Source organism: Acinetobacter faecalis (assembly GCF_034187745.1).
Lineage (GTDB): Bacteria > Pseudomonadota > Gammaproteobacteria > Pseudomonadales > Moraxellaceae > Acinetobacter > Acinetobacter faecalis.
Genome location: NZ_JAXHPF010000003.1, coordinates 229,854 through 287,524, shown reverse-complemented (window position 1 = coordinate 287,524; position 57,671 = coordinate 229,854). Strand labels below are relative to the sequence as shown.

The following is a 57,671-nucleotide window of genomic DNA, read 5'->3' as shown; positions in this document are numbered from 1 at the left end:
AAAATGATAAATGGTTTATTGCATGGCAAATGATAATTTACAAAATGAGGGGTATTTAGCACAGCAATATAATAAGGCAATTGCTGAGCTAGATGGAATTAAAGCACAAAGTGAAGAAGCATTTAAAGAAGCGGAGCAGTATTATCCTGCAGTTGAGCGAGCAGCTCGAAATATAGAGCTTAAATTAGCCAATTCGGTAAAGCATGCAGTACAGAAAATTCGAGATGATGCACGTAAGAAAGAGTTATTTTCATCACTATCTTTACGCACTTTAACCAAGAGTGGTTTTGCAACTATTGTAATTTGGGTTTTGCTCATTTTCGTTGCACCATATTTCTTAAAATATATTCTTGGTCGTTTTTTAACTTACTTGGTTGTTTTTGGTATTTATGTGTGGCTTGTTCGAAGAGCAATGACCAAAGCCGCAACTAAAAAAACTGAAGGCGCCTGCCAAGCACTACTTAAATTAGGTACATTTAAAGTATCGTTTATGCAGTTTAGCGAAAAGGAAAGTGGAGATTCTAATCATCCATATATTGCAACCGTTGCGCCATCTAATGAGGGTAATGGTTCTACTTCTAATTGGCGAATTGATAAAAGATTTGGCAATATGTTTGGTGAGTCATTTGTTGCATTTGAAAATCTTGAGACTAAGAAAATTTATGCATTGCTTCATGTGCAACAAAATGGTGAACCACAGATCATTGATATTACTGCAAACTTGTCTCAACAAGAATGGACTGTTCGTGAGAAGTTTTTAAAAGAATTTGCCAATCAAGTACAAGATGACATTAAGCCAATTCAAGAGTTTGCTGAACATTCACAAGAAGCTGAGCGTCATAAACAAATTTTATCTTCTTTGAAAAAACGTATTTCGACCTTAAATGATGTCATGGAAAATTGGTCAGATGTTGCGCTTGAAGAAGAAACATTAGACCGTATTTTAAAGCTGGTTGATCTATTCGTTTCAGGTCGTAAGCCATCTCCAAAAGGTGTTTTGTTATATGGTCCACCGGGTACGGGTAAAACCTTAATTGCACGAAAGCTTGCAAAACAAGCAGACTGCCATTTTGAAGCTGTGAATATTGCAGATTTAAAAGCGGGTCATATTGGACAAACTGCGCCAAAAGTAAAAGAGCTTTGGCAACGTTGTCGAGATAACTCACCAACGATTTTGTTTATTGATGAATGTGAAAGCGCATTTGCAAAACGCGGTGGTATAGATAACGACAGTTTTGGCAATGAATTGGTGCAAACCTTTATTTCTGAGTGGGATGGTTTTAATCAGGCAGCAGGCCAAGTATTTGTGATTGGTGCAACGAACCGTCACGACATTTTAGACAATGCAATTCTTTCACGATTCACCACCACGGTAGAAATTGGTTTACCAAATGATAAGGCGCGTGCAAACATCTTGAAGAATGAATTTAAGATGGCGGAGCTTAATATTGAAGTAACAGATGAGTTAGTGACTGAAACTTCAGGTATGTCAGGTCGTGATATTCATACACTTGTTGCAACATTGGTTGCTGAGAATATTAACTCAGATTTAAATATTGAAACGTTGGTTGCACAAGTACGGAAAGTGCGTGGTAAATCGTCTACACAAGTGAAGACCTTATCTTGGGATGATATTGTTTTACCAGAGAAAACCTTAAATGAATTCCAAAATTTAGGTAAAGAATTACGTAATTCTGAACGTTTAAATAAGCTTGGAATATCTACACCAAAAGGTATTTTGTTATATGGTCCACCGGGTACAGGTAAAACTCAAATTGCACGAGTTTTAGCAGGTCAATCAGGTTTATCATTTATTGCTGCTGCAACATCAGATTTAAAAGCGAACTTTATTGGTCAGTCTGGTTCGAAAGTTAAACAACTATTTGAACAAGCGCGTTCACAAGCGCCGTGTATTGTGTTTATTGATGAAATTGACATTATTGCGGGTTCTCGTGGTGGAAACTCTGACGGTTTTGTACAAGAAATTGTGGGACAATTACTGCAAGAGATTGACGGTGTGGCAACCAAAGCAGGACAAGTATTCTTGCTTGCGGCATCGAACTACCCTGAAAATATCGACTCTGCATTATTGTCACGCTTAGAACGTAAAATTGAAATTGGCTTACCAGATGTAGAGGCACGTGCGAAAATTTTAAGCTTACTTTTAAGCTCGAAACCTGTTGCATTTGATGTGAGTGAAAAAGTGCAGGAACTTGCAAAACTTACAGATGGTATGTCAGGACGAGACTTAAACTCTTTAATTACTCGAGCAACGCGTAAAGCAGTGCATCGTACTATTGAATCTGGTGAAGAAATTGAATCACTTCAAATTTTAGAAGCAGATTTAATAGATGCAGCAGAGTCTAAGCAAGAAGCTTAAAATCACAATAAAAAAGCCCCGAAAGGGGCTTTTTTATTTATGTGAGAAATAAATCTTTAAATGTAATAACTCGTTTTAGTCATTAACTTAGAAATACCTGTCATTGCAACACGTACAGGAAGTGGTAAATCTACACCGCCTGCTTTTAAAGCTGTATCTCTGTGATGTAATTCATCTTCATTCATTTGCGTTAAAATTTTACGTGAACGATCATCTTGTGAAGGAAGTTGGTTGATATGATCAATTAAGTGCAAGCTTACTTGGCGTTCTGTTTCTGCAACAAAACCAAGACTATATTTATCGCCAGCAATACCCGCTAATGCGCCCATCCCAAAAGACAAGCTATACCAAACTGGGTTAAATAAACTTGTGTGGCTATCGAGCTCTTTTAATCGGTCTTCACACCACGCTAAATGGTCTTGCTCTTCAATTGCGGCAAATTCCATTTCACGACGTACATTGGGTAATTTCGCCGTAAGTGCTTGCCCATGATATAAAGCTTGAGCGCACACTTCACCACTATGATTTACACGCATTAAGCCAGCCACATGACGCGCTTCACTTACTGCAAGTTGTGTATCTACTTCATTTGCAGGATTTTCTCGATGAGCAGATGTTGCACCTGGTACTAAGCTACGCAAAGCCTGATCGAATGAATTGATAAGCTTGTCGATACCCGTAAATTGACGCATGAGTTAATCCTCCAACGAGAGTTGTGCAGTTTTTAATAATGGCTTAATTCGAATGAGTAACCAAATTGAAAATATTGCACTTAAAATTGCGGTAATACAAAACAGTATTTTCATATCTATGTTTAAGATACTTAATACAATGATAGAGAATATAGCAGAAGTTACCATGAAAATTGCGTTTAAAATATTGTTTGCAGCCACTACACGTGCACGATGAGAACAAGGTGAATAGGCTTGCATCATGGCGTAAAGCGGTACGATATAAAAACCACCGCTAATGCCTAATAATGTAATGGCAATCATGACATGGTAATAACTTGCATGTTGATGAAATACTTCAGTAAGTGAAAGTAATTCACCTGTATGAGCAGGTACAAAAGAGATGCTTGCAGCCAAATAAAGTGCAAAAACAGTTAAACCAATCGCACCAATAGGAACCATTTTAATATTAACTTCTGTACCACCAATTTTTCTACATAAAAGCGACCCAACGCCAATACCAACAGAAAAGAAAGTTAGTAAAAGGCTAACGACATTTTCATTTCCATAAAGATACTGTTGGGTAAGTTGTGGAATTTGGGTGAGGTAAGTTGCACCGTAAAACCAATACCAAGAGTTTCCAAGTAAAATTGTAAAAATAAGCGGAAGGCTTTTTGCATATTTTATGGTTTGGAAGCTTGTTCTAAAAAAGTTCCAATCGACCTGAATATTATTAGGGTTTACTTTTTGTTTAAGAATAAATGTACTAGAAATATAACCTAAAATAGCAATGATTAAGACGGTTGAGCTAATCCAAACTAAATTTCCTTGAGATAAGGAAATAACCGCACCGCCTAAAATCATACCAATTAAAATTGCCATAGATGTGCCAGATTGGAATAAGGCATTTCCAGACATCAACTCATTTGGTTTTAAAATTTCAGGCAAAATTGCATATTTAATGGGACCAAAAAATGTCGAATGTGTTCCCAATAAAAACAGTGCAAGTAAAAGTAACCACAAATTACCAATTAAAAAGCCAACAGTGGCTAAAATCATAATGATAATTTCAGATATTTTTAGGTAGCGAACAAGCCGAGATCTTTCATATTTATCGGCAATTTGTCCTGCGGTTGCTGAAAAAATAAAATAAGGCAATATGAATAACAGTGCCGCCAAATTATTGAGCGTACTTACATCTGCTGCTTGCTGTTGAATCCAACCATAAGTAATGACCAATAACAGGGCTTGTTTATAAACATTATCGTTTAAAGCACCAAAAAATTGTGTGATAAACATCGGTAAAAAACGACGTGTACCTAATAGATGTTCTTTGTTATCCATAGCTTTGGCACTGTTTTAAAAGTTTTATTAAAAAATGTGAGCAACTTCTATAATACTATAAAATTCCTGTATGATATTTTAAGGCTATTCAATCATGAATGTCATATAGTATTTTTACTCGTATAATAGTATTGATACGGATTTCATATTAAAAAATATTAGATTGGTTTAACGTTTTATGCCTGAAAAATTGAAGTTCAAAAAATCAACATTAAGTTTAAGTATTCATTCTTTATTGGAACGAGTAGGTCATAAACAATTATGTATGAGTGTTTTTTTAGGCTTAATGGCGCAGCATGGTTTTGCAGAAAATCAAACTCAAGCTGAAATGAGCCCTATAGAGTTGCCTGCTGAATATCAAGAAGAAATAAAAGCCAATGCGAATAACATAAATTCAGAATTTAAACTGCATAGCAATAAACAGCTTTATGCAATTGATGAAGATTTTGACAGCTACCAAATGCTTCAAGATCAAATGAACGCTCCTAATCCTATTGAAGAGTTTGCACCGATAGGTATAGATGAATTAGAGAGCTTGCCTGAATTGTCTGTTGATGATCAGATGGTGCAAGATATTTTTAAGGTTGCAGAACAAGCAAAACAAGATGCGGAAAAAAACCGTGCAGAACAATCTAAAGACATTGTTGTAAATGATGCTACAAAACAAGATTTAGCAGAAATCAATCAAGCGCCTGTAAATGTTGATGCATTAATGAATAGTATTCATGCAGATAGCAGAATTATTGTAGAAGCGAATGAAACAGGTCGCACGCTAAATGTTTTAAGTTTAAGTAGCGATGAACCGAAAGAGCCTGAGAAAGTAGGTTTCTTTAGAAAGATTTATAATAAAGTTCGTCCTCCACAGATTGGTAATGCACAAGCTATTCCTCGTATTAGTGCAGAAGTCGTTGTTACAGATAATCTAGATACATTTACTGCAAGTGAAAAGGCATCAGTCGAATTATTAAAGAGCAATATAGAAGCCAAATTATCAAGTTATACCGTAGAAGCATTTGATGATTTTATTTCATCTATTTCTCAATTAAGAACGATGTCAAATCAGGCTGCGCAAGCGGTTGGTTTTTATAATGCAGAATTTAAATTTGAAAAAATTGGTGATGGTAAAGTTAAGGTTTTAGTTGTTCCGAATAAACCTGTTGTTGTAAAAACCAATAATGTTGAATTTAGCGGTGCAGGGCAAACTCAATCACAATTCTTAGTGATAGGTGTATTGCCAGATTTATCTGAAGGCGATGTTTTTAATCATGGTTTATACGAAAAAACCAAAGAACGTATTGCAGAAGCTGCAACCAATAATGGTTATTTCGATTCATATTGGCGTATGCACGATGTAAAAGTTTCACAACCACAAGACACTGCAGATATTAATTTAAAGTATGAAACAGGCGACCGATATAAAATTGGTGCTGTTGAATTCCGTATGAGCGATCCAAATAAAGAATTTCCTTTGGATCGAGATATTCTTGAACAATTAGTGCCTTGGGAAGATGGTCAAGATTATGCATTTTGGCGTGTAAATACATTAGCGAATAACTTAACGAACTCACGTTATTTTAATTACACTTTAGTTGATGCTGTTCGACCGGATCCTGTTGAGAATAAATTGGAATATGCACCCGATCTTCAAGCTTTAATTGATTTGGAAAATTTAGCAAATGGTACTTCATCAGATCCAATTTCAAGACCTGTAGCAGATGCATCTTCAACTGAAGTAAAACAAAATGTGGTGAATGAAGATCAGTTTGCTGGTTTTGGTCAAGATGAAGACAATAAAGAGTTTAGAAAACTTCAAGTTCAGCAAGAAACAAGAGAAGATGAAACCGAACGTTTAAAAGCTCAAGCTCGTGAAAATAAAAAAATACCTGTTGTTGTGACTTTAAATGCCGATAAGTTAAATAATGCTGAAGTCGGTTTAGGTTATGGTACAGACACAGGCGTACGTTTACGTAGTCAATATCGCCGTGCAATTGTGAATAAGCGTGGTCATTCTTTCGATGCAAACTTTGAATTGTCTGAAAAGCGTCAATCCATTGATGGTCGATACAACATTCCATATAACCATCCATTAAATGACTATATTTCTTTAGTGGGTGGTTATGAGCGTGAAGAGCGTAAAGACATTTCTGATACAGGGAATTTACTTATTGAATCTGCTGTATTAGGTGCAGACCGAGTCATTAAAAACCCGCGTGGTAGTTGGCAACACGTAATGGGTGTTCGTTACAGACTTGATCGACTTACAGGGCAAGGTATATTTAATGTAGAGGATATTCCAGATAGTTTCTTGGGTACGGGAAATCCTGAGCAAGAGTCTTTACTATTTGGTTATGAAATCTCTCGTGTAGATTCAGATAAACGTGTAAATCCAACACGTGGCTTTAAGCAAACTTATAAAGTTGAAGTTGGTAGTGAGAACCTATTAACCGATGTCAATATGGCAATTGCCAATGCTGGATGGCGTTTCATTTATTCTGTAGGTGAAAGCTATGATCATCAATTTGTAGGTCGTGCAGATTTGGGCTATATCTTTACAGATGATTTTAGCCGTGTACCTTATAACTTACGTTATGTAACGGGTGGCGATCAAACCATGCGCGGTTTTGACTATAAGAGTTTATCTCCTGTAGAAGATGGTTTTAAAGTGGGTGGTCAAGCGCTTGCTGTAGGTTCACTTGAATATAATTATCAATTTTCTGAAGGATGGCGCGCTGCGGTATTTACAGATTTTGGTAATGCATATGATGCAGACTTTAAAACACCTGCTGCTTATAGTGCAGGTGTCGGTATTCGTTGGGCATCACCAATTGGTCCAATCCGTTTAGATGTTGCAAGTGGTTTGTCGGATGACAGTAAACCAATTCGTTTACATTTCTTTATTGGCTCACAATTATAATTTACGTTTAGAGAAGATTTATGGCTGAAGTGGAACAGCAACCAGAATTACCAACGGCTTTGCCTAAAAAGCGAAGAATACTAAGAAGTGTACTCATGTCACTTCTTTTTGTAGTTCTTTTTATTGTTGCTGCTTTAGCAGTTATGTTTTCAACCGACCGAGGAAGTAAGTTTTTACTCGATAGCGTGCTTGAACGTCAGCAAATTATTCACTATGAATATGAAAGTGGAAATTTACTGAATGGCATTATTCTAAAAAAAGTACTGGTAACGCTAGAGTCTGTAGATGTAAAAATTGATCGGGCAGATGTGTCGTTAGGTTGGCGTGCAATTGTTAAAAAAGAAATTCATTTAACACATGCCAATGTTGAAAATCTTCAAATTATAACCAAAGGTCCATCTTCAGATGAGCCATTTAAATATAATGAAATTCGACTACCATTTGTTTTACGTGTAGATAAAGCCGATGTCGACCATTTGGCAATTATTACAGGTTCCACTCAAGTTGATTTTAACGATATTCATTTAGAAAAAGCTTTGTGGAAAGGTACTGAACTTACATTTAAAAATACCCATTTAGACATGGGATATTTAAATGTTAAAAATGCCAATGGTGGAATGACTTTTGATCAGGGAAAATACCCACTGAAAGTCACTGCCGATGTAAATCTTCCATCGTTAAATGACAGTTTGAATATTCATGGTATTCATGTTGTTGCGAACGGTACTTTAGACACCATTGAAGCTGGTTTTGCTACTAATACACCAGACCTTTTAACGGGATGGGGAATTGTTCATCCGCTTCGTGAACATGTTCCTATGAAAGGTGAAGTAAAATTTAGAAACTATCATCTTCCATTACTAACAGATCAAAAGCTTTTTGCGAAAAAAGGAACTGCAAAATATTATGGCGATATTGAACGTCTTAATATTGATTTAAATACAGATTTAAGCGGTCAAGATATTCCTGAAGGTCGTTATACAGCTTCAATGCACACAGATTTAGTGAATCAGCTCAACATTGAAAATGTGAATGGACAGCTTTTAGATGGGGCTGTGAATGTTGCAGGTGTTGTAAGTTGGAAAGATCATGTGACTTGGGATATGAAAGGTCGCTTAGACAATATAAAACCAACAGATAAGATTATTCCTGAAGTTGTACGTGATTTCTTACCACCATCATTAGATGCAAATTTAGCATCTACAGGTTTATTGAAAGATGGTTTACATGTAACAGCCAATGTTGCATTCGATAAATATGAAGCTTGGAATTTAAAATTAGATCAAAAAGAAGCTAAAACCAAGAAACCTGAACCTATGCTTATGAATATTGCATGGAAAGGTTTAGACCGTGAAATGCCGTATATTGGTTGGTTAAAAAGCGATTCGGGTGATGTGAAGCTGAATTTAGTAGATGATCAACAAAATATTCATGTGGAAACATTTATCAAACTACATGAAAAATCTACCTTACCTGCGGGACAATATTTAGCGCAGTTAAATATAAAAGATAATAACCTTAATGTGCCTAATTTCAGTTTTAGTGCAGGTCAAGGCGGTTTAAAAGGCAGTGCATTCGTAGAATTACCGACAGATAAGCGTCAATTAAAGTGGAATGCATTACTTAATGCCAATAATTTTAATCCGCAAACGGTAACAAGTGCAGCGCCAATTAATTTATTAAATGGTCACGTAAAAGCCAATGGTTATGCAAGAACAAATCAGCAGATTATTCATTTAAATCCAATTTCATTAACGGGTCGTTTAGCAGATCAAAATGAATCTGTGCGCTTAACAGGCAAAATGACAGCAGCAATTTTATTCCATGATGAAAAACATGGTGGGGCTTTTAAAAGCTTTGCCGTTGATTATGATGGTGCGCTCAATGCAAGTGCAATTGAAGGCAGTGAAGGTCATTTAAAAGCTAAAATTTCAGGTACTTCACAATATATTAAAATTAATCAATTTAGTCATAATGGTGTTGCAGGACGTATTTCTGCTGATGGTATTGTGAACTTAACGCATGGAATTGGTTGGGATGTAAACGCCTCTCTTATTCGCTTTAAACCACAATATTTTGTATCAAGCGTTCGTGGTGAAGTTTCGGGTGTTGTAAAAACCCAAGGACTTTGGGCAGATAAAGTTAAGCGTGTAAACATATCTCGTTTAAACGTGGCAGGAAGAATTAACAATAAGCCTATTCGTGGTACGGGTAACTTAGCAATGTTGCTGAGTTCACATGAAAAGGGTTTAGTTCCGCAGCAGTTTGAAGCCAATAATTTATTTTTGTCTTATGCACAAAACCAAATTCAAGCGACAGGTAATGCGCAAAACTTAAAAGTTAAAATTAATGCACCTGCTTTATATGAAATTTATAGTGGTTTGCGCGGAAAAGCGTATGGCTATTTAAATGTTCAGGCGAAACCACGTTTAAAAGCAACAGCAAACTTGGTTGTAGATGGTTTTAGTTTTAATAACTTGTTTAGTGTAAAACAGTTGAAAATTGAAGGTGAATTGCCAACTTCAGATACAACACCAACTATTTTAACTGCACGACTAAATTCGCTACGTAGTGGTGAACGTGAAATTCAACAAGGTGAAATTTCTGTAGCAGGAACACGAAAGGCGCATGTACTTAAAGTAAAAGCAGAAAACAAACTGAGTGAATTTTATGTTCAATTGGCAGGTGGTTTTAATGCCAATAACGATTGGTATGGTCAAATTCAAAAAGGTGACTTTGACTCACTCAGAACTCGCCTAGTTCAAAAACAAAATGCATCAGTTATTTATCACACGAATAATAGTGAGTTATTTATTGGTGCACATTGTTGGATGAGTCAGCAAAGTCAATTGTGTTTCGATCAGCCTATTCGCACAAGTAAAACAAAGGGTAATGTTTCTTTTGTAACGCAGAACGTAGATTTAAGTGATTTCTCTGCATTTATGCCAGATGGTTTAGCCATTACAGGTAAGGTAAATGGTTATGCAAAAGCATCTTGGGCGCAGGGGCAAAAGCCAAAAATTGACGTCAAACTTCTAACTCAAAATGGCATTATTGGTATTACAGGAGATGATCCTCAAGAAATTGGTTCAAATTTAAAATATGACCAAATTTCTGTGATTGCGAAAAGTATTTCTGAAGGCTTACAACTACGTTTAGATGTGAAAACGCCTGCAATTGGTACAGGCTATGCCAATGTTGTAATTGATCCTTATTCTGCAAATAAAGCCATGCGTGGTGAAGTTGCGTTTAATGAATTACAGCTAAAAGTCCTTAAACCATTTATTGCAGATGTGCGCCGTTTAGACGGTAGTTTATCTTTTGCAGGTAAAGTGAATGGTTCATTATCTAAGCCATTAGTGACAGGTGAAATGCGTTTGAAAAATGGTGCAATTAGCATGATTTCTTTACCTGTTAATTTAACCAATATTCAATTGTATTCTTCTATTCGACAAGACAATGCTGCCATTAATGGCGCATTTAATAGTGGTCGTGGCGTTGGGAAAATTACAGGTGATTTCGACTGGAAAGGTGAGCCGAAACTTAATCTGAATTTGAAAGGTGATAATTTATTGGTGCGCCAAGCGCCGTTAATTACAGCCATTGTAAATACAGATATTGCATTACAGGCTTATCCATTCCAAAGTAAATTATCTGTGAAAGGTGAAGTAAATGTACCACGTGCACTTATTTCTATGCCTGAAGCAACAGCAAGTGTAGTGAATGTATCTTCAGATGTGCGTGTGGTACATGAAGGACAAGACCAACTTGCAATTTTAAAAGCGGCAAAACCTTGGTCTATTCATGCAGATCTAGATGTAAGCTTGGGTAATCAGGTCATCTTCCAAGGCTTTGATAGCCGTATTCCATTAACGGGTCGTTTGTATTTAACGCAACGTGGTTCTGAAACTGCCATGCGTGCTAATGGTGCCATTGGTGTAAGTAAGCGTGTAAAAATTGAAGCTTATGGACAAAGCCTAGATTTAAATCGTGCGATTGCTCGTTTTAATGGCGCATTGTCTAATCCAACATTAGATATTGATACCAATAAAAGCATCCAAAGCAGTTTGGTGGGCATTCGAATTACAGGCACAGCATCAAGCCCAAGTATTCAAGTGTATAACGATGCAGGGTTGTCTGAGCAAGAAGCTTTAAATGCAATTATTACAGGTCGTATTAATGAAGGTTCAAGTGGTTTAAGTCAAACAGAAGGCTTTAAGTCTGATGTAAACAATACCATTGCAGCAGCAGGTATTAGTATGGGGCTTGGTGGTACACGTGCTTTAACAAACCAAATTGGACGTACTTTCGGGTTAAGCGGTTTGGCTTTAGATGCACAAGGTACAGGCGATGATACGCAAGTCAGTTTAACAGGCTATATCACACCAGATTTGTTTATTCGATACGGTGTTGGTGTATTTACACCTGTAAATAAATTAACGCTGCGTTATCAAATGAATCAGCGTTTATATATGGAAGCGAGTCAGTCTTTAGAACGAGCAATCGACTTTTTCTATAATTGGAGATTCTAGCGTATGAAAAAATTATATTAAATGATTGTTTTTTCTTACGTACCTTAAAGCGATTGCAAGAAAAGCAGCCCTCAAGTGAGGGCTTTTAAAAATTAGAACGAAGTTTGATATACAATTGAAGCACTTGTCACAGCTGAAGGTGTAAATGCACTTTCACGATATGATATGTTTAAGCCTATGTTTTGATTTTTAGCAAAGTTATAATCAAGACCTGTAGATAAGAATAAGCGATTGTTTTTATAACCGTCATTAAAATCTAAAGGTGTTAAACCGTCTACACCTGTTGCAGAGTAATTTGAGAATTTTTTATCAAGGTCATTTTCATAACCGACTGTACCAGATATGTTTACTTTAGGTGTTAATGTGGTCACTGCTTCTACGCCTACAATTGCTGTTGTGGTTTTACGATTAAGATCGTCGTAACTTAAAGGCGTGGTCACATTATTGGATAGGTTTTCAGTATATGCTTTACGCTCAATGTCAGAATATCTTACAGCGATATAAGGTGTTACAAGCGCTTTGTTCTGAGTATTAAAAGTATTACCTAAAGATGCATACCAAGCACTTGTGATTAAATCAGAACGTCCTTGTCCTGCTTCAGCAGAAGCAATCTGATCACGTTTTATATCAACTTTACCATTACTATAACGATAAGCAATATGAGCATTTAAGCCTTCAGTATTATCATTTTGATTCCAGCCTGTATAAACCGAAACATCTGGAGCAGTTTGACGATAGCTTACATCTGAGTAATGAACATCAGAAACAATTTGCTCTAAAGATCCACCTACATAAAAGTTTTGGTTAATTTTATAAGCAACATTTACAATACCTGAAGTCGCATCGATGTCACTAGAATTATTTGCTTGAGCATAGTTAGCAGAGAAAGAAACACAAAAATTATCATTATTAAAATAAGAACATTTTTGAGACAGTGAATTTTCTAAAGCATTGGCTTGGATTGTGAATAACTGGTTAAGCCCCAAAATATTATTTTGCATAGATGCTATTGTATCTTGAGCAGAAAGCCACTGAGAGAGGTTTAAAATATAAGCAAGGTCATAATTAAGCCAAAAACTCCAAGAGTCATCAATTACGTCCGAAAAACTTGATGCATTAAGAAAAACAAAATCACCATCAATAGCCTCCCCAGTTCGCCAATAAAGTGAAGGGTTTAAAGAATAATCAAGAGATGATAAAAATATGACATAATCTTGATTTGACTCAAGTTTAGTATTCTCTGTGTTTACAGTTATAGGAGTAAAATTTGTATTGTTTGTTGTTGCTAATAGATTTTTTTGTTCGAATACGGCATTCCCTACAATTTTATTTGATGTAGAGTCCCATTTATAAATATAGGCATCAAAAGAGATAGGTGAAGAGTTTGGAGTAGTTCCTAGATAAAAAGTAAAATTATCTAATTTATTATATTGTCTATCTGTTAATTTAATCGTTTGACCATAAATACTAGTTACCCATCCTCCCCCCCAAGTACCAATAGCACTACCATTTGTTGGATTTTCTATGGTTAATGCATAACTATGATTCATCAAAAAAAATGTACTACTTAAAATAGTTGCAGATAAAAGTTTATTCATTATTAATCCCCCCCCTGGATTGGCTATAAAATACTCGATTTTTTATAAAATAACATCCCTATAAATTGGTATTTTTATTAGTTATCTTTTTCTTTGATAAAAGGTACTTAAATATAAATTGATATTTGATATGCAAAGAAAATTTGGGCTGTACAAACACCCATGTAGGAGCAGCTGCAAATTGAATTAATTTATTGCTTTTATTGGGAATGACATTTAATTAAGAAAACCAACCAATTATCCGATCATAGTTTCTATACAAGGCAATTAAAATACCTGTGATACCGCCCCATAAGAACCAATTTTGTTTTCTAAGCCATATTAAATATTTCGATTCGTTGTATTCAGTAGTATAAGACTCTTCAATTTTCGCACTTTTGGGTGTTTCTTCTGGTGTGATGTTTTTCATTATTTAACGGCTCCAATCACTATTCCTTTACAATATCACATGAATCATTAATTATATTATAAGTGATTATTTTTTATGTATTTATCGAAAAAGGAAGGCTGTTAAGATATTAATACTGAGTGTTGGCTTTTCAATAAAAGCTAGATTATTAAATACATAAACTGTCTAAATCTGATACATTTAAATTTTATTACCACGATAATAATCTCATGAAAAAAATCTTATTTATCGGTGCAATTTTTGCTTCTATTACTGCATGTTCAACAGCACAAACTCAAAAAGACATTACTCCAAAACTAGGTATGCCTAACCCTGCAAGCAAACACTGTGTAGATTTGGGCGGAAAGTTATCTATTAAAAATGAAACTAATGGACAAGTTGGCTATTGCCACTTACCAAATGGGCAGGTGATTGAAGAGTGGGAGCTTTTTAGAAAAGATAATGCGGAATGTGTGTCTGAAGAAGCAAAAAAATTGGTTGGACTGCAAGATTTAACCGAAAATCAAATTAAAGAAAAAACACAGTCTTCAATTGTACGCACTGTAAAGCCAGGTCAACCTGTAACTATGGATTACCGTATAGAGCGCATTACTGTAACAATTGATCCTGTCACTAAAAAGATTTTAACGGCAACTTGCGGTTAACATTTTAGACATATTTGCTTAAGTATTAAAAAAGAGTCCAATCGGTTTAATTTCTCTAATTAAGATATTATAGAGGATTAGATATTGGATTCTTTTTTTTATGGTCGATGTATATGAGTATCGGTATACAAAATTAGGCGTATTTGGCGCTTTACCCACTCATAAAATTTTTCTTAACAGCAAAATTCGCAATCAAGCGAAATTTGTATTTTCAGATAATACGTTTATTTATGGTGTTGTTTCAGATTGGTTTTTAGTGAATTCAGACTTTGATACACGAAAGTCAACTTGGCTTGAAGAAAATAAACCTTTTTTAGCGACAGAAAAAAGGCTTTTAAAGGAATATCGAGTATTACATCCAGAATTTAAAACAGAAGAAATTTTGTGAATACATAAAATTTGTTGAAATTAAGTATTAAAAAAGCGCTATAAAGGGCTTTTTTGTATTTAGAACATTTGAAATTTCTTATTTTGCACAAATTTGATTATCATAGGCACAAGAGGAGATTTTGAATGAAAAAGTTACTTGCTTTAGGCATTCTTGTTGCATTAACAGGCTGTGCTGAAAAGAAACCTTTAACTCCGCAAGAGCAGTGGCATGGTTACTGTACAAGCGTAGGAAATGCAGCACGTTCAATTGTGTTAGATCGTCAAAATGGTATTGAAAAAGACAAAGCAATTGAGCATGCAGAAAAAATTGATGATGAAACAACCAAAGGTTTTATCTTAAAAATTATTGATGAAGCTTACGAATTGCCAGTAGCAGAACTTAATGATGATGTTGAAGGTGCACGCAATAACCTTAAAGCAAAAGTAACAGAAAGATGTATTGCAACACCGCATGATCAAATGCCAGATTACAAACCGTTCTAAGGAACGGTTTTTTTTACATAGAATAAAAATAGCCTAAGCAATATTCATTGTATAAAATATTATCAAATTAATAGAAAAGCTTATCTTTTTTTGTCATATTAAGATTTATAACAAGTACAAAAGGAGAGTCATATGGAAGTCGTTAGATATCTTCACAATTCAGATTTGCTCTTGGAAGATGAGCAAGGTGTTGCCATTATTGGTGGTAGCAGTTATGTATTAAGTTTGGGCGATAAAGTGTATATCGATCAAGTTATAGATGAACAAGCCAAACTATTTTTAGTTAAAATATCCTTTGCAAGTGCAGCGCATCAAATGTTGCATGAAGATCAAATTCAAATGAAATTTACAGGCTGCCGATCAACTTTAGAGCAATATATACAAGGCACTACAGTCCACTAAGGTTGAATATGATTTTTTTTATTTAGAAGGCAACATCATGTTGCCTTTTAAATGATTCTTTTCTGCTTAAAAAGTGTTAAACATACAAGTTAGATGTACATATTTTTAGCAATTCGATTACCGAATAATCAAGATTGGCATCATTTAGTTAATAAATAATGAGCATCACGAAGAAACACTTGTAGCGCATTAACTTTTAACTGGAATTTTAGTAAAATTAAGTAGTCCATATTATTTACGAAGCCTGTGAATGGCTGGAATTTGTAAATAATTTTTTAAAAAGAGGAATTACACCGTGCTAGAAGCTTACCGCCAACACGTTGAAGAACGTGCCGCACTCGGAGTCCCACCGAAGCCACTTGATGATGCTCAAACAGCTGCATTAGTTGAATTATTAAAAAATCCACCAGCTGGCGAAGAAGCGTTTCTAGTTGATTTACTAGAAAACCGTGTTCCAGCGGGTGTTGACCAAGCTGCTTATGTAAAAGCTGCTTTCTTGGCTGCTTTGGCAAATGGCGAATGTACTTCTCCATTAGTTTCTAAAGAACGTGCAGTTTACTTACTAGGTACTATGCTTGGTGGTTATAACGTAGCACCTTTAGTTGCTCTTCTTGATAACGCTGAACTTGCTGAATTAGCTGCTGAAGCACTTAAGAAAACTCTTCTTGTATTTGATGCGTTCCATGACGTTGCTGATAAAGCAAAAGCGGGCAATGCAAATGCAAAAGCGGTTATGCAATCTTGGGCTGATGCTGAATGGTTCACAAGCCGTAAAGATGTTCCAACAGAAATCAAACTTACAGTTTTCAAAGTAACTGGCGAAACGAACACAGACGACTTGTCACCTGCACAAGACGCTTGGAGCCGTCCAGACATTCCGTTACACGCTAACGCAATGTTGAAAAACGAACGTGATGGTATCAACCCTGAAAAACCAGGTGAAGTTGGTCCATTAAGCCAAATTAAAGCGTTAGTTGCTAAAGGCAACCAAGTTGCTTACGTTGGTGACGTTGTTGGTACAGGTTCATCTCGTAAATCTGCAACTAACTCTGTTCTTTGGTTCTTTGGTGATGACATTGCTCACATCCCGAACAAAAAAGACGGTGGTTACTGCCTAGGTTCTAAAATCGCTCCAATTTTCTTCAACACAATGGAAGATGCTGGTGCGTTACCAATCGAGATTGATGTTGCTAACATGAACATGGGCGATGAAATCGTTCTAAACATCGATCACGCTGCTGCAAAAGTAACTGCATCTAAAGATGGCGCTGTTATTGCTGAAGCTGAACTTAAAACTCCAGTACTTCTTGACGAAGTTCGTGCGGGTGGTCGTATCAACTTAATCGTTGGTCGTGGCTTAACAACTAAAGCTCGTGAAGAATTAGGTCTTGCTCCATCGACTTTATTCCGTACTCCAGTTCAGCCTGCTGCTACTGGTAAAGGCTTCACTCAAGCTCAAAAAATGGTTGGTCGCGCTTGTGGTCTTCCTGAAGGTCAAGGTGTACTTCCGGGTACTTACTGCGAACCTAAGATGACAACTGTTGGTTCTCAAGATACAACAGGTCCAATGACTCGTGACGAATTGAAAGACTTAGCTTGCCTAGGTTTCTCTGCTGACCTAGTTATGCAATCTTTCTGTCATACAGCTGCTTATCCAAAGCCAGTTGACGTTCAAATGCAACACTCGCTTCCTGATTTCATCATGAACCGTGGTGGTGTGTCTTTACGCCCAGGCGACGGTATTATCCACTCTTGGTTAAACCGTATGCTTCTTCCAGATACTGTTGGTACTGGTGGTGACTCACATACTCGTTTCCCAATTGGTATTTCTTTCCCAGCGGGTTCTGGTCTTGTAGCGTTTGCTGCTGCAACTGGTGTTATGCCACTTGATATGCCTGAATCTGTACTTGTTAAGTTCAAAGGTAAAATGCAACCTGGTATCACTCTACGTGACCTAGTACATGCAATTCCTTACGTTGCGATTCAGCAAGGTGACTTAACTGTAGAGAAGAAAGGTAAGAAAAACATCTTCTCTGGTCGTATTTTAGAAATCGACTTAACAGAAATGGAAACTGACTTAACTGTTGAGCAAGCATTCGAACTTTCTGATGCTTCTGCTGAACGTTCAGCTGCTGGTTGTTCTATCACGCTTTCTGAAGAGAAAGTTGCTGAATACCTTCGTTCAAACATCACTATGCTTAAGTGGATGATTTCTGAAGGTTATGGCGATGCGCGTACTATGGCTCGTCGTGTTGAGAACATGGAAAAATGGTTAGCGAACCCATCACTTCTTAAAGCTGATGCTGATGCTGAATACACGAAAGTGTATGAAATTGACCTAGCTACAATTACAGAGCCAGTTCTTTGCTGTCCAAACGATCCAGATGATGCGAAATTGTTATCTGACGTTCAAGGCGTGAAAATTGACGAAGTGTTTGTTGGTTCATGTATGACTAACATTGGTCACTTCCGTGCAACTGGTAAATTGTTAGAGAAAGTTCCTGGTGGCGTATTAAATACTCGTTTGTGGATTGCTCCACCAACTCGTATGGATGAGCGTCAATTGATGGAAGAAGGTTTCTACAATACTTATGGTAAAGCTGGCGCGCGTACTGAAATGCCAGGTTGTTCATTATGTATGGGTAACCAAGCACGTGTAGCTCCGAACACTACTTGTGTTTCGACTTCTACTCGTAACTTCCCGAACCGTTTAGGTCAAGGTGCTAACGTTTACTTAGCTTCTGCTGAACTTGCTTCTGTTGCTGCGGTACTTGGTAAATTACCAACACCTGCGGAATATCAAGAATATGCTGCTCAAATTGACAGCATGTCTGCTGATATTTACCAATACTTAAGTTTCGACAAAATGAGCGACTATACAGATGCTGCTAAAGATGTTGATACGAAGAAAATTGCTGCTGCTCAGTTAACTTAATTTGTTGAAAATTAAAGTAATATGAGTTAAAAATAAGGGCTGATTAATCAGCCCTTATTTTTTTATATAAGAAAATATTAGCTAATTTGAAAATTATAATTTTGGTGTTGAATGAAAGATTTGTTTGAAGCAATTAATAACGTGTTAAAGAACCATATTGGGGATTCTTTGTATTATCTTTTTTAGCATTTAATTGGAAAGGCTTATTCTTATTGTCTTTCTCAGCTGGTACTGCACAAGAAAAAATAGCCTTATTCGAGATTGAAACTACTTTATGGAGTTTACTAGTTTGTCCTATTAGTGCAGCATTATGTATTGTTGTAATAACACCGTGGTTAAAGGTTTTATTTGGTTGGTTATCTAAATCAGCTTATGAAAGAATTAATTCTCAAGATTTAAAACGCGAGAGTAGATATTTATCAGAGAAAATTGAGCTTGAGAGAAAGAGAGCAATTGAATTAGCAAATCAAGAAAAAGAAATCATTGATCAAGCTAAAAGGGATGAAGTTGTTGAAAAAATCGAAAATGCAGATTTAAAGAAAATGACTAAAGATAAAATTGAGACTTTAAGAAAAGATAAAAATGATTTAGCTAATCAATTAATAAATAAAAATTTATTTAAAAGTGTAATTAATTTAAATGACTTTGAGAAAGATCTATTAAAATATTTATCTTTAAGTAAGGATAATTTTATAAGAAGAGGAAAAGATTTTCAAACTGGTCTATTCATTCAATTTAATAATCAAATCATAAACAAAAATAAGGATGCTAGAAGCTATTTGAAATGGGAGGAGGCTATTAAGTCACTGATTAAAAATAATTTTATTTATGATTTAGGTGGTGAAGGTAGAATTTATGAATTAACTGATTTTGGTCGTGATTTTATCAAAAAATATGATAGTTTTTAGTAAAAGATACGAATTTTCATGATTTAATCCTCACATTAAAAAATGATTTAGTAAGTTGATGTAAATGGCAAAACAATCCCGATTCCTCTGCATTGGTGGTTTCCTCAACGGAACACAAGTTAAAGACCAAGGTGAAAGCTTTGTCTGTGTCGAAAAAGGCAAGAATGTCATTTACACCAAAAAGGACATTTTTCATCCCGATGCTTGGGATCACGACTATTACGTTTGTGAAACCATCACCGACAAACAAGCTCGAAACTGGGTGTATGACATCGAATAATCACATTATTTAAAACAAAAAAAAGATGAGCCGAAGCTCATCTTTTTTATGGAATTGGAAATAAATTATTTTGCATTCGCAACAGCAGGAACAACCGCAGTAGAATCATTTGCCGCATGGCGCGTAGGCGTATAATTCAAACCTAAAGTTGAACTTGTATAAGTACGAACTTGATCTAAAAGAGCAGGGTTAGCACTTAAATCTTGCCCATAAGAACGAACAATTTCATGCAGCTTGCCATTCCATTTACCTTTCACTTGTTCAGGGAACGCTTTTTCCATCAAACTTAGCATGATGTATGGAGAAGTCGAAGCACCCGGAGAAGCACCCAACAACGCAGTTACAGAACCATCTTTAGAGGCAAAAATTTCAGTACCAAATTGCAAAGTTGCATCTTTACCTGGCACTTTCTTAATAATTTGAACACGTTGACCACCTTGGTTTAATGTCCAATCTTCAATTTTCGCTTCAGGATAATACTTTTTAAGCTCGTTAAATTGATCTTCTTTCGTCATTGCAACTTGGCTAATTAAATATTTCACCAAATCTAAATTCTCTAAACCAATTGTTGCCATTGGAATAACATTGTTCTTGTTGGTCGAATCCATTAAATCGAACTGAGAACCATGTTTTAAGAACTTATTTGAATATGTCGCAAAAGGACCAAATAACGCATATTTTTTACCATCAATATAACGTGTATCAATGTGTGGAACAGACATAGGCGGTGCACCCAATTCAGGCTTACCGTACACTTTAGCGGTATGCATAGCTGTCACTTTAGGATTGTCGGTCATTAAGAAAATACCGCCAATAGGGAAGCCCGCATATTGTTTAGTTTCTTCTAAACCTGTCATTTGTAGTAAACGAATTGCTGCACCACCTGCACCAATAAATACAAATTTAGATTTCACATGACTTGTTGTGTTTGTTTTCAAGTTTTTAACTGAAACAGTCCACGTATTGTCATCGTTACGGCTAATGCCTGTAACTTCAGTTGATGTTTCAAGTTTAAATTGAGCTTGTTTGGTTAAGTTGTTAATTAACTGAGAGGTAATAGAGCCATAGTTAACGTCTGAACCAACATCCATACGTGTTGCTGCAACTTTTTGCGAAGCATCACGACCTTGCATAACCAAAGGTGCCCATTGTTTAATTTCTTCAGGATTCTCTGAATATTTCATCCCTTCAAACATTGGGTTTTGAGTCATAGCTTCATGGCGTTTTTTCATATATGGAACGCTATCACCCCAAACAAAAGCAATATGAGGAACAGGGTTAATAAAGCTTTTTGGTTGCCCAAGTACGCCATTTTTAACCTGATAAGACCAAAATTCCTTACTCACTTCAAATTGAGATGCGGTATCTATCGCCTTTTTAATATCAATTTTGCCATCTTTTTCAGGGGTATAGTTCATCTCCATAAAACCAGAGTGACCTGTACCTGCATTGTTTAAACCTTTCGAACTTTCTTCTGCCACAGCATCCAAACGTTCATACATTCGGATATTCCAATTAGGTTCAAGTTCATTTAAATAAGTACCCAATGTGGCACTCATAATGCCGCCACCAATGAGTACAACATCTAAAACTTTTTCATCTGAAGCAGATTTAACAGGTTTAGATGCAATTGGTCTAAATAAGAAAATGAGCCCAATAATGAATAATATAATGACTAGAATAAGTAGATATTTGAGAAACTTCTTCATAATATGCCTATTATTTATTTGACTTATATACAAATGATAAATAAGAAAAAAAGAAGCTATGGTGAAGTTATGTAAACCTTAATACGAAACATTAACAATAAGGTGCTATGTTTAACCGCAAATTCTAGTAGCTGTGATACTTGACCATTTGATAAATAAAGCTTTGTATTAATCACATATTTTTATTATGTGATTCAATTGTTTAGTTACAAATTAATAACAATCAATCGTTCCATATTTGCAACATATCGTTTTATACATAACAGTGTAATTTTCAATGAAAAATATAGACTTATTCATATTCAAAAAAGGATATAAACATGAAATTTAAATCACTCGCATTAGGTTTGGCATTCGCTTCAGCTGCAACACTTTCTATGGCAAAGCCTGTTGCTTATCAAATTGACCCAACACATACAGCAACAGTATTTAACTGGAATCACTTTGGTTTTTCTACACCATCTGCAAACTTTAGCGACATTCAAGGTACAATTAACGTAGATAATGCGAAGCCAGAAAAGTCATCTGTAAATGTGACTATTCCACTTGCGAGCTTAAATACAAACGTTAAAGCTTTAGATGAGCATTTGAAAAAAGCTGACTTCTTTGATGCTGAAAAATATCCAAACATCACATTCAAAAGTACTAAAGTTGAAACTACAGACAAAAAGAATTTCAAAATTACAGGTAACTTAACCATTAAAGATGTGACTAAACCTGTTGTTTTAGATGCTGTATTAAATCAACAAGCTATACATCCAATGACTAAATTAGAAACTATTGGTTTTAATGCAACAACTACATTTGATCGTTCTGCATTTGGTGTAGGTGCATATGTGCCAAATGTGGGTGATAAGATTACAGTAAATATTACTACTGAAGCATCTGTTCCTGCTAAAAAGTAAGTTGTTTTGAAATTAAAAGCACCCAAAAGGGTGCTTTTTTATACCTAAAATTAAATATAACTTTATATTTATAATGAAAATTACATATTTAAAGCTGAAAATAATGCATTATTTGTATATAAGTGTCTGGAATATAACAAGGATATAATATGGATTATCAATTAAATGCATTTATGACCATTGTCATTGCGGTGTTAGTTCTCTTAATTGGGTATTTTTGTGTTCATAAAATGAGTATTTTAAAAAAATACAATATTCCTGAACCTGTTGCAGGTGGTTTAGTTGCCGCAGTTGTTACTTATATTTTATTTAAACAGTTTAATATTACTGTGAATTTTGATGCACACATACAGCAAATTTTCATGCTCATGTTTTTTACTTCTGTGGGTTTAAGCGCAAGTTTAGGCAAGTTAAAAGAGGGTGGTAAAACCTTAGTTGTCTTCCTTATTTGTGTGATTATTTTTGTATTACTGCAAAATGCATTGGGTATTAGTTTAGCTAAACTTTTAGGTTTAGATCCTTTAATTGGCTTAATTACAGGTTCTGTAACTTTAACGGGTGGACATGGTACGGCAGGTGCTTGGGGCACGGTGTTTGAGCAAGATCATGGCATACAAGGTGCAATTGTTTTAGGAATGGCAAGTGCAACATTTGGTTTAGTCATTGGCGGTATGATGGGTGGACCAGTTGCTAAATTTTTAATACGTCGTTACCAACTTGCAGAAGAAATTGTGACTGAAAATGGTCGAAATGAAGCACCTCCAGCATCTGAAATTGCACCTTTTGAATATCCTGAAAAAACACGTTTAATTACAGCAGATGACGCTGTAAAAACGATGGGGATGTTCGCAGTATGTATTAGCTTTGCATTTTTTATGGCAGATTTTGCAAAAGGTCAGTGGTTCGAGCTTCCAACTTTTGTTTGGGCTTTAATGTGCGGTGTGGTGCTACGGAATATTTTAGAACATATTTTTAGAATTGAGATGTTTGATCGCTGTATTGATGTATTTGGTAATGGTTCATTGGCGCTATTTTTAGCTATGGCACTTATGTCATTACAACTTTGGATGCTTGCCGATTTGGCAGGGCCACTGGTCATTATTCTTATTGCTCAAACGATATTGTTGGCGCTATATCTTTACTTTGTCACCTTTAGAATTATGGGAAGTAATTATGATGCTGCGGTACTTTGTGCAGGTCAGTGCGGTGTAAACCTTGGTGCTACGCCAACTGCAATTGCTAATATTCAAGCAGTAACCAATACTTATGGACCATCGCATAGAGCCTTTTTGGTTATTCCGCTTACAGGTGCTTTCTTTGTAGATATTGTGAATGCAGTCGTTATTCAGCTTTCTATTGGTTTCTTTGGATAAATATAAAATTTGAGTTATAAAAAAGCACCCAATTGGGTGCTTTTTTAATGTAAAACTTTTAATTTATAAACAGTTTGCAGGCTTTGGAATACCCGCCAAACGACTTAAGTGACGTGCAACCAAACCTGTCTTGAATTTATCCTGAAGCACGGCATTATCAACTTCAGGTCCAATAGTTTTCATTAAAAATTTAATGAGTGGACGCGTTGCAGGAGAATGTCCAAATTGTGCATAAAACTGGCGTACAGCATTTAAAATTTGGAAATGCCATTCACTTAGTTCAAGATCTAAACTATTTGCAAGTTCCTGAGCAACATCTTCATTCCAAATGGTGTAATCAACTAAGTGACCATCTTGATCCAATTCTAAACTCATAAAGTGCCTTTAAACTTGTAAAAAAATAATGTGATTGATCGATTATTTTAAACGAATGCTACGTTTAAACTTTAATGCTAAATCTGCAAATTGGTTGTATGAAATCACTTCAATTTGTGCAGATTCTAATTGTGCTAAATTTTCCGCTTCATTTTCTAATACATAAACTTGGTTTATACCATTAGCCAGTACTGCACTTGCATATAGAATAGCTTCACCCATTAAAACCACAGCATCATTTGTAATATAAAGCTGTTTTAGTTTTTCTAGCATAGCAGGGCTTTCATTAAAACTAGATTGGACTAAATAAAGTGTATTGTTTGTCATTACGTTGTCCCTTTATTTACCAATACAACACATGATCAAACATTTGAATATATTCTGCATTTAGCTCAATAAATTCAATTTCTTGTGTGCTATTTACAACAAAATTTGAATCCTTATTTTTGCTTTCTACAAAAATTGGGCTTAAATCATAAAATTCAAAACTATCGACCATATTAGAAGCAATTTTAAACACATGTTTCAGTTGGTCGAACTGTAAATCTGATTGTAAAAGGCTAAGAGCAGCATCTTGTAGTACCACTTTTACTTCACAACCAAAGGTTGCTAGAACCATTGTTGCAGATAAACTTTCATGTGTTTGCAAGCTCGCTAAGTTAGCTTGAGTTAAAATAATGAGTACATTTTTCACACAATTTACCTTTTAAAAGCAACAAGTTTTATGAGAAACAGGATTAGAATTGCAGTAGACGCTCTGTAGATTGAACAGCATCGGCAAGTTCGCCTAAGCCAACCAATTCAAAGCCTTGCGCCAAATTGTGTTGCTTAAGATGATGCCTTTTTGCATTTTCTTCATCACAAATACCGCGCGCAAGTGCTGCGCTTACGCAAACAGGCAAACGAATTTCGAGTTTTTGCCATTCGGTTTTTAGGTTTCTTTGATCATCTGGAACCCATTGCAACTCATTGGCAACAGATACACCGTCTTGATAGAAGAAAACACGAAAATCTTCATTTTTACTGTACAAAGCTTGGGCTAAACCCAACGCATGCCAAGCATGAATAGAAGTAGGTGCAGACGTTATTAGTAATAAAGTACTCATCGAAATTCACACATCAACAGTTTCCCAATAGGAGACATTCTGATTTGATAAGAAAAAGGTAGTATACAATGATTTTGGTCACAGGTGGATTAGGCTTTATAGGATCTCACATTGCTTTAAGCCTTTTGGCTCAAGGGCAAGAGGTGCTTTTGGTCGATAATTTATCCAATACTGACATGAGCAACCTTGAACGCCTAGAATCTATTACAGGAATGAACATTCCATTTGCAAAAGTAGATATTCGAAATACGCCTGCTTTAATGAATATTATTCAACAATATGCAGTAGATAGTGTGGTTCATGCAGCAGGGTTTAAATCTTTAACAGAATCTGTGCTTAAACCACTTGAGTATTACAATGCAAATGTTAGTTGTATGATGAGTTTATTGCGCGCAATGCAACGTACAGGTGTGCGAAGTTTAGTTTATCTTTCAAGTTTAGCTGTTTATGGAAAATCGAGTTTAGATTTAAAAGAAGAAGATTTATTTAATTATCACTTTAATAATCCATATATTAAATCTCTACAAATGGCGGAAGATATTTTAAAAGATACCTATATGACCGACCCTGAGTGGAAAATCGTAAATTTAAGATTAGCCAATGTTGCTGGGGCTTTTGAATACACGAATTTAGGTGAGCTGATACGTCCATTTCCTAAAAATATTGTGCCATTGGCAATGCAAGTGGCTGCGGGTCAGCGTGAATTTATAGAATTACGTAAACATGATAATACTGAAGATAAAACAGCGCACAGAAGCTTTGTGCATGTAATGGATGTTTGCTCTGCTGTAAGCTTATCTTTGCAATGGTTGTATTATCAAAATCAAGCTTATGAAATATTTAATATTTCAGGTGAAAATTGTTCTATTCAACAATTATTAGGTGTTGTTTCTAAAGTCACAAATGTAGCAATTCCAATAATTGATGCAAACTATTTTGAAGGTGAAGAGTTATCTTTAGTTGGTGCATCGTCGGAAAAAGTACAACGCATGTTTAATTGGAAAGCGCAAAAAACAATCGAACAAATGATAGAAGATGAATGGCTGTTTTATCAAAAGCAATTAAATGCATAATTAATGAGTTATTGTAAATAATTATCATTTACAATTGTTTTTATTTTAAATATGATAATTTACAAGCAACAATATTTAAGACACTAAATTTGCTATAGCTTGGCAATAGCGAACAGAACTTAGGGGTAGTAAATGCAAACACGTATTGAACACGACACAATGGGTGAAGTTGAAGTTCCAAGTGAAGCAATGTGGGGTGCGCAAACTCAACGTAGCTTACAGAATTTCAAAATTGGTGGTGAGCGTTTACCACGTCCTATGATTCGCGCAATGGGTTTAGTTAAAAAAGCCGCGGCAATGACCAATGCAGAGCTAAATCAAATTCCTACAGAATTGGCACAATATATTGTAGGTGCAGCAGATGAAGTAATTGAAGGAAAGTGGGATACACAATTTCCTTTAGTAGTATGGCAAACGGGTTCTGGTACGCAAAGTAATATGAACTGTAATGAAGTGATTGCTAACATTGCTAATCAAAAATTAGGAAATCCTTTGGGTTCGCAAAAACCTGTGCATCCAAATGATCATGTGAACCGTGCACAATCTACAAATGACTCATTTCCAACTGCAATTCATGTGGCTGCAAGTTTACAAATCAATGAATTGCTCATTCCTGCTGTGACTAATTTACGTGACACATTAGATAAAAAATCAAAAGAATTTTCGGATATTGTGAAAATTGGTCGTACGCATTTGCAAGATGCTACACCTTTAACTTTAGGTCAGGAATTTAGTGGATATGTATCTCAGTTAGATCATGGCTTAAAACGCTTACAACAAGCTTTAACAGGTTTGTATGAGTTACCTTTGGGGGGAACTGCTGTAGGTACAGGTTTAAATGCACATCCTGACTATGCGGTGAAAGCGGCAGATCAATTGGGCGCTTTAACAGGTTTACCTTTTGTGACGGCACCGAATAAGTTTGAAGCTTTAGCAGGCAGAGATGCTGCTGTATTTGCATCAGGTGCTTTGAAAACTTTGGCTGCAAGCTTAAATAAAATTGCTAACGATATTCGCTGGTTAGCAAGTGGACCACGTTGTGGTTTTGGGGAAATTCGTATTCCTGAAAATGAACCAGGTTCAAGTATTATGCCTGGGAAAGTAAACCCAACTCAAAGTGAAGCGATGACTATGGTGGTTGCTCAAGTTTTGGGTAATGACACAACCATTAATGTTGCAGGTGCTTCGGGTAATTTTGAATTAAATGTGTTTATGCCTGTAATTGCATTTAACCTTTTGCAATCGATTCAATTATTGGGTGATGCGTGTAATAGTTTTAATAAGCATTGTGCGGTAGGTATTGAGCCAAATCGTGAAAAAATTGATGAATATTTACATAATTCGTTAATGCTTGTGACGGCTTTGAACCCTGTTATTGGTTATGAAAATGCAGCAAAAGTTGCGAAAACTGCATATAAAGAAGGAAAGACTTTAAAGCAAGTTGCTGTTGAGTTGAACTTAGTAACCGCTGAGCAATTTGATGAAGTTGTAAGACCTGAACAAATGATTTCACCAAATGTGAAGTGATGAATATCTGAAAAAAAAAGCCCTCGAATGAGGGCTTAGTTATTATGGATTTAATGCATCTTTGAACATGGGTGTTAATAGTTTATTTCCATATTCACTCAAATGATCCCCATCACGGTAAATAGGTCGCCCTTTATAGGTTGATATGCATTTATTATCATTACATAGTACAGAGCTAGGATCTAACACCGTTACATTACACTTTTTTGAACTATGGTTGATAATTTCCCTAATTTGATTGGTTCTTTTCAAATAGCTAGAAAATAAAAGATTTGTGTCTGTATTTCTACCATTCAAAATGTTTTTAGCCAATTCTCTAGGTGCATTCAAACCAAGCTCAGGAATAGGTTGTAAAATATAAGTCGGATGATTTTGAGCAGTAAAACATAAAGTTTCAGTTAAGTTTTTTTCAAATAATGAATATTCAGGAATGATACGTTTTTCTTCATTTTTTTCAAAATACATTAGTGGAGTAGGGCCTCGACGGCCTGTTCTTTCAAGATCATTTTCACCTAACAAATGAATAGGAAATCTAGCAATTAAGATGATAGGTATATTTTCATATTTTGAAGATTGTATTAATTGAAGACGGTTTTTATTTAAGTCAGGACATTCTGAACCACTAACATCAATATTTGCATTTATTACAAATGGACACCCTCCCATTGCCATTGTCATAATACCTTCATCTTTGCCGTTAAATGCAGATGCAACGGCAGTGGCAACCGAATCTGCATGACTATCACCAATAACAATTGCTTTAATATTTTGGGAATTTCCAATGAAGCAATCCTCATTAACATTTCTGCAAGAATATGGGTTGCTATTATCTTCTTCTTTAAGAATATTTTGAATCTTAGCTGGATAATGTTCGGGAAATCCATTAAATACTTTAATTGTATATCCACAAAGAAAAATAATTAAAAAAATATAAAAAGGTTTAACTTTATATATTTCCCTCCAAGATGAGTAACGAGGGAAGTTGATTTTTTCGATAAATTGATAACTTAGGAACCCAAGTAAAAGAGATAATGGGATACCGTAAATCCACCAATTTTCAAATGAAAAATAGAAACCTAAAACAACTAAAGGCCAATGCCATACATAAATAGAATAAGACCATTTACCAATGTGGCCAAAAATAGGATTGTTGATAACAATATTATTTTGATAATTACTTAAAACGATTAAATAGGCACCAAATACAGGGATTAGAGCCATATAGCCAGGCCACAATGTATCATCAGAAATGAAGAAATACGAAACGATGATTAGTACTAAGCCTAAACATTGTGTACTAATTTGAAGAGGTTTATTTTTGAATAATAAAGGGTATAAGAATGCTAAGCCACCGAGTAGCATCTCCCACGCTCTGGTCGAAAGTAGGAAGTAAGCAGTTTTGCTATCTTTAAAAGTAGCATATACACAGTAGATAAAGCTTGCAGCAAACAAACCTAACACCACATGTTTGAGGTTTTGAAACTTGATATATTTTTTTAAGAAAAGAATAATAATTGGAAAAAAAATATAGAATTGCCATTCAACAGATAAAGACCAGGTATGGAGTAGCCATTTGGTGTGCTCAGCCGTATCGAAATAACCTCCACCTTTAGAAAACATGATATTTGAAATAAATACTGCGCTTCTTTCAACTTGCTTAGCAAGCTTTTCATATTCTGATGGAATTATATAAAACCAACCAAATACAAGTAACACTGCTGACATAGCTGCAAGAACAGGTATAATTCGATTTGCTCTAGCATTGTAAAATTTGAATAAATTAAATGTATTTTTTTCTACGCCATTAAAAATAATAGACGTCATTAAAAATCCAGAAATGACAAAGAAAACATCTACCCCTGCAAATCCACCAGGCAACCATTGTGGATTAAAGTGAAAAATAACAACTGCCAGTACAGCTATTGCGCGAAGTCCATTTATATCGTGTCTAAAATTCATTTATAGCAACTTATTTAAATTGTTGATACTGAAAACTTTGTAAGTTTATATAAACTTGAATAATAAATCTTTAATTAATTATATTTAAACTGTTTCACAGTAACCAAATTCAGATCAACAACAATCAGTTTTGTAGTCTTTCTTTGCATATTATTCTATAACTTTCACCGTATTTTAATAGCAATTACTGAGTTTGAAACTGCCATAAAAAGTTATATAAAATCTCATCAATTTTTTCACGGTTTGACTTCATATCGAATATGTAGGTTATTAGGAATGGGTTGTAAGACCCGAACAAATGATTTCACCAAATATTAAGTAATAGCGTTCTAATTAGAAAAACCCTTAATTGAGGATTTATTCTTAAAGGGTGCTATTTTATTACTGAGCCAAGATAAATTTAGAGAATAGTTTGAAAAATGGATCTCATGTGTGAATTTACTAATAAAAATTATGGTTAATGTCTTTAATATTGGTAAATATAAATATTTTTTATTTATTATATGTGAGTTTTATAGATCACAAGTTAAAAATGAATTTGAGAGTTAAATAATGACTGAGATACGCCCCCATTTATCACACCCCAAATATCGGCCAGATATTGATGGATTAAGAGCTATTGCTGTACTGGCAGTAGTAATATTCCATGCTTTCCCATCTGCATTAAGAGGAGGGTTTATTGGGGTTGATATTTTTTTGTAATATCAGGTTTTTTGATTTCAACAATTATTTATGAAAATCTAAAAAATGAGACATTTAGTTTTTTAGATTTTTATTCTAGACGAATTAGACGTATTTTCCCTGCATTATTGCTTGTTATAACAGCAACATTTATATTCGGTTTTTTCCTCTTATCACCTGATGAGTTTAGTTCTTTAGGTAAGTTAGTCGCGGCAGGAATAGGCTTTGTTGCTAATTTAGTTCTATGGAGTGAAGCTGGATATTTCGATGCGGCTACAGAAACAAAGCCATTACTTCACTTATGGAGTCTTGGTATTGAAGAGCAATTCTATATTATTTGGCCATTATTGTTAATTTTTGCTTGGAAGCGAAATTACGTTGTCGATGTCTTTAATTTGAGACTGTAGATTCCATATTAATAAATTATTTATGAATAGCGAAATAAACAAAATCCCGTTGCTAGCGGGATAATGCATTATTAGAACTATAGAGCATTAATACTTAATTGTTATTTCGGTTGAGTAGGTTTATCCGTTGTTGGCGGTACACCTGTAGGTTTTTGCTCAGGTTTCGAATCTGGAGTGCTAGCCGTTTGAGCAGTGCTAGCTTTAGTGATAGAAGTTGCTTTTTTTGAAAAATCATTAAAATCTGACATTTTCTATTTCCTTTCTCATACTCGTAAGTGGAATATCTAATGTAAGCTTTTAAAGCATTAACACTGTGGTTGCTGTACGGGTCAAGTGTGGAGATATGTAGAATAATAAGATTTATATCTCATTTATATTTCAATGAGTTTTTGTATTAATTGTATAAAGTGTTGATTAATCTTTTGTTGTAAATAATAAGTAAGGTTGGTCTCATGTTGTTACATTACATGCTGTATACATTATGTGAATAGTAGCATTTACATTTTTATTAAGTGTTCATCAAAGTCTCACTTTTTCATTCTAATTTTAAAAATGTATAGATTGTACAAAATAAATTCAAATTTTTATCGATGGATAACTTAGACATAAATTGATCTTTGAAAATTGAACAAACATATTTTATATGGGCATTATTTACTTTGAATAAAATGTCACAATTGTTAAAATACTTTTTCAATATTTTAACGTTTTGCATTTGTTTTGCATTTATTTTGCGAGGTAAAAATAAAGTTGTTAAAATACAATTGCTTATATAAGGTTTTTTCTAATGCTCGATATTTATTTGACAGATGTTCAAAAACAGGTTCAATTTAAGGATTATCCGGGTGAGCATCCAGTTAAATTTATTTTAAGTCTAAAAAAGATTTTCCCAAGCGTGATGGAACTTCTACTTCCTGTTTTGCCTGAAAATGAAAATTTAGATGAAATGACTTGGGAGTCGACCACTGCCGATTTTGAGAAATTTCAATTGCTACTTAGTGGTTGGGGTATTATCGAATTACGTCTAAATGCAATTTCTCAATATAAAGACAAATCTTTTGCAGATACTTTAGTGAAAAAAGCTCAGCAAAAAGTAAAAGAATATAAAAAGTCGCAAACAAAACTATTTTCTGTAGATTTTGACTATTTATTTATGCATGAAGTGAATGCACTTATTGATGCAGAACTTGTTGAATTAGGTGAAAAATTCTATTTACCAACGCTTCGCGATCTTTGGAAAAACAAAGTTTCAGAAAATGTATTAAACGCAAAATTCTAAAATTAAGTATTTGTTTTATAGAATTGAAAAATCCTCCAATAAGGAGGATTTTTTATATGAAAATTCTAGCTTTTAAACTTAAGATTTAGCCTGTTTTCTATATATGCTAGGACGGATAGGTCTAGCTTTTTTCCATAAGCCTTTCTTTTGCTTTTTTGCCTGATTTTGTAAAGCCATCCAATGCTGACGTTTATTGGCATTTTTAATATATTCTTCATATACCCAAGCGGCACCACGTTTAACCAACTCTTCATTTACATTGCGTGTTCTACGATAAACAATACCAACACAGCGACCATAGCGGTCTACATCGGTAATATTGATACGAACAAATCTACGATAGACTAATTTTTTCACCAATCTTTGGCTTTCATCACCATATTCTTGATTCGATTCAGGCGCATCAATATAAGCAAAGCGGATTTTAGTTTGTGAGCGTCTTAAATTGAGTCGATAGCAGGTGAGAGTATCTCCATCACTTACAGCAGTTACACGGCACCAATACGTTTTTCCTTTCTTAAAAGGTCTAAAAAAATTACTCAGAAATGAATGAATTTTCCTTAAAATAAATATCAATAAAATACCAAGGGAAATGCCAATCGCAAGAAGCCACTCTACAGATAAACTTGAAAGCATAAACGCAAGAATCCGACTTATTTATGTGAATAAGTACGGTCATAAAGAAAAGGAATTGAAGTTTAATTGAAATTAAAAAATATAAAGTTTGATAATTAAGCAAATGATTTAATTGAAATTTAATGAATTATTTTTTGATCAAGGCAAGCAGATTTTGTTCATTGGTTTATTATTTTTGTTTAAAAAAGCATCAATATATTTAAACTAAAATTCAAATATATTGATGCTGTGCAATTTAGATTTGTTTTTCCATCCAAATTTCGCAGGCATGGCTATGACCAGTATTGCCTTTAGGTGCAGTTAAATGTTTAAAGCCTAATTTTTCATAGAGTTTTACAGCTTGCCAAAGTTCTTTAGTCGTTTCTAAATAGCAAGATTTGAAACCTTGTTTTTCTGTAAATTCAAAAGCATTTTCCAATATTTTTTTAGCATAGCCCAAACCGCGAATTTCAGCTAAAAAATACATTTTTTGGATTTCTAAAGTAGTGCTATCACCTTGAAGTGGAGAAATTCCACCGCCACCTAAAATTTGACCTTGTTCATTTTCAACTACCCAATATTGCGCATTTTCTTGTGAATATACGGTATATAAGTCATCTAAAATTGGGTCTGCAACGGCAAAACCTGCTTCAGGTGCTAAGCCAAATTCTTTAGAAACTTCACGAATAATTTGAGCAAGTTGTGCGTTGTCTTGAATTTGAATAGTGCGTAGAGAGTACATAAGAAATGGACTTAAATGTGTGTAGATAGGGGACGTTTATATCATTTTATAATATAAAAATCCCACATAAATAAATGAATTTACAACTTAAATAAGAAAAGCTATTTGGCTGATATTAAATATATTTAGCAACCATTGCCCGTACATTGGTTTTTGCTTCAATTACAGTCATAAAGGTATATGCGCCAATAAATTTACGGCTAATAAACATAAATTCTTTAGGTGGAACGCTGAAATAACGTGAAGCCATCGATTTAGATGCACGTTGCATTACACGACTATGTAGCATGCTTTTTTTCCAGTCGTAACGGTAATTTTCATCCATTACACCTTCTGGTAAGTTGTCATTATTTTCAGGGCTACTAAATGCTTCAGTTGCCAATAAAAACACTTTTGCCATGTCTGGTTTAATGCTTTGCGGAATTGAATCGAAAAATTCATAGCCAGTCATTGCATTCACCATCGCTAAAGGATCGTGATCATAACCAGCTTGAATTAGATTTTTCGCAACCGAAAGTAAATGTATGTCGAATTGACGGATTGCGCCAAAATCTAGAAGAATGATTTTATCTTCAATATCTGCGCCATTACCTAAGCGAACAAGGTAATTACCAAAGTTCGGATCGGTTTGCATTTCGCCCCATTCAAAAATTTCACGAACAGCAATTTCAAGTGATGCTTCACCTAATTTATTGCGACGTTCCTGAGGCAATGAAAGCATAACAGGGCTATTAATAGGTACGCCACGCTCAAAAGTCATGCATAAGACTTCATTCGTGCAAAGCTCATCAATAATTTCAGGCACAACATAGCGTGAATCGTCTTTTAAACGTTCGCCAAATCTGCGTGTGGTTTCAGCTTCAATTTTATAATTTACTTCACGATGCATCATTTCACGAACTTCTTCGAACCATTGGTCGAATTCACGTGTTTGCGGCACAATTCGTGTGAGTTTTAGCATATTTTTAAATAGATTCATGTCTGAATCTATGGCATCTGCAACCCCAGGATATTGAACTTTAAGTACAAGTTCTAAACCATCAGCATTGCGAATTGCACGATGAACTTGGGCAAGAGAAGCTGTACCAATTGGCTCAGGATCAATCGTAAGATCATTTAGTTTTGAACCAAGTTGCGCTTGAAGTTGTGCCTGAATTGCAGGCCAAGCAAGTGCTACAGTTTGATTATTGAGAGTATTGAGTGCTTGAGTAACTTCTTCTGGTAAAAAATGTTCACCATATAAAGCCATCATTTGTCCAATTTTAACAATTGAACCTTTTAATTTACCTATTTCTGCAACAAGGTAATCTGCTTGTTCTTTGGTTGCTTTTTTACGTTTCTTTTCTTTTTCTTCTTCACTTGAAAAAATAGATGTCGCATTTGACGCAGCCCAACGTGTACCCGCCAATAAAGATGCTTTAGCAATGGATAAGCGTCGATCCATAGAGGAGGTTTTTAAGTTTTTGAGCTTATCGTGCTGATCCGACATTTAAATAAAACCTTTAATAAGCAAATTGCAGTTTGGTTAGATTGTACTAAATTTTACAAAGACTTCACGTATTAAAAAAGTTTAAGTGCTTAAAAAGCATAGTTTGTTTTAGATTTGAACATTTAATAGCCTAAGTGTGCCAAACATTTCTTTTACATTCGATATTTCATTTTAATTTCGGCTTTATTTTGTAGCTCGACTTTATGTGTTTCAATAAACTCATGAATCATACTTTTAACACTATTGTTCATAAAACCAAGGGCATAGCCTTTAACAATAATAATGCTCGGTAAATTAAAAAATAGGTATTTAGCATCATCTAAAGAAGGTTCAGCATAAATATTTTGTTCGCTTAAAGTAATTTGTAAAAACTCTTTTTCAATTAATACATCAGGATTTTGGGTATCATTCCAGTAGTTTGTACGTATTGCCATTAAGTTATTATGTTTGTAGCTCATAAAATTAAATACCGATTAAGACAATTATATATATAGGGTTTATTGTTGAAGAATCAATGTTAATTTTGAAAGCCTGCTGAAAAAATGGTATATACAGTGGCAATTAAGTTTTTAATAATAAATTGAAAGTTCAAATTTAAATTTGGGGAAATTTATATGAAGTTTTTTAAGGGTATGTTGTTTGTTGCATGCAGTTTATTTGCTGTAAATTCCTATTCAATGGGGTTTTCTAAGAAATATGTTAAATGCATGAAATCATCAAACAATCAAATTAAGATAATTAATTTTTGCCAATCTAAAGAACTGAAAGCTCAAAATAAAAGAGTGAAAAAATTCTTTAAAAAGAATATAGCACTTTCAAATGAACAAGAAAAAAGTAACTTAAATATCATTCAAATAAACTGGGAAAAGCAACGTGATGTATCGTGTGGCTTAATCAATAAAAAACCAAAGCAACTTAATTCAGCAAATATTGGATGTTCATTACGATTCACAAGTTCACGTGCAGATATGCTTGAAGTACAAGTAAAGAATAAAACATTAAGTAGATAATTGTGGAAATTAAACAATCAAAATATTAAAAATTGTTTAAAACAAGGTATTATAAGGCGCTTAAGACATATGACTTTGGAGACGCCTTAAAGTGGATCGCCCGACTATTAGCCCTGAACATATTCAGGAAGCCGCTGAAAACCTAAGCACAATTCGTGATTTTATTCGCTTTGGTGTAACAGCATTACGTCAATACGATGCGCACTTAGGGCAAGGTACAGAAGATTATGTTGCTGAAAGTGCAGCATTGGTATTACAAACATTATCTTTAGACTGGAACGCAAATCCAGAAATTCTAGATTCGAAATTATTACCAAGTGAAAAAGCAGAAGTTTTGAGTTTATTTGAACGCCGTATTAACGAGCGTATGCCAACATCATATTTATTAAACTTGGCATATTTTGATGGTAAACCTTTTTATGTAGACGAGCGTGTACTTATTCCACGTTCACCAATTGCAGAGCTTATTCAAAACCGTTTTGCACCATACTGTTTAGATGAAAATCACGAAGCACGTGAAGGCGTGAATAATCTTCCTGAAAATCCAAATCCTAAAATGCCACGTCGTATTTTAGATATGTGTACAGGTTCAGGTTGTATCGCAATTGCCTTGGCTTATGCATTCCCAGAAGCTGAAGTAGATGCAACAGATCTTTCTAAAGATGCTTTAGAAGTGGCGCAAATTAACTGTGAACATCACAATCAACAGTTTAATGTTGCATTGCTTGAGTCTGATTTATTTGAAAAAATTCCTGCTGAAAATCAATATGATTTAATCGTGTCGAATCCTCCATATGTGGATGCAGAAGATATGGCAGATTTACCAGACGAATTCCATCACGAACCTGAAATGGCACTTGCCGCAGGTCAGGATGGTTTAGATTTGGTACGTAAAATGTTAGCGCAAGCAGCAGATTACTTAACTGAAGATGGTTTAATTGTGATTGAAGTGGGTAACTCTGAATGGGCAATGAAGCAAAACTTTAACACAGTAGATTTCTACTGGTTACAGTTCCAAAAAGGCGGTTCGGGCATATTTGCATTAACAGCAGCGCAATGCCGTGAGTACCGTGAATTATTTATTCAATCTATCAATTCATAAGGAGTCGTAAACATGGCAGGTAATAGTATTGGACAACTGTTTCGTGTAACGACTTGTGGTGAATCTCATGGCGCTGGTCTTATGGCTATTGTCGATGGCGTTCCACCAGGAATTGAACTGTCTGAAGCAGATTTGCAAAAAGATTTAGATCGCCGTAAACCAGGTACATCTAAATTTGCAACTCAGCGTAAAGAGCCAGATGAAGTAGAAATTATTTCAGGTGTATTTGAAGGTAAAACCACAGGTACATCAATTGGTTTACTTATTCGCAATACAGACCAAAAATCGAAAGATTATGGCAACATTGCACAAACTTTCCGCCCAGGTCATGCAGATTATACGTACACACAAAAGTACGGTTTCCGTGATTACCGTGGTGGTGGTCGCTCGAGTGCGCGTGAAACTGCAATGCGTGTTGCAGCAGGTGCAATTGCCAAGAAATTTTTGTTCGAAAAATTCGGTATTGAAATCCGTGGTCATGTCACTCAAATTGGTACAGAAAAAGCTGAAAAATTAGATTGGAATGAAGTTCCAAATAATCCATTTTTCTGTGGCGATGCGGATGCAGTTCCACGTTTTGAAGCACTTGTAACGTCATTGCGTGAGCAAGGTACAAGCTGTGGTGCAAAACTAGAGATTATTGCAACTCAAGTCCCTGTGGGTTGGGGTGAGCCTGTATTCGATCGTTTAGATGCAGATATTGCACATGCCATGATGTCAATTAACGCTGTAAAAGGTGTTGAAATTGGCGATGGTTTTGGTGTGGCAGAACAATTCGGTCATGAAACACGTGATGAATTAACTACAGATGGTTTCTTGGCAAATCATGCCGGTGGTATTTTAGGTGGTATTTCAAGTGGGCAAGACATTCGTGTTGCGATTGCTTTGAAACCAACAGCATCTATTACGACACCAGGTAAAACAATTACTATTGAACGTGAAAATGCCGATGTGTTGACTAAAGGTCGTCATGATCCTTGCGTAGGTGTTCGTGCAACGCCAATTGCAGAAGCAATGCTTGCAATTGTGTTGATGGATCACTTTATGCGTCATCGTGCACAAAATGCCGATGTGGTTGCACCATTTGAACCGATTTAAATTGTTTTAAATTAAAACCAGACTTTATGTCTGGTTTTTTATTGGGGATATTTGTGAATATTCATGAACGTTCAAATCAACTTATTGATGCTATTTATGATGAGTTGAATGATAGAGTACTACTTGACGCTGGTGTTAGAACCAAACTTGCTTATCATTGTTGTGAAATATCCATTAAACATGGAATAGCGGTAAGAGTTTTAATAGAACAAGAGTTATATGCATCTGCTTTAGGTATTTTTCGAATGCAATTCGAATCAGTTTTACGTTCGTATTGGATTCTCTTGGTAGCATCAAATGACGAAATATTAAAACTTGATTGCGGAACTATGGATGAATGGCTAGAAAATCATAAAGTTCCTATGATTTCTAAAACATTAGATGAGTTATCTCACGTTAAGGAAATTGAAGGGCTTGTTAAGCAGTTTCGAGAATTTCAAATTTATTCAGTTAATCATTTAAATTCAGTAGTGCATACGGGTAAATATTCATTTATGCATGATCAAATAGGATTAGGCAATAAATTAGAAAAACAGATTATTTGCCAATCCAATAATTTAATTTCAATGATTGCTCAGTTACTGTTTAGACATGCAGGAATTGAAACTAAAATTCATGAAATTGGAAAGCGTTTTTCAGATTGCCTACAAGTTGATGATAAGCAAATAAATAATAATTAAAAGAATAAAAAGAGCGCATATCGCGCTCTTTTTATAGATAAGGATTGGTTTAGGTTAAGAACCAAGTGTAGTAGCCCCACAGCATTAGAGGCCATGAAAGGAAAGGGCTAAAAATCCATTTCCAGAACCAAAATCTTGGTGTAAAACCAACACCGTGAACAAATCCACCAGAAATACCAATCATAATAAACATCATGGCACGATGGCTATATTCACCGTTTGCATCCAACATAGCTGCAGGATGAAGTAATAAGACGGCTGCAAGTGGGAAAGCCAAAAGGCAAGAAATGATCATTGCAAACTTATTAGGTTTTGGATCTACATTTTGATTTTCCATTACAACATCGCTCATGACTTATTCCTCGTCTAAATCGTGATTGTGTTCAATGTAAAGGGCACTTAACACACCAGCGAAACATGCCATCAATACACCGAGAATCCAAGCAAAATACCACATAATTTATTCTCCTAAGCATAGACCTTAGTAAAGGCTATGCGTATTGTCCTGAACATGTTTGTTAGTAATAACGCCCCACATTTTGTAGTAGCACCAAGTTGTGTAAATCAGAATCAATGGTACGAAAATACATGCTGCAACAGTCATTACTATAAGTGTATTTTTACTTGAAACTGCATCCCACATGGTTAAGCTTACTGTTGGGTTAAGGCTTGATGGCATTAAGAATGGGAACAATGCAAAACCAGCAGTTAAAATTGCACCAATAACAGCAAGACTTGTACCTAAGAAGCTTAAACCAGCTTTTGCTTTACCAGCAGCAGGAATCACAATTAATGCGCCTAAAATAGCAAGTACAGGAGCAATGATTGTAATTGGATAGGTGCTGTAGTTATTCATCCAACCTGGGTTGGCATTTGTAAGTACTTCTTTTGCAAGTGGGTTAGCAACGCCATTTGTATCGAAAGGTTGAACAAGCGTGTAACCTTGGATATTACCGAAGTATAACCATGCGCCAGCGCCTAAGAAACAAACTAGGAATACAATACCCATAATTTGAGTTGCTTTAGCAGAACGAGCACGTAAGTCACCATCTGTACGAAGCATTAACCAAGCACCACCATGAGCGCAAAGCATTGATAAGCTTACAATACCACACACAAGTGCAAATGGATTAAGTAAAGCAAAGAAGCTACCAGTGTATGTAGAACGTACAGTTTCATCTAATGTGAAGGGTACGCCTAAGAACATATTACCAAAAGCAACACCAAATACTAATGCTGGAACTGCACCGCCTACAGCTAAACCCCAATCCCAAGACGTACGCCATTGAGTGTTTTCAAGTTTAGATCGGTAGTCGAAACCTACAGGCCGTAAGAACAGGGCAAAGAGTACGAGTAACAGCGCCCAGTACATACCAGAGAATGCTGTTGCATAAACCATTGGCCATGCAGCAAATAATGCACCACCTGCGGTAATGAACCAAACTTGGTTACCATCCCAGTGTGGGGCAATCGTATTGATTGCCGCACGACGTTCGTCATCTGTTTTACCTACGAATGGCATAATTGCCATTGAGCCCATATCGAAACCATCTGTTAATGCGAAACCAATAAGTAAAACACCTACAAGTACCCACCAGATTATTTTGAGTAGTTCATATTCGATCATGCTTGAGACTCCTCATTTGCCTTTTGTGCAGCTTCAAGTTTTTCAAAATGGTATTTACCAGTGTGAAGAGAACTTGGACCTAGGCGAGAGAATTTAATCATTAAGTACATTTCAATGATAAGTAATACTGTGTAGAACGATGCTAATGCGATGATTGAACCCCATACATCACCAGTGCTCAATGAAGACGCAGATAAGTGTGTAGGAAGTACTTCACCAATTGTCCAAGGTTGACGACCAACTTCTGCAACGTACCAACCAGTTTGCGCAGCAATCCATGGAAGTGGTAGAGAGAATAGGGCGAACTTTAATAACCAAGGTTTGTTTTCAGCATTGCGTTTTGCAACAGCAAATGTAGCGAAAGCAAACAATACAAGCATTAAGAAGCCTGAAGCTACCATTGCACGGAATGACCAGAATAAGCTTGGTACATGTGGAATAGTGTCTTTAGCAGCAGCTTTAATTTGCTCTTCAGATGCATCTACAACATTTGGCGTGTATTTCTTAAGAAGTAAACCGTAGCCTAAATCTTTTTGAGAGTCTGCAAATGCTGCTTTAAGTGTTTCAGATTCATCACCAGCACGTAATTGCTCAAGTTGAGAGTAAGCAATCATACCGTTACGAATACGAATTTCGTGTTGAGCGATAAGATCTTTAATACCCATTACTTCAGTATCAGTAGAACGTGTTGCAATTAGCCCCATAACATATGGAATTTTAACTGCGTAATCTGTTGTTTGAGTTTCCTGATTTGGGAAACCAAATAGCGTAAATGCAGCAGGTGCAGGGTGTGTATCCCATTCTGCTTCAATTGCAGCAAGTTTAGTTTTTTGTACATCACCAATTTCGTAACCTGATTCATCACCAAGTAAAATAACTGAAAGTGTAGATGCTAAACCGAAGATTGCAGCAATAGCGAAAGAACGACGAGCAAATGGTAAGTCACGTTTTTTCAATAAGTAGTAACTAGAAATAGCTAGTACAAAAATTGCACCTGTTACATAACCTGCAGATACAGTATGTACAAACTTGACCTGAGCAACGGGGTTAAAGATTAAGGCACCGAAGTCCACTAACTCCATACGCATGGTTTCATAGTTGAATGCTGAGCCGACTGGGTTTTGCATCCAACCATTGGCAACCAAAATCCATAAAGCAGACATGTTTGAGCCGAAAGCGACTAACCAAGTTACTGCTAAATGTTGCACTTTAGACAGGCGATCCCATCCAAAGAAGAACAAGCCAATAAATGTAGATTCCAAGAAGAAAGCCATTAAGCCTTCAATAGCCAATGGAGCACCGAAAATATCACCTACATAATGTGAGTAATATGCCCAGTTAGTACCGAACTGGAACTCCATTGTTAAACCAGTAGTTACCCCAAGCGCGAAGTTAATACCGAATAATTTGCCCCAGAATTTGGTCATGTCCTTATAAATTTCTTTACCAGAAATCACATAGGTGGTTTCCATAATGGCAAGAATAAATGCAAGACCTAAAGTCAGCGGTACAAAAATAAAGTGATACATCGCAGTCATTGCAAACTGGAACCGCGATAAATCGACCACGCTTTCAGTAATCATCAACGTGTCTCCTTAGTTTGGGATGTGCTGCCAGCAATACGCTCGGCAACTTGATTGTCAAAATTTTTGGGAATAGTTGGGGCGTCAAACCAAATATTTTTTATGACGAGTAAAATAGCAACCTTAATAATTAAAATGATCGCTATTTCTCGGGTGACTCTTTTATTCAGATTCTTAGGGACTAAGCTCATATTACTAAGTCTTAAAAATAAACAATATTTATATTATTAAACATTTGTTATATAAAATAAATAGACCGATCAGTATAAATATAAATATTTTAATTAATTTAGTTAAAACAATAGCTTATGATTCGAATGTTTTTTTATTAAACTAGATTATTTTATTAAATAAATCCGACTAAAACACTTATATATAATAATAAATAAACCAACCAATATGGTATATTATTATAATTAAAATGATTTTCATTTATTTTAAATGTGTTTTTATTGGCAAAATAAACCAAGTGTTTTAGTTGGTTATATTTTAGTAGACTTAAAATAATTTGATTTTTTTTGTTAAGTGAAAATGTAGTTTTTTTATGGAAGATGTACGTAGTTACACGCTATGGAGGAATAGTGTGGACGTTAGTATGGGGTAAATTTGGAGAATTTTAGCTGTGCTTTTTGCCCAATAAGAGCGATGTGCTAAATGAATAGATCTGTTGATTTAGCAATTTTCTTGGCAATGTAGTGAGATTTCTTTTTTCGAACAATAATGATTTGAGTTTGAAATTCGAGTTCGCCAAATTCAGGCTCTACTTGTATGTAATGAAGTCGCCCAAACTGATCTCTTATACGTGCTTGAGCAGAAAAACCTGGTCGTGCATGACCGCTTGAAATTGTTGCTAAACGACCAATAAGGCTGATATTTTGTTTGGCTGTTTTAGGTTTAATGACTTGGTCTAAGCAATGAATCATAAAAACGGTAAAGAAAACAGCAATGATTAGTGCAGGAATAATAATGTAATATGAAGCAACAAAAGCGTGTTGTTTTGCAAAAATTGCAAATTGGATGAAATAGCCTGCAACACTAAAGTTAAGCAGTAAAAATATAAAAATGAGTAGTTTTGAAAACTTTACATTGACGAGGGGGGATTCAGTCAGTTGTTTTGGGAAAATTTGGGAAAATACATTACTTGGCTTTAGATTAATGTAATAACCAACAGTTTCCGCCATGCTTAGAATTATTAAAATCAATAAACTTAAATGGAAAGGAAGTAAGTTTACATCTGTTAAAAAATTATACATGGCGAAAACCTTTAAAATTATTCTTCGGTTAAGTAAATTCCACCATCAGAATGTACTGTTATATCTACTTTTTCAAGTGATTGTCCTTGGCATGGGCCAGAAATACATTCACCTGTTTCTACAAGAAATAAAGCGCCATGTGTAGAACATTCAATATATTCTTGTTCACGGTCTAAAAACTGATTTTCAAGATATTCAAGTTCAACTTGTAAATGTGGGCACAAGTTTTGATAAGCATAAAATGCACCATCACGTTGTGTCACAAAAATATTATCTCCATCGGATGTTTCAAATGAACGTGCTTCACGTTCTGGAACATCTTCCATCATGCAAATTCTATTCATTTAAACAGCTTCCTGATTAAAAGTATTAAGAAGTTCGGTATATTGGTGAACAGCAAGGCGTGGACCAAATTGTGCAACCACTTGGCTTGAAATTAGAACAGCAATTTCAGCAGCAGCTTTTTCGTTTAAGCCTGCATTTAAAGCATAAAGGAATGAGCCAGCAAATGCATCACCAGCACCATTAGTATCTACGGCAACAACTTCACGACCTGCAACTGTAAATGTGCTTTGGCTATTTGAAATTAAAGCGCCTTTTGAACTTAATGTAATGACAACAGACTGACTAAGTAATTTTAATTTAGCTAAAGCTGCATCAATATTGTCTGTTTCTGTATACATTAAAGCTTCTTGTTCATTACAGAATAACAAATCTACACCATTGTCTAGTAGCTCGTTTAAGCCTTGACGTGCATATTGAACCATTGCTGGATCTGATAATGTTAACGCAATTTTTACACCATTTGCTTTTGCAATTTCACGTGCTTGTTTTACCGCTAAACGTGCAGTATCACTTGTAGATAAATAACCTTCAATATATAACCATTTTGCTGTATTTAATGGTGTAAAGTCGATTTGTTCATCTGTAAGTTCAGCAGTAATACCTAAGTATGTATGCATTGTACGTTCAGAGTCTTCGCTCACTAATACCATGCAAGTACCTGTAACACCTTCACTAATAGACTTAGTAGATGTTGTGATACCTGCATCGTTTAAGCCATTTAAGTAAATTGAACCGAGTTCATCATTACCTACACGGCAAGCATAAAAAGCTGAACCACCTAATGCGCTGAAAGCAACAGTCGTATTTGCAGCAGAACCACCCGAAGCTTGACCTTTATAGCTTTGAGTTTTGAGTAAGTTGTTGTATAAATTTGCTTGTGTTTCACCATCGGTTAGTTGCATGGTGCCTTTTTGCAAGTTTTGTTGAATAAGGAAGTCATCAGAGACTTTAAATTCTTGGTCAATTAATGCGTTACCAATTGCAAAAAGATCAACAGTTGCCATGTTTTTAATCACGTAAATATTTAAAATGGTGAGTTTACACCAATGCTCAAGATAGCAATAGATTCATGAATAAAATTCAACATTTAATGGAAGTATTGGTCTAATTATTCATAGGATGGTTTTTGGAAATAATATGAAGATAGAAATTCAAGAAGTGAAAGAATTACCAGAAGCAATTTCAAAGCTTGCGCAACAAGCCAATAAAGAGGGGTTTGAGTTTGTTACGCGCATGATTGAAGAATTTGAAAGTGGTAAAAACAGGTTTGATAAACCGAATGAGTTTTTATTAATGGCTTATGATAATGGTCAGTTGATTGCATGTGGCGGCTTAAATTTGCAATGGAATGAACAAGATATTGAAACACGTATTGGGCGTGTGCGTCGTTTTTATGTTTTGCCTAAATATCGAAAGCATGGCGTAGGTAAACAGCTACTTCAATATTTAGAGAAAAAAGCAATTGCGAATTTTTCGGCACTTTGTTTAAACACAGAGATAAAATCTGCTGCTAATTTTTATCAAAAAATGAACTATGTTTTTGTAGAAAATCATCCAAATTATAACTATTTCAAATATTTAATTTAGTTGTATAAAACAGCATTGCGGGTGAAGTACTCGTAATGCTGTTTTCATTTTTATCTTATTAAAAAAATCATTCATTCAATAAATGTATTCATTTCATCTCTCTAAAAAATCAAATTTCAAATACACAGTAAAAAACTAGGAATACAGAGATTGTGACATTTTAAAGGCATTTTTAAGGTATAATCGCCACACTTAAAAAAGCATTAAATTTGGAGATCACATGACTGTAGATGTCACTGAAACTATTACTCAAACTGTTCATCCAGCGTTTCAGTTGGTACGTCAACACCATGTTGAAGCCTTAGACATATTAGTATGCGAATATAAACATAAAGTGACAGGTGCAGTGCATTATCACTTAGCAACAAATCATGATGAAAACGTGTTTCTCGTTGCTTTTCGCACACAACCTATGGATTCAAAAGGCGAAGCGCATATTCTTGAACATACTGCACTTTGCGGTTCTGAAAAATTCCCTGTACGTGACCCATTCTTTTTAATGATTCGTCGTTCATTAAATACCTTTATGAATGCGTTTACATCGGCAGACTGGACAGCGTATCCATTTGCAACGCAAAACAAAAAAGACTTTCAAAACCTACTTTCAGTTTATTTAGATGCAACTTTTGCAGCAAATTTAAATCCTTTAGATTTTGCGCAAGAAGGTATTCGTATTGAGCTAGAAAATGGTGAGCCTGTATATAAAGGCGTAGTATTTAATGAAATGAAAGGTGCAATGAGTTCACCTTCAGATCAGTTGTACCATCAATTGGCACATCATTTATTCCCTGAAACAACGTATCACTACAATTCAGGTGGTGATCCTAAAGATATTCCTGACTTAACTTACGATGAGTTAGTAGGTTTCTATAAGTCACATTACCATCCAAGTAATGCAGTGTTTATGACTTTTGGTAATGAGCCTGCACACAAGCTTCAAGAGCAATTTGAAACTTTGGCTTTGTCTAAATTCGATAAAGGTGAAACGCTTCATTCTAAGCCTGAAACACGTTTAGCAGCGCCAATTGCAGTAACAGAAACCTATGCTGTAGATGCTGAAGACTTAAAAGACAAGACTTATCACATTATTTCTTGGTTATTGCCACAGGCAAGCGACATTAAAATTCGTTTAGGCATGCGTCTTGTCGAAGGTATTTTACTTGAAGATTCTGCATCACCATTGCGTCATTACTTAGAAACTTGTGGATACGCACAATCTACAGGCCCAATTATGGGCGTAGATGATTCTAACTATGAAATGACATTCTATTGTGGCGTACAAGGTTCAAATCCTGAACATGCTGAAGAATTCAAAAATGGCGTATTTAAAGTTCTAGAAGATGTTGCATCTAAACCTGTAGATTCACAAATGGTTGATGCGATTTTGCATCAAATTGAATTGCATCAACGTGAAATTAATGGCGATGGTATGCCGTATGGTTTAAGCCTAATTTTAAATGGCTTAAGCAGCGCAATTCATCATTCAGACCCTGTAGATGTTTGGGATGTAGATACAGCAATTGCCAATGTAAAAGAAGAGTTAAAAGACCCAATGTGGTTGTCTAACTTAATTAAAGAACATTTAATTGATAATCCACATCGTGTGCAAATGACTTTAGTGCCTGATGCAACAAAATCTGCAAAAGAAGCCGAAGAAGAAAAAGCACGTTTAGTTGAAATTGGTGCAAAACTAACAGAAGCAGATAAAGCTGAAATTATTGCACAAACTGAGGCTTTAAAAATTCGTCAAGATACACCAGATGATTTGAACTTATTGCCTAAAGTTGGCTTAGAAGATGTGCCTGCACAAATGCATATTGTTCAAGGTCAATTACGTGAAATTATTTCGAATCGTTTAGATACACCGTTGAATTTATATCATGCTGGTACAAATGGTATTTATTACAACCAAGTGCTTATTCAAATTCCAGATGAAATTATAAAATCTCCATACTTCAACTTAATGTCTATTTTAATGGGCGAAGTTGGTGCAGGTGAATACGGTTATTTAGAACTACAACAATTGCAAACTGCGGTAAGCGGTGGCATTGGTATGGGTGCATCTTTACGTTCTAAAGTGGACGATAAAGGTAAAATTACAGCTTGGTTGACGCTAACAACGAAATCTTTAGTGAATAACTTAGAAGCAATTCGCTTATTGAAAGTTGCTTTTGAACAATTACGTTTCGATGAAAAAGATCGCATTCTTGAGCTTTTACAGCAACGTAAAACACGTTGGTCTTCACGCTTATCTGGTTCGGGTCATAGCTATGCAATGCAAATTGCAGGGCGTAACCACAGTGCTTTAGCGCTACGTGATTACAATACAACAGGTTTAGGCGCATTAAATTGGTTGGGCGAATTAGTAAGCAAAATCGAAAATGATGAAGCTGCTTATAATCACCTTATTCAAGAATTAAAAGTGATTCATAACCGTTTATTGAAAGCACCAAAACAATTCTTATTGGTTTGTGAAGAACATCAATCTGATCGTTTAATTGAAGAAATCCAAAATGTTTGGGATAAGTTAGCCATTGATCAAATTGATGCTGAACTTACTCAAGTGAATTTTGAAAATAGCGAGAATGATGAAGCATGGTTGATTCAAGCGAATGTTCAATTCTGTTCATCTGCTTATGCTGCGGTAGAAGTGTCACATCCTGATGCTGCGCCATTGATGGTGCTTGCTGCGTATTTACGTAATGGTTTCTTACATAGTGCTATTCGTGAAAAAGGCGGTGCTTATGGTGGTGGTGCAAGCTATGACGGTAATGCATGTTCATTCCGCTTCTATAGCTACCGTGACCCACGTTTAGCTGAAACATTCCAAGACTTTGAAGCAAGTGTAGATTGGTTGTTTAATGCAGAACAACAACCGCATCAGCTTGAAGAAGCGATTTTGGGCTTAATTGCAAGCATGGATAAACCAGGTTCTCCTGCGGGTGAAGCAATTACAGCATGTTATTCATTATTACATGCGCGTACACCTGCATTTAGAGCGCAATTGCGTGAGCGTTTATTGGCTGTGAATTTAGATGACTTAAAACGTGTTGCAGATGTATATTTACGTCAGCAAAAGCCTTCTAAGTCAGTTGTTGCGCCAATTGCAAAACGTGAATTATTGCAAGAACTTGGTTTTGAAATTAAGCAAGTTAATTAAGCCAATAAAATTATAAGAGGAGCTTTAAATGCCATTTCAAAATAAGCCAGTTGTATTGGGTTTAAGTACAGTTTTACTTGGATCTGCTTCTATGATGCAACTTCATGCAGCAGGTGAAATTTCGCCTGCAAGTGCAGATGCATGTGTGGCATTACAATCGAATGCAGATCGACTCGCTTGTTATGATGCGCTATTTAAAGTTCCAACTACAGATGTTCAGCCATTGGTTTCAGAGCGTGAAGCAGCACTTTCACTAAGTTCTGAAACAGATAGCTTCGCAGATAAAATTAAGAACAATGTTGTTGCTGTAGAAGCGGCAACATTTACTCCAAATACATCTTTGTTAGATAGCCGTTGGGAGCTTTCACCTGAAAGTAAACTTGGTACATGGCAAGTTCGCGCATATCAGCCTGTATATGTTCTTCCCGCATTTTGGACATCTAAGAAGCATGAACAGCCTACAAGCGGTAATCCACAAAATGTAATTAGTCCCGATGAAGCTATGCCTTTAGATTCAACGGAAATGAAATATCAACTTTCATTAAAAACCAAAGCATTTGAAAGTATTTTTGGCAATAACGGTGATTTATGGGTGGGTTATACGCAATCATCTCGTTGGCAAATGTATAACAGCGATGAATCTCGTCCATTTCGTGAAACCAATTACGAACCTGAAGCGAGTTTAATGTTCCGTACAAATTACGAAATGTTTGGTTTAAATGGTCGTTTATTGGGATTAACTTTTAACCATCAATCGAATGGTCGTTCAGATCCTTGGTCACGTAGTTGGAATCGTGTCATTGTGAATGTTGGTTTTGAACGAGAAAACTTTGCAATGATTGTTCGCCCTTGGTTCAGAATTTCTGAAAATGCCGAGGATGACAATAATCCAGATATTGAAAATTATATTGGTCGTGGTGATTTAACCGCATTTTATCGTTATAAAGATCAAGATTTTAGTTTGATGCTACGTCATAGCTTAAAAGGCGGTGATGATTCACGTGGTGCGGCTCAGTTCGATTGGAACTTCCCAATTAGCGGGCGTTTGCGTGGTAAATTTCAATTGTTTCATGGTTATGGTGAAAGCTTAATCGACTATAACCACAAAGCAACTTATGTTGGTTTAGGTGTGTCTTTACTCGATTGGTATTAATTAAAAATTTAGATGTAAAAAAGCCACTTTAAATAAGTGGCTTTTTAATGATTTAATTAGCGGAAATTAACCAATTTGAATATCTGTTTGAGGATGTTTAATGCGACTTTTCTTAGGTGTTGCAATTAAATATGCCAAGGTTAAAGGACCTAACCTGCCTGCAAACATGAGCAACATTAAAATAAATAAACTAGCAGGCTGCAATTCACCTGTAATCCCTCGTGATAAACCTACCGTACAAGCAGCAGAAACAGCTTCAAAAAGTAAGTCTAAAAAATGATGATTAGGTTCTAAGAGTAATAAGCTAAATAGTCCCATAAAAATTAAAATTGCCGTAATTGAAACCACAGCGAGTGCTTTAAATGATGTTGCTTTTGCTACAGAGTGATTAAAAATACGAAGTTCTTCAGAGCGCCTTAAAAAGGTAATTACACTTAACACAACAATAATAAAGGTTCCAACTTTAATACCACCCGCGGTACTTAAAGAACCACCACCAATGAACATTAAAATCATGGTAACAAGGGTGGAAGCATCACTCATATGACTCAGTTCTAAACTGTTAAAGCCTGAAGAGCGGGGAACTGTGGCATGGAACCAAGCATTTAGAGCCTGATCGCCCATACTCATTGGTGCTAAAGTTAATGGATTATTTGCTTCAATTGCCCATAAAAGAATAAATGCAACTAAGTTCAAACCTGCAATAGTTGAAATAATGAGTTTGCTATTTGCAGACAATTTTTTCCAACGTTTGGCACGTTTAATATCCATGAGTACTACAAAGCCAATACCGCCAATAATGTACAACATACTAATGGTAAAGGTAATAAAGTACTTGTCGTGGAAGCTCATTAAGCTATTGGGAAATAAAGAGAATCCACCATTATTAAAAGCGGAAACACTATAAAATGCGGCGTAGAAAAAAGCTTTAGCAAAGTCGTAATCTTCCATCCATGCGATGGTTAAAATAACCGTGCCAATGGCTTCAAAAAATAATGAATAAAGCAGTACACCTTTAATGGTAAATGACACTTTAGATAAACTGGTTTGCCCAATAGTGTCTTGCGCCATAACTTGTTGTTTTAAGCCAATTTTTGGAGACAAACTTAACGCTGCCAATATGGCAAAGGTCATAAAACCTAAACCGCCACATTGAATAAGCATCATAATAATCACTTTTCCAAAAACGGTATAAGTTTCACCTACATTTACTACAGAAAGTCCTGTAATGGTGACTGCCGAAGTTGCGGTAAATAAGGCATTAAACCAAGATAAATCGCCGTGATTTGCAAAAGGAAGCTTTAATAGAAAAGTTCCCAAAATAATAAAGCTTAGAAATCCTAGTGCCAATAAACTTGGTGGGCTTAAATTAACTGTATTATTTTGTTTATTACGAAATTGCTTCATAGGAATATTCCTATTTTGCAGTAAAGTGTTTAGATAAACGACGCAAAGGTTCTATAGAGCCTTCAATAACCAATACATCGCCATCTTGTAAAATTAAATTTGGGTCAATGCTATAAATAATTTCTTGTTCACGTTTATGCAAAATTGCACGAACTTCAGGAACATGATCCATTACGCTATGAAAGCGTGTACCTGCTAAGTTTTCTGTAATTTCAACTTTAACCAAATAATGGTCATCATTGAGCGCCATATAACGGCTTACCATTGGATAGCTCAGGCTTTGCGCTACACGAACACCCATATCTTCTTCAGGATGAATAATTTTACAAATACCTAAGTGAGTTAAAATCATGTGATGTGCTTTAGATTTTGCTTTTACCCAAATTTTTTCTACACCTAAATTTTTAAGATGTAACACACATAAAATACTGGCTTCAATGTCTTCACCAATTGCAACCACTACAGCATCACATTGGGTAATATTGAGTTCATCTAAAACATGCTCATCGGTTGCATCGGCAATAACAGAGTGTGTAAGCACATCGGAAATGTTTTCTACATATTTTTTTTCAATATCAATGCCAATAACATCATGTTTTAAGCCAACAAGTTCTGTTGCAACTGTTGCGCCAAAACTGCCTAATCCAATGACAGCAAACTGTGCCATAGTTCTTCCTTAATTTATATTGTGCAAAGGTGAAATTGTTGTGAATCTTAGCGTATTCATACCATTCACTATAGGTGAAACATGTTAATAAAGTATGTTGTTTTATATGTACTTAGATTAAAAATATAGCGAATTAATGTAGATCTTAATAGTTATTTTTAAAGTTTAAGACCAATATCTGCTTTTAAGAATTGATGTATTTCTTTCGTGAATTTTATAGGTTCACTTATAAGAGGTGTGTGACCTGATTTTTTGAAGATAATTTGCTGTGAATTTTCTACGCTTCGTGCAATTAAAGTTTGACCTTCTACAGGATATAAAGTCGATTGCTCACCACTGAAAAATGTAGTCGGACAACTTAAACTTGAAATTTCATGACGATAATCTTCATTGTGATACAAATAGTTATTTATATACCAAGCTAAATAATCTAAACGATGAATAGGTAAAACATATTTTTGAAGTTTGGGTTTATTAAGCGCAAGTTTAAATAAAAAAGGGCTGATTTTACTGCTCGATTGAAAGGCAATAAATTCTGACCATAGTTTTAACAACATTTGGCGCTTTTCTAAACTTAAACTTTCAAAGGTCTGTAAATAGGAATGATCATTCAAAAATGAAGAAATTTGCTTTAATAATCTTTTAAATTCAGGTTGTTTTTGTCCGTACAAACCATATTGCCACGTTTCATCTATAGAGATTTTGGGTGTTTGGTCAATGTGTAAATAACTTTGTAAATGTTGAGATAAGTTGCCATATTTCATGCCATGCATGGCAGTTGTTGCACCCATGGAATATCCGATAACTTTAAATTGCTTAAGCTGTTTAGTTTCTATAAGTGTACTTAAATCTTGCCAATGACTTGAAATAGCATCAATCTTTGGGATAGCACAATTTTTTGAACGACCAAAACCGCGCCAATCTGGAATAATAAAGTGATATTTATTTTTTAAATTGTATAAAAAGGGCAACCATTGCCAACTTTGCATGCCTAAACCAGATAAAACCAATACAGGTTGACCTTGCCCAAATTCACGAACATATAATTTTTCATTATCTTGCATAGTGTAATAAGGCATTACATTATCCTTTTATTGGAAACTGCTTTAGAGCATTATGAAAACTGCTAAATAAAATTAATCATTAAATTTTTTAAGCTCAGGAATTACTTCTTCAAGCCATTTTATCCAACCAATCTCTAAGTCTATGCCCAATTGTAAAATCATTTTATGTATATATAGGGTGCGACTTTCATTGTTTGTATGATCAAAATCTTTAGCAAAAATTTGTTGATAGGTTTCTAATTTTTCTTTATGTATTACTAAATGCTGTTCAAGCTCTGATAATACAGTATTTCCACCCAATTGTGCTTCTGCACGTAAACGAACCATTAACTCTTCGCGTAGTTGTGCGGGCTCGCTATGCTTAAGCATCCAGTCTGCAAGTTCGGTTCGACCTAATAATTCTACTTGATAGGTTTTACTGCGCCCCATATAGTCAGAATCTTCAAGGGTAGAAATCCAACCTTTTTTGAGCATTGCATTTAATTCACGGTATATTTGTTGATGCGTTGCATTCCAAAAGAAACCCATAGAACGATCAAAGCGTCGAGCAAGTTCAATGCCCGTACTTGGTTTTTCTAAGAGGCTAGTGAGTAAAACATGTGCTAAAGACATAAGTTTACAACGCGTAATTTTTCATGTGTTTTATTATGCAACATGTTGCATAAAAATCAAATCTCGAATATAAAAGTATGCAACAAGTTGCATTAAACATAAAAATAGCCAGCATGAAGCTCGCCAAGGAGTATATATGTCAAACTTTCCAAATATGTTAGCACCCTTAAATTTGGGTTTTACAACGCTTAAAAATCGAGTGTTAATGGGTTCTATGCATGTAGGATTGGAAGAAGCACCTGGGGGATTTGACCGTATGGCAGCATTTTATGCAGAACGTGCAAAAGGTGGCGTGGCTTTAATTGTAACGGGCGGAATTTCACCTAACGATGCAGGTGTTACATTTGCGGGTGGCTCAAAATTAGATACAACAGCAGAAGCAGAAAAACATAAAGTCATTACGACAGCCGTTCATGAGGCTGGCGGTAAAATTGCCATGCAAATATTGCATACAGGTCGATATTCATATCAGGCAGATAATGTCGCACCATCTGCAATTCAAGCACCTATTAATCCTGCAAAGCCTCATGCTTTAAAATCTGCGGAAGTAAATCAAACTATTGCAGACTTTGTGAATTGCGCCAAATTAGCACAATACGCAGGTTATGATGGCGTAGAAATTATGGGCTCTGAAGGTTATTTAATTAATGAGTTTATTGCCGCTCGTACAAATCACAGAGATGATGAATGGGGCGGTAGCTATAAAAATCGCATTCGTTTTCCTATTGAAATTGTAAAACGGACACGTGAAGAAGTAGGTGAAAATTTCATTATTATTTATCGTCTTTCTATGTTGGATTTAGTGGAAGGTGGTTCAACATTTGAAGAAGTTGTATATCTTGCAAAACAAATAGAAAAAGCAGGTGCAACCATTATTAACACGGGTATTGGTTGGCATGAAGCTCGAATTCCAACTATTGCAACGAAAGTTCCACGTGCAGCATTTACCTGGGTAACAGAAAAACTTAAAGGTGAGGTTAAAGTTCCGCTTATTACCTCAAACCGTATTAATACGCCTGAAATGGCAGAGTATATTTTAGCTTCGGGTCATGCAGATATGATTTCAATGGCACGTCCTATGCTTGCAGATCCATTTTTTATGGAGAAAGCAAAACAAGGTAGAAGTGATGAAATTAATACCTGTATTGGCTGTAACCAAGCGTGTTTAGATCATATTTTTTCAATGAAAGTTGCTTCTTGTTTGGTAAATCCAAGAGCGTGTTTTGAAACTGAACTTATTTTTAAAGATGTTAGCCAAGCTAAAAATATTGCAGTGGTTGGTGCGGGGCCTGCGGGTTTAAGTTTTGCAACTTATGCAGCCGATCGTGGTCATAAGGTGACAATATTAGAAGCATCGAACCAAATTGGAGGTCAATTTAATATTGCTAAGACTATTCCGGGTAAAGAAGAGTTCTATGAAACATTACGTTATTTCAAACGTAAAATTGAATTGCAACCAAACATCACTCTAAAGCTTCATCATTCTGCGACTTTTAATGAACTTGCAAACTCAAATTACGATGAAATAGTTGTTGCTACAGGCGTAACACCACGTAAGCTTGATATTGAAGGTATAGAAAGTCCTAAAGTACTTTCGTATATAGATGTTTTGAAAAATAAAAAAGAAGTAGGTAAGCGCGTGGCTGTTATTGGTGCCGGAGGTATTGGTTTCGATACAGCAGAATATCTTTCACATGAAGGTGATAGTGGTAGTTTAAACCCTGAAAAATTTTATGATGAATGGGGAATTGATACGACTTATTCAAATGTAGGTGGTTTAAAAACAGCGAAAGTAGAAGAATCGCCACGTGAAATATATTTATTGCAACGTAAAGCAAGTTCTGTTGGTGGTGGCTTAGGAAAAACCACAGGTTGGATTCATCGTACAGGACTAAAACATCGTAATGTGAAAATGATTGCGGGTGTAAGTTACAACAAAATTGATGAACGTGGATTACATATTACTGTGAATGATCATCCAACTTTTTTAGAGGTGGATAATATCGTGATTTGTGCGGGGCAAGAATCTTATACGGCAATGTATGAACAACTTGAAAGCTTAGGTAAGAACGTTCATTTAATTGGTGGTGCTAAAGAAGCTGGTGAGTTAGATGCAAAACGTGCAATTCGTCAAGGTGCTGAACTAGCTGCAAAAATTTAAATGTACGAATAGAATATTTATGTCTATTTAAAAATGGAGGGGTTTATCTGTAATGGAATCCCTCCAAAATTCGATATTAAAGTTCATAATAAAAAGGAATTTATATGACAATTCAAATGACAAAAACAGCAATTTTACGTTGGCATGAAATGTTAGAAACACGTGATATGTCTATTTTAAATGAGTTGCTAGACGACGATGTCGTGTTTAGATCGGCTGTGGCTTACAGTCCATATTCAGGTAAGCAGGTTGTATTTTTTATTTTGAGTAATGTGATTCAAGTGTTTGAAAATTTTACTTATCATCGAGAGTTTTTAAGTGAAGATGGAGCGAATGTCGTACTTGAGTTTTCAGCAAATATTGGCGAGAAAAAATTAAAAGGCATTGACATGATTCAGTTTAATGAACATGGAAAAATTGTTGATTTTGAAGTAATGATTCGTCCAAAGAGTGGTTTGGAGGCTTTGGCTGAACTTATGGGAAAACGTATGAAAAGCATGAAATAACTTCGTTTTAAGCAAGAAATTTTTATCTATATTGAATAGCTTAGTTTCATTGAGATAATAAAAAACCAGCATATGCTGGTTTTTTATTATGAAATAAGTATGTATTACAAAATTACAACTTAGTTCTCTAGAGCAGGCATTGCGGCTGCAATTGCAGCTTGAACTGCTTCATCTTCAGATTCAGAGTTTGCGCTACGGTTTGCTTTTGGTTGAGCTTCAACTTTTGGTGTTTCAGTTTCTGTAGCTAGAGTTTGCTCAGCATCTTGAACAGAACGACGAATTTCAGTTGTTGTGTTTTCTGTTTCAATACGTTCAATTTGAACAGGTTCTGAAACAGCTTGAGATGTTTCTTGATCAGGCTTTTCAAGCGGTTGAAGATTTACTGGCTCAGATGTTGCAACATCATTTTGCTCTTCATCTTTCGGTGCTTCTTTTTTTACACACGCAGTTAATAATAAGCCTGTAGCAATTGCCGCACAAATTAAAAGTTTTTTATTCATAATAGTAAAAATAGTGGCTTGAATGGATTTCATTATTATAACAGTAAATTAAAATATGAAAATCCTATAAATGATTGGAATGACATAAACTTAAAAACGACTATAAAATGATCAATTGTCGAGTGATCGAAGAATAGATGCGGAATGACTTTGCTTTATGGGTACAAGGTAAAGTAAAATCATGCAACATTGTAAGCCGATTTAGGCTCGTTTGTATGAGAAATCCAATGACCCATTTTATTTTCGTTACTGGTGGTGTTGTATCATCACTAGGTAAAGGTATTTCAGCTGCTTCAGTTGCTGCACTTTTAGAAGCTCGTGGTTTAAAAGTAACCATGGTCAAAATGGATCCATACATTAATGTCGATCCAGGGACAATGAGCCCATTCCAACATGGTGAAGTTTTTGTCACAGAGGATGGTGCTGAAACTGATTTAGACTTGGGTTATTACGAGCGTTTCTTACGTCGTGCTAAGATGACAAAGTTAAACAACTTTACATCTGGTCGTGTATATCAAGACGTATTGAACAAAGAACGCCGTGGCGATTACCTAGGTGGAACAGTTCAAGTTATTCCACATATTACGGATAATATTAAAGAACGTGTACTTCGCGCTGGCGAAGGTTACGACGTTGCAATTGTAGAAATTGGCGGAACAGTTGGTGATATCGAATCACTTCCATTTATGGAATCTGTACGTCAATTAATGGTTGAGCTTGGTCACAAGCGTACGATGTTAATGCACTTAACATTGCTTCCATACATTAAATCTGCAGCAGAACTTAAAACAAAACCAACTCAGCATTCTGTTAAAGAATTGCTTTCTATTGGTATTCAGCCAGACATCTTGATCTGCCGTACAGAATATGACGTTGATGCTGATACAACACGTAAAATTGCACTATTTACGAACGTAGAAGCACGTGCAGTAGTTGTTTGTAAAGATGCTCGCTCAATTTATCAAATTCCACGTACGTTCTACGAACAAAATGTTGATGATTTAATTTGCGAACGTTTTGGCTATA

55 protein-coding genes (1 of these 55 only partly in view) are annotated in these 57,671 nt (G+C 35.3%); 27 read left to right on the top strand and 28 right to left on the bottom strand.

The annotated features are described in order from the left end of the window. Positions 1–22: 22 nt before the first annotated feature. Positions 23–2,380 (top strand): AAA family ATPase, encoded by a 2,358-nt coding sequence (locus SKM54_RS05060; protein ID WP_321094528.1) that lies wholly within the window; start codon positions 23–25, stop codon positions 2,378–2,380. A 56-nt stretch (positions 2,381–2,436) separates the two neighbouring features. Here the strand turns inward: SKM54_RS05060 and coq7 are convergent, their stop codons facing one another. Further along, entirely contained in the window at positions 2,437–3,072 is a 636-nt protein-coding gene (gene coq7, locus SKM54_RS05055; RefSeq protein WP_321094526.1) for a 2-polyprenyl-3-methyl-6-methoxy-1,4-benzoquinone monooxygenase, read from the bottom strand. Between the two features lie 3 nt (positions 3,073–3,075). Then, positions 3,076–4,395 (bottom strand): MFS transporter, encoded by a 1,320-nt coding sequence (locus SKM54_RS05050; RefSeq protein WP_321094524.1) that lies wholly within the window; start codon positions 4,393–4,395, stop codon positions 3,076–3,078. A 178-nt stretch (positions 4,396–4,573) separates the two neighbouring features. Between SKM54_RS05050 and SKM54_RS05045 the strand changes: the two genes are divergently transcribed. Continuing rightward, positions 4,574–7,309, top strand: a complete 2,736-nt coding sequence (locus tag SKM54_RS05045; protein WP_321094522.1) for an autotransporter assembly complex protein TamA — start codon at positions 4,574–4,576, stop codon at positions 7,307–7,309. A gap of 20 nt (positions 7,310–7,329) precedes the next feature. Next, on the top strand, positions 7,330–11,841 hold the full coding sequence (locus SKM54_RS05040; protein WP_321094520.1) for a translocation/assembly module TamB domain-containing protein: 4,512 nt from the start codon (positions 7,330–7,332) through the stop codon (positions 11,839–11,841). Positions 11,842–11,933: 92 nt separating this feature from the next. Here the strand turns inward: SKM54_RS05040 and SKM54_RS05035 are convergent, their stop codons facing one another. Continuing rightward, positions 11,934–13,439 (bottom strand): autotransporter outer membrane beta-barrel domain-containing protein, encoded by a 1,506-nt coding sequence (locus tag SKM54_RS05035; RefSeq protein WP_321094518.1) that lies wholly within the window; start codon positions 13,437–13,439, stop codon positions 11,934–11,936. A gap of 220 nt (positions 13,440–13,659) precedes the next feature. Then, entirely contained in the window at positions 13,660–13,848 is a 189-nt protein-coding gene (locus SKM54_RS05030) for a hypothetical protein (RefSeq protein WP_321094516.1), read from the bottom strand. Positions 13,849–14,057: 209 nt separating this feature from the next. Here SKM54_RS05030 and SKM54_RS05025 point away from each other — a divergent pair, with 209 nt between their 5' ends. The 7 genes from SKM54_RS05025 (at position 14,058) to SKM54_RS04995 (ending at position 19,890) form a co-directional block, all read left to right on the top strand. Further along, the gene (locus tag SKM54_RS05025) at positions 14,058–14,492 is read left to right on the top strand and encodes an I78 family peptidase inhibitor (RefSeq protein WP_321094514.1); all 435 of its coding nucleotides are present in this window, start codon (positions 14,058–14,060) and stop codon (positions 14,490–14,492) included. Between the two features lie 100 nt (positions 14,493–14,592). Beyond that, positions 14,593–14,880 (top strand): hypothetical protein, encoded by a 288-nt coding sequence (locus SKM54_RS05020; RefSeq protein ID WP_321088645.1) that lies wholly within the window; start codon positions 14,593–14,595, stop codon positions 14,878–14,880. 125 nt (positions 14,881–15,005) lie between these two features. Then, complete coding sequence (locus tag SKM54_RS05015; protein ID WP_321088646.1) at positions 15,006–15,365, top strand: hypothetical protein; 360 nt, start codon at positions 15,006–15,008, stop codon at positions 15,363–15,365. A 132-nt stretch (positions 15,366–15,497) separates the two neighbouring features. Continuing rightward, positions 15,498–15,767: a hypothetical protein gene (locus SKM54_RS05010; protein WP_154771599.1), complete on the top strand. Its 270-nt coding sequence runs from the start codon at positions 15,498–15,500 to the stop codon at positions 15,765–15,767. Positions 15,768–16,062: 295 nt separating this feature from the next. After that, on the top strand, positions 16,063–18,702 hold the full coding sequence (locus SKM54_RS05005; protein ID WP_321094512.1) for a bifunctional aconitate hydratase 2/2-methylisocitrate dehydratase: 2,640 nt from the start codon (positions 16,063–16,065) through the stop codon (positions 18,700–18,702). 212 nt (positions 18,703–18,914) lie between these two features. After that, a complete protein-coding gene (locus SKM54_RS05000) occupies positions 18,915–19,610 on the top strand; it encodes a hypothetical protein (RefSeq protein ID WP_321094510.1) in 696 nt (231 codons plus the stop codon). Positions 19,611–19,674: 64 nt separating this feature from the next. Next, complete coding sequence (locus tag SKM54_RS04995; protein ID WP_321094508.1) at positions 19,675–19,890, top strand: hypothetical protein; 216 nt, start codon at positions 19,675–19,677, stop codon at positions 19,888–19,890. Positions 19,891–19,955: 65 nt separating this feature from the next. Here the strand turns inward: SKM54_RS04995 and mqo are convergent, their stop codons facing one another. After that, complete coding sequence (gene mqo, locus SKM54_RS04990; RefSeq protein WP_321090378.1) at positions 19,956–21,599, bottom strand: malate dehydrogenase (quinone); 1,644 nt, start codon at positions 21,597–21,599, stop codon at positions 19,956–19,958. A 320-nt stretch (positions 21,600–21,919) separates the two neighbouring features. On the opposite strand from mqo, the gene SKM54_RS04985 reads away from it, so the two are divergent. Further along, positions 21,920–22,504, top strand: a complete 585-nt coding sequence (locus SKM54_RS04985) for a YceI family protein (RefSeq protein WP_321088651.1) — start codon at positions 21,920–21,922, stop codon at positions 22,502–22,504. A gap of 149 nt (positions 22,505–22,653) precedes the next feature. Continuing rightward, positions 22,654–23,877, top strand: a complete 1,224-nt coding sequence (gene gltS, locus SKM54_RS04980) for a sodium/glutamate symporter (RefSeq protein ID WP_321094506.1) — start codon at positions 22,654–22,656, stop codon at positions 23,875–23,877. A 63-nt stretch (positions 23,878–23,940) separates the two neighbouring features. Here gltS and SKM54_RS04975 read toward each other — a convergent pair whose 3' ends face one another. The 4 genes from SKM54_RS04975 to tusD are packed head-to-tail and all read right to left on the bottom strand — an operon-like array spanning position 23,941 to position 25,358. Beyond that, positions 23,941–24,252 (bottom strand): TusE/DsrC/DsvC family sulfur relay protein, encoded by a 312-nt coding sequence (locus SKM54_RS04975; protein WP_321088653.1) that lies wholly within the window; start codon positions 24,250–24,252, stop codon positions 23,941–23,943. Positions 24,253–24,294: 42 nt separating this feature from the next. Continuing rightward, positions 24,295–24,579 (bottom strand): DsrH/TusB family sulfur metabolism protein, encoded by a 285-nt coding sequence (locus SKM54_RS04970; RefSeq protein ID WP_154771606.1) that lies wholly within the window; start codon positions 24,577–24,579, stop codon positions 24,295–24,297. 16 nt (positions 24,580–24,595) lie between these two features. After that, positions 24,596–24,946 carry a hypothetical protein gene (locus tag SKM54_RS04965; RefSeq protein WP_321088655.1) on the bottom strand — a complete coding sequence of 117 codons (351 nt, stop codon included), beginning with the start codon at positions 24,944–24,946 and terminating at the stop codon, positions 24,596–24,598. 43 nt (positions 24,947–24,989) lie between these two features. Then, positions 24,990–25,358: a sulfurtransferase complex subunit TusD gene (tusD, locus tag SKM54_RS04960; protein WP_321088656.1), complete on the bottom strand. Its 369-nt coding sequence runs from the start codon at positions 25,356–25,358 to the stop codon at positions 24,990–24,992. 68 nt (positions 25,359–25,426) lie between these two features. On the opposite strand from tusD, the gene SKM54_RS04955 reads away from it, so the two are divergent. Continuing rightward, entirely contained in the window at positions 25,427–26,431 is a 1,005-nt protein-coding gene (locus SKM54_RS04955; protein ID WP_321094503.1) for an SDR family NAD(P)-dependent oxidoreductase, read from the top strand. 132 nt (positions 26,432–26,563) lie between these two features. Beyond that, on the top strand, positions 26,564–27,958 hold the full coding sequence (fumC, locus tag SKM54_RS04950; protein WP_321094501.1) for a class II fumarate hydratase: 1,395 nt from the start codon (positions 26,564–26,566) through the stop codon (positions 27,956–27,958). 42 nt (positions 27,959–28,000) lie between these two features. Here fumC and SKM54_RS04945 read toward each other — a convergent pair whose 3' ends face one another. Further along, on the bottom strand, positions 28,001–29,917 hold the full coding sequence (locus tag SKM54_RS04945) for an acyltransferase family protein (protein ID WP_321094500.1): 1,917 nt from the start codon (positions 29,915–29,917) through the stop codon (positions 28,001–28,003). 552 nt (positions 29,918–30,469) lie between these two features. On the opposite strand from SKM54_RS04945, the gene SKM54_RS04940 reads away from it, so the two are divergent. Both SKM54_RS04940 and SKM54_RS04935 read left to right on the top strand, forming a co-directional pair. Next, complete coding sequence (locus SKM54_RS04940; protein WP_321094498.1) at positions 30,470–30,619, top strand: hypothetical protein; 150 nt, start codon at positions 30,470–30,472, stop codon at positions 30,617–30,619. Between the two features lie 11 nt (positions 30,620–30,630). Beyond that, positions 30,631–31,005, top strand: coding sequence for an acyltransferase (locus tag SKM54_RS04935; protein ID WP_321094496.1), 375 nt, complete (start codon positions 30,631–30,633; stop codon positions 31,003–31,005). A gap of 101 nt (positions 31,006–31,106) precedes the next feature. On the opposite strand, the gene SKM54_RS04930 is transcribed toward SKM54_RS04935, so the two are convergent. Next, on the bottom strand, positions 31,107–31,253 hold the full coding sequence (locus tag SKM54_RS04930; protein ID WP_321087371.1) for a hypothetical protein: 147 nt from the start codon (positions 31,251–31,253) through the stop codon (positions 31,107–31,109). Positions 31,254–31,792: 539 nt separating this feature from the next. Between SKM54_RS04930 and SKM54_RS04925 the strand changes: the two genes are divergently transcribed. Beyond that, complete coding sequence (locus SKM54_RS04925) at positions 31,793–32,284, top strand: hypothetical protein (RefSeq protein ID WP_321090409.1); 492 nt, start codon at positions 31,793–31,795, stop codon at positions 32,282–32,284. 78 nt (positions 32,285–32,362) lie between these two features. Here SKM54_RS04925 and SKM54_RS04920 read toward each other — a convergent pair whose 3' ends face one another. The 4 genes from SKM54_RS04920 to SKM54_RS04905 form a co-directional block, all read right to left on the bottom strand. After that, positions 32,363–32,920 carry a thermonuclease family protein gene (locus tag SKM54_RS04920; protein ID WP_321094494.1) on the bottom strand — a complete coding sequence of 186 codons (558 nt, stop codon included), beginning with the start codon at positions 32,918–32,920 and terminating at the stop codon, positions 32,363–32,365. Positions 32,921–33,155: 235 nt separating this feature from the next. Beyond that, positions 33,156–33,641 (bottom strand): GNAT family N-acetyltransferase, encoded by a 486-nt coding sequence (locus tag SKM54_RS04915; RefSeq protein WP_321094492.1) that lies wholly within the window; start codon positions 33,639–33,641, stop codon positions 33,156–33,158. 115 nt (positions 33,642–33,756) lie between these two features. Beyond that, positions 33,757–35,130 (bottom strand): ABC1 kinase family protein, encoded by a 1,374-nt coding sequence (locus SKM54_RS04910; RefSeq protein WP_321094490.1) that lies wholly within the window; start codon positions 35,128–35,130, stop codon positions 33,757–33,759. A gap of 152 nt (positions 35,131–35,282) precedes the next feature. Beyond that, complete coding sequence (locus SKM54_RS04905) at positions 35,283–35,588, bottom strand: hypothetical protein (protein ID WP_154771616.1); 306 nt, start codon at positions 35,586–35,588, stop codon at positions 35,283–35,285. Between the two features lie 156 nt (positions 35,589–35,744). Here SKM54_RS04905 and SKM54_RS04900 point away from each other — a divergent pair, with 156 nt between their 5' ends. From SKM54_RS04900 to SKM54_RS04885, 4 genes are all read left to right on the top strand, one after another. Further along, a complete protein-coding gene (locus tag SKM54_RS04900; RefSeq protein WP_321087359.1) occupies positions 35,745–36,140 on the top strand; it encodes a lysozyme inhibitor LprI family protein in 396 nt (131 codons plus the stop codon). Between the two features lie 91 nt (positions 36,141–36,231). Continuing rightward, positions 36,232–37,242: a 50S ribosomal protein L3 N(5)-glutamine methyltransferase gene (prmB, locus tag SKM54_RS04895; protein WP_321087356.1), complete on the top strand. Its 1,011-nt coding sequence runs from the start codon at positions 36,232–36,234 to the stop codon at positions 37,240–37,242. A 12-nt stretch (positions 37,243–37,254) separates the two neighbouring features. Continuing rightward, complete coding sequence (aroC, locus tag SKM54_RS04890) at positions 37,255–38,340, top strand: chorismate synthase (RefSeq protein ID WP_321087354.1); 1,086 nt, start codon at positions 37,255–37,257, stop codon at positions 38,338–38,340. Positions 38,341–38,393: 53 nt separating this feature from the next. After that, complete coding sequence (locus tag SKM54_RS04885) at positions 38,394–39,020, top strand: DUF6988 family protein (RefSeq protein ID WP_321087352.1); 627 nt, start codon at positions 38,394–38,396, stop codon at positions 39,018–39,020. A 49-nt stretch (positions 39,021–39,069) separates the two neighbouring features. Here SKM54_RS04885 and SKM54_RS04880 read toward each other — a convergent pair whose 3' ends face one another. The 8 genes from SKM54_RS04880 to SKM54_RS04845 form a co-directional block, all read right to left on the bottom strand. Next, the gene (locus SKM54_RS04880) at positions 39,070–39,372 is read right to left on the bottom strand and encodes a cyd operon YbgE family protein (RefSeq protein WP_321087350.1); all 303 of its coding nucleotides are present in this window, start codon (positions 39,370–39,372) and stop codon (positions 39,070–39,072) included. A 3-nt stretch (positions 39,373–39,375) separates the two neighbouring features. After that, positions 39,376–39,477, bottom strand: coding sequence for a cytochrome bd-I oxidase subunit CydX (gene cydX, locus SKM54_RS04875; protein WP_154771620.1), 102 nt, complete (start codon positions 39,475–39,477; stop codon positions 39,376–39,378). Positions 39,478–39,501: 24 nt separating this feature from the next. Continuing rightward, positions 39,502–40,647 (bottom strand): cytochrome d ubiquinol oxidase subunit II, encoded by a 1,146-nt coding sequence (cydB, locus tag SKM54_RS04870; RefSeq protein ID WP_321087348.1) that lies wholly within the window; start codon positions 40,645–40,647, stop codon positions 39,502–39,504. After that, positions 40,644–42,230 (bottom strand): cytochrome ubiquinol oxidase subunit I, encoded by a 1,587-nt coding sequence (locus SKM54_RS04865; protein ID WP_321087346.1) that lies wholly within the window; start codon positions 42,228–42,230, stop codon positions 40,644–40,646. The genes cydB and SKM54_RS04865 overlap by 4 nt, the downstream gene beginning before the upstream one ends. Further along, complete coding sequence (gene cydP, locus SKM54_RS04860; RefSeq protein WP_154771623.1) at positions 42,230–42,421, bottom strand: cytochrome oxidase putative small subunit CydP; 192 nt, start codon at positions 42,419–42,421, stop codon at positions 42,230–42,232. The genes SKM54_RS04865 and cydP overlap by 1 nt, the downstream gene beginning before the upstream one ends. Before the next feature lie 459 nt (positions 42,422–42,880). After that, the gene (locus SKM54_RS04855; RefSeq protein ID WP_154771624.1) at positions 42,881–43,483 is read right to left on the bottom strand and encodes an OB-fold-containig protein; all 603 of its coding nucleotides are present in this window, start codon (positions 43,481–43,483) and stop codon (positions 42,881–42,883) included. A gap of 17 nt (positions 43,484–43,500) precedes the next feature. Further along, positions 43,501–43,812: a Rieske (2Fe-2S) protein gene (locus SKM54_RS04850; protein WP_171501162.1), complete on the bottom strand. Its 312-nt coding sequence runs from the start codon at positions 43,810–43,812 to the stop codon at positions 43,501–43,503. A gap of 15 nt (positions 43,813–43,827) precedes the next feature. Then, the gene (locus SKM54_RS04845) at positions 43,828–44,832 is read right to left on the bottom strand and encodes an adenosine kinase (RefSeq protein ID WP_321087344.1); all 1,005 of its coding nucleotides are present in this window, start codon (positions 44,830–44,832) and stop codon (positions 43,828–43,830) included. 133 nt (positions 44,833–44,965) lie between these two features. Here SKM54_RS04845 and SKM54_RS04840 point away from each other — a divergent pair, with 133 nt between their 5' ends. The 3 genes from SKM54_RS04840 to SKM54_RS04830 all read left to right on the top strand — a co-directional run bounded on the left by SKM54_RS04840 (position 44,966) and on the right by SKM54_RS04830 (position 49,728). Beyond that, entirely contained in the window at positions 44,966–45,415 is a 450-nt protein-coding gene (locus SKM54_RS04840; RefSeq protein ID WP_321089712.1) for a GNAT family N-acetyltransferase, read from the top strand. Positions 45,416–45,635: 220 nt separating this feature from the next. Then, positions 45,636–48,575, top strand: a complete 2,940-nt coding sequence (locus tag SKM54_RS04835; RefSeq protein WP_321094488.1) for an insulinase family protein — start codon at positions 45,636–45,638, stop codon at positions 48,573–48,575. Positions 48,576–48,666: 91 nt separating this feature from the next. Further along, complete coding sequence (locus SKM54_RS04830) at positions 48,667–49,728, top strand: phospholipase A (protein WP_407061295.1); 1,062 nt, start codon at positions 48,667–48,669, stop codon at positions 49,726–49,728. Positions 49,729–49,794: 66 nt separating this feature from the next. On the opposite strand, the gene SKM54_RS04825 is transcribed toward SKM54_RS04830, so the two are convergent. The 4 genes from SKM54_RS04825 to SKM54_RS04810 all read right to left on the bottom strand — a co-directional run bounded on the left by SKM54_RS04825 (position 49,795) and on the right by SKM54_RS04810 (position 53,478). After that, positions 49,795–51,135 carry a TrkH family potassium uptake protein gene (locus SKM54_RS04825; RefSeq protein ID WP_321087338.1) on the bottom strand — a complete coding sequence of 447 codons (1,341 nt, stop codon included), beginning with the start codon at positions 51,133–51,135 and terminating at the stop codon, positions 49,795–49,797. 10 nt (positions 51,136–51,145) lie between these two features. Next, positions 51,146–51,802 carry a potassium channel family protein gene (locus tag SKM54_RS04820; protein WP_321094485.1) on the bottom strand — a complete coding sequence of 219 codons (657 nt, stop codon included), beginning with the start codon at positions 51,800–51,802 and terminating at the stop codon, positions 51,146–51,148. A 158-nt stretch (positions 51,803–51,960) separates the two neighbouring features. Further along, a complete protein-coding gene (locus SKM54_RS04815; protein ID WP_321094483.1) occupies positions 51,961–52,881 on the bottom strand; it encodes an alpha/beta fold hydrolase in 921 nt (306 codons plus the stop codon). Positions 52,882–52,938: 57 nt separating this feature from the next. Then, positions 52,939–53,478 (bottom strand): PadR family transcriptional regulator, encoded by a 540-nt coding sequence (locus SKM54_RS04810; protein WP_321094481.1) that lies wholly within the window; start codon positions 53,476–53,478, stop codon positions 52,939–52,941. A 136-nt stretch (positions 53,479–53,614) separates the two neighbouring features. Between SKM54_RS04810 and SKM54_RS04805 the strand changes: the two genes are divergently transcribed. Continuing rightward, positions 53,615–55,639, top strand: a complete 2,025-nt coding sequence (locus tag SKM54_RS04805; protein ID WP_321094479.1) for an NADPH-dependent 2,4-dienoyl-CoA reductase — start codon at positions 53,615–53,617, stop codon at positions 55,637–55,639. A gap of 104 nt (positions 55,640–55,743) precedes the next feature. Continuing rightward, entirely contained in the window at positions 55,744–56,145 is a 402-nt protein-coding gene (locus SKM54_RS04800; RefSeq protein ID WP_321094477.1) for a nuclear transport factor 2 family protein, read from the top strand. 119 nt (positions 56,146–56,264) lie between these two features. On the opposite strand, the gene SKM54_RS04795 is transcribed toward SKM54_RS04800, so the two are convergent. Next, on the bottom strand, positions 56,265–56,645 hold the full coding sequence (locus tag SKM54_RS04795) for an internalin (RefSeq protein WP_154771690.1): 381 nt from the start codon (positions 56,643–56,645) through the stop codon (positions 56,265–56,267). Positions 56,646–56,872: 227 nt separating this feature from the next. Between SKM54_RS04795 and SKM54_RS04790 the strand changes: the two genes are divergently transcribed. Next, a protein-coding gene (locus SKM54_RS04790; RefSeq protein ID WP_154771636.1) for a CTP synthase crosses the window boundary here: on the top strand, positions 56,873–57,671 show its beginning. The gene runs 842 nt beyond the window's last position; the window shows 799 of its 1,641 coding nt (coding positions 1–799); it begins with the start codon at positions 56,873–56,875; its stop codon lies off the right edge, out of view.

Excerpts from the sequence above, each read along its gene's own strand:
- SKM54_RS05060 (WP_321094528.1), top strand. The coding sequence starts at position 23 with ATGGCAAATGATAATTTACAAAATGAGGGGTATTTAGCACAGCAATAT.
- coq7 (WP_321094526.1), bottom strand. The coding sequence starts at position 3,072 with ATGCGTCAATTTACGGGTATCGACAAGCTTATCAATTCATTCGATCAG.
- SKM54_RS05050 (WP_321094524.1), bottom strand. The coding sequence starts at position 4,395 with ATGGATAACAAAGAACATCTATTAGGTACACGTCGTTTTTTACCGATG.
- SKM54_RS05045 (WP_321094522.1), top strand. The coding sequence starts at position 4,574 with ATGCCTGAAAAATTGAAGTTCAAAAAATCAACATTAAGTTTAAGTATT.
- SKM54_RS05040 (WP_321094520.1), top strand. The coding sequence starts at position 7,330 with ATGGCTGAAGTGGAACAGCAACCAGAATTACCAACGGCTTTGCCTAAA.
- SKM54_RS05035 (WP_321094518.1), bottom strand. The coding sequence starts at position 13,439 with ATGAATAAACTTTTATCTGCAACTATTTTAAGTAGTACATTTTTTTTG.
- SKM54_RS05030 (WP_321094516.1), bottom strand. The coding sequence starts at position 13,848 with ATGAAAAACATCACACCAGAAGAAACACCCAAAAGTGCGAAAATTGAA.
- SKM54_RS05025 (WP_321094514.1), top strand. The coding sequence starts at position 14,058 with ATGAAAAAAATCTTATTTATCGGTGCAATTTTTGCTTCTATTACTGCA.
- SKM54_RS05020 (WP_321088645.1), top strand. The coding sequence starts at position 14,593 with ATGGTCGATGTATATGAGTATCGGTATACAAAATTAGGCGTATTTGGC.
- SKM54_RS05015 (WP_321088646.1), top strand. The coding sequence starts at position 15,006 with ATGAAAAAGTTACTTGCTTTAGGCATTCTTGTTGCATTAACAGGCTGT.
- SKM54_RS05010 (WP_154771599.1), top strand. The coding sequence starts at position 15,498 with ATGGAAGTCGTTAGATATCTTCACAATTCAGATTTGCTCTTGGAAGAT.
- SKM54_RS04995 (WP_321094508.1), top strand. The coding sequence starts at position 19,675 with ATGGCAAAACAATCCCGATTCCTCTGCATTGGTGGTTTCCTCAACGGA.
- mqo (WP_321090378.1), bottom strand. The coding sequence starts at position 21,599 with ATGAAGAAGTTTCTCAAATATCTACTTATTCTAGTCATTATATTATTC.
- SKM54_RS04985 (WP_321088651.1), top strand. The coding sequence starts at position 21,920 with ATGAAATTTAAATCACTCGCATTAGGTTTGGCATTCGCTTCAGCTGCA.
- gltS (WP_321094506.1), top strand. The coding sequence starts at position 22,654 with ATGGATTATCAATTAAATGCATTTATGACCATTGTCATTGCGGTGTTA.
- SKM54_RS04975 (WP_321088653.1), bottom strand. The coding sequence starts at position 24,252 with ATGAGTTTAGAATTGGATCAAGATGGTCACTTAGTTGATTACACCATT.
- SKM54_RS04970 (WP_154771606.1), bottom strand. The coding sequence starts at position 24,579 with ATGACAAACAATACACTTTATTTAGTCCAATCTAGTTTTAATGAAAGC.
- tusD (WP_321088656.1), bottom strand. The coding sequence starts at position 25,358 with ATGAGTACTTTATTACTAATAACGTCTGCACCTACTTCTATTCATGCT.
- SKM54_RS04955 (WP_321094503.1), top strand. The coding sequence starts at position 25,427 with ATGATTTTGGTCACAGGTGGATTAGGCTTTATAGGATCTCACATTGCT.
- fumC (WP_321094501.1), top strand. The coding sequence starts at position 26,564 with ATGCAAACACGTATTGAACACGACACAATGGGTGAAGTTGAAGTTCCA.
- SKM54_RS04945 (WP_321094500.1), bottom strand. The coding sequence starts at position 29,917 with ATGAATTTTAGACACGATATAAATGGACTTCGCGCAATAGCTGTACTG.
- SKM54_RS04940 (WP_321094498.1), top strand. The coding sequence starts at position 30,470 with ATGACTGAGATACGCCCCCATTTATCACACCCCAAATATCGGCCAGAT.
- SKM54_RS04930 (WP_321087371.1), bottom strand. The coding sequence starts at position 31,253 with ATGTCAGATTTTAATGATTTTTCAAAAAAAGCAACTTCTATCACTAAA.
- SKM54_RS04925 (WP_321090409.1), top strand. The coding sequence starts at position 31,793 with ATGCTCGATATTTATTTGACAGATGTTCAAAAACAGGTTCAATTTAAG.
- SKM54_RS04920 (WP_321094494.1), bottom strand. The coding sequence starts at position 32,920 with ATGCTTTCAAGTTTATCTGTAGAGTGGCTTCTTGCGATTGGCATTTCC.
- SKM54_RS04915 (WP_321094492.1), bottom strand. The coding sequence starts at position 33,641 with ATGTACTCTCTACGCACTATTCAAATTCAAGACAACGCACAACTTGCT.
- SKM54_RS04910 (WP_321094490.1), bottom strand. The coding sequence starts at position 35,130 with ATGTCGGATCAGCACGATAAGCTCAAAAACTTAAAAACCTCCTCTATG.
- SKM54_RS04905 (WP_154771616.1), bottom strand. The coding sequence starts at position 35,588 with ATGAGCTACAAACATAATAACTTAATGGCAATACGTACAAACTACTGG.
- SKM54_RS04900 (WP_321087359.1), top strand. The coding sequence starts at position 35,745 with ATGAAGTTTTTTAAGGGTATGTTGTTTGTTGCATGCAGTTTATTTGCT.
- aroC (WP_321087354.1), top strand. The coding sequence starts at position 37,255 with ATGGCAGGTAATAGTATTGGACAACTGTTTCGTGTAACGACTTGTGGT.
- SKM54_RS04880 (WP_321087350.1), bottom strand. The coding sequence starts at position 39,372 with ATGAGCGATGTTGTAATGGAAAATCAAAATGTAGATCCAAAACCTAAT.
- cydX (WP_154771620.1), bottom strand. The coding sequence starts at position 39,477 with ATGTGGTATTTTGCTTGGATTCTCGGTGTATTGATGGCATGTTTCGCT.
- cydB (WP_321087348.1), bottom strand. The coding sequence starts at position 40,647 with ATGATCGAATATGAACTACTCAAAATAATCTGGTGGGTACTTGTAGGT.
- SKM54_RS04865 (WP_321087346.1), bottom strand. The coding sequence starts at position 42,230 with ATGATTACTGAAAGCGTGGTCGATTTATCGCGGTTCCAGTTTGCAATG.
- cydP (WP_154771623.1), bottom strand. The coding sequence starts at position 42,421 with ATGAGCTTAGTCCCTAAGAATCTGAATAAAAGAGTCACCCGAGAAATA.
- SKM54_RS04855 (WP_154771624.1), bottom strand. The coding sequence starts at position 43,483 with ATGTATAATTTTTTAACAGATGTAAACTTACTTCCTTTCCATTTAAGT.
- SKM54_RS04850 (WP_171501162.1), bottom strand. The coding sequence starts at position 43,812 with ATGATGGAAGATGTTCCAGAACGTGAAGCACGTTCATTTGAAACATCC.
- SKM54_RS04845 (WP_321087344.1), bottom strand. The coding sequence starts at position 44,832 with ATGGCAACTGTTGATCTTTTTGCAATTGGTAACGCATTAATTGACCAA.
- SKM54_RS04840 (WP_321089712.1), top strand. The coding sequence starts at position 44,966 with ATGAAGATAGAAATTCAAGAAGTGAAAGAATTACCAGAAGCAATTTCA.
- SKM54_RS04835 (WP_321094488.1), top strand. The coding sequence starts at position 45,636 with ATGACTGTAGATGTCACTGAAACTATTACTCAAACTGTTCATCCAGCG.
- SKM54_RS04830 (WP_407061295.1), top strand. The coding sequence starts at position 48,667 with ATGATGCAACTTCATGCAGCAGGTGAAATTTCGCCTGCAAGTGCAGAT.
- SKM54_RS04825 (WP_321087338.1), bottom strand. The coding sequence starts at position 51,135 with ATGAAGCAATTTCGTAATAAACAAAATAATACAGTTAATTTAAGCCCA.
- SKM54_RS04820 (WP_321094485.1), bottom strand. The coding sequence starts at position 51,802 with ATGGCACAGTTTGCTGTCATTGGATTAGGCAGTTTTGGCGCAACAGTT.
- SKM54_RS04815 (WP_321094483.1), bottom strand. The coding sequence starts at position 52,881 with ATGCCTTATTACACTATGCAAGATAATGAAAAATTATATGTTCGTGAA.
- SKM54_RS04810 (WP_321094481.1), bottom strand. The coding sequence starts at position 53,478 with ATGTCTTTAGCACATGTTTTACTCACTAGCCTCTTAGAAAAACCAAGT.
- SKM54_RS04805 (WP_321094479.1), top strand. The coding sequence starts at position 53,615 with ATGTCAAACTTTCCAAATATGTTAGCACCCTTAAATTTGGGTTTTACA.
- SKM54_RS04800 (WP_321094477.1), top strand. The coding sequence starts at position 55,744 with ATGACAATTCAAATGACAAAAACAGCAATTTTACGTTGGCATGAAATG.
- SKM54_RS04795 (WP_154771690.1), bottom strand. The coding sequence starts at position 56,645 with ATGAATAAAAAACTTTTAATTTGTGCGGCAATTGCTACAGGCTTATTA.